General features: G+C 39.0%; 56 protein-coding genes and 3 tRNA genes (1 of these 59 cut by a window edge). 28 read left to right on the top strand and 31 right to left on the bottom strand.

Annotated elements, in window-relative coordinates; translation table 11 throughout:
• On the top strand, positions 1–231 hold the final stretch of the coding sequence (locus tag ACHWSC_RS12925; protein ID WP_394677023.1) for a tetratricopeptide repeat protein. 915 nt of this gene lie to the left of the window's left edge; 231 of the gene's 1146 nt are visible here — the last part of the coding sequence; its start codon lies off the left edge, out of view; it ends in the stop codon at positions 229–231.
• A 56-nt stretch (positions 232–287) separates the two neighbouring features.
• Here ACHWSC_RS12925 and ACHWSC_RS12920 read toward each other — a convergent pair whose 3' ends face one another.
• Together ACHWSC_RS12920 and ACHWSC_RS12915 are read right to left on the bottom strand one after the other, a co-directional pair.
• Positions 288–1127 (bottom strand): prephenate dehydrogenase, encoded by an 840-nt coding sequence (locus tag ACHWSC_RS12920; RefSeq protein ID WP_075993419.1) that lies wholly within the window; start codon positions 1125–1127, stop codon positions 288–290.
• Positions 1128–1258: 131 nt separating this feature from the next.
• Entirely contained in the window at positions 1259–2419 is a 1161-nt protein-coding gene (locus ACHWSC_RS12915) for a pyridoxal phosphate-dependent aminotransferase (RefSeq protein ID WP_120332598.1), read from the bottom strand.
• A 265-nt stretch (positions 2420–2684) separates the two neighbouring features.
• On the opposite strand from ACHWSC_RS12915, the gene ACHWSC_RS12910 reads away from it, so the two are divergent.
• From ACHWSC_RS12910 to ACHWSC_RS12895, 4 genes are all read left to right on the top strand, one after another.
• Entirely contained in the window at positions 2685–4508 is a 1824-nt protein-coding gene (locus ACHWSC_RS12910) for an ABC transporter ATP-binding protein (protein ID WP_394677022.1), read from the top strand.
• Positions 4509–4611: 103 nt separating this feature from the next.
• Positions 4612–5811: an aminofutalosine synthase MqnE gene (gene mqnE, locus ACHWSC_RS12905; RefSeq protein ID WP_394677021.1), complete on the top strand. Its 1200-nt coding sequence runs from the start codon at positions 4612–4614 to the stop codon at positions 5809–5811.
• Between the two features lie 12 nt (positions 5812–5823).
• A complete protein-coding gene (locus ACHWSC_RS12900; protein ID WP_394677020.1) occupies positions 5824–6450 on the top strand; it encodes a histidine phosphatase family protein in 627 nt (208 codons plus the stop codon).
• The gene (locus ACHWSC_RS12895; protein ID WP_394677019.1) at positions 6443–7171 is read left to right on the top strand and encodes a menaquinone biosynthetic enzyme MqnA/MqnD family protein; all 729 of its coding nucleotides are present in this window, start codon (positions 6443–6445) and stop codon (positions 7169–7171) included. The genes ACHWSC_RS12900 and ACHWSC_RS12895 overlap by 8 nt, the downstream gene beginning before the upstream one ends.
• A 502-nt stretch (positions 7172–7673) precedes the next feature.
• On the opposite strand, the gene ACHWSC_RS12890 is transcribed toward ACHWSC_RS12895, so the two are convergent.
• From ACHWSC_RS12890 to ACHWSC_RS12865, 6 genes are all read right to left on the bottom strand, one after another.
• Complete coding sequence (locus ACHWSC_RS12890) at positions 7674–8927, bottom strand: DEAD/DEAH box helicase (protein ID WP_236590099.1); 1254 nt, start codon at positions 8925–8927, stop codon at positions 7674–7676.
• A gap of 237 nt (positions 8928–9164) precedes the next feature.
• Complete coding sequence (gene asnA, locus ACHWSC_RS12885; RefSeq protein WP_232475562.1) at positions 9165–10211, bottom strand: aspartate--ammonia ligase; 1047 nt, start codon at positions 10209–10211, stop codon at positions 9165–9167.
• Between the two features lie 248 nt (positions 10212–10459).
• Positions 10460–10786, bottom strand: coding sequence for an iron-sulfur cluster assembly accessory protein (locus tag ACHWSC_RS12880; protein WP_046675441.1), 327 nt, complete (start codon positions 10784–10786; stop codon positions 10460–10462).
• Between the two features lie 81 nt (positions 10787–10867).
• Entirely contained in the window at positions 10868–12046 is a 1179-nt protein-coding gene (locus tag ACHWSC_RS12875; protein ID WP_394677018.1) for a cysteine desulfurase family protein, read from the bottom strand.
• A 26-nt stretch (positions 12047–12072) separates the two neighbouring features.
• Complete coding sequence (locus tag ACHWSC_RS12870) at positions 12073–12498, bottom strand: DUF983 domain-containing protein (protein WP_046675442.1); 426 nt, start codon at positions 12496–12498, stop codon at positions 12073–12075.
• A gap of 2 nt (positions 12499–12500) precedes the next feature.
• Entirely contained in the window at positions 12501–13367 is an 867-nt protein-coding gene (locus ACHWSC_RS12865) for a helix-turn-helix domain-containing protein (protein WP_394677017.1), read from the bottom strand.
• A 143-nt stretch (positions 13368–13510) separates the two neighbouring features.
• Between ACHWSC_RS12865 and ACHWSC_RS12860 the strand changes: the two genes are divergently transcribed.
• Positions 13511–14368 (top strand): mechanosensitive ion channel family protein, encoded by an 858-nt coding sequence (locus ACHWSC_RS12860; protein WP_394677016.1) that lies wholly within the window; start codon positions 13511–13513, stop codon positions 14366–14368.
• Here the strand turns inward: ACHWSC_RS12860 and ACHWSC_RS12855 are convergent.
• The 6 genes from ACHWSC_RS12855 to ACHWSC_RS12830 all read right to left on the bottom strand — a co-directional run bounded on the left by ACHWSC_RS12855 (position 14365) and on the right by ACHWSC_RS12830 (position 19774).
• A complete protein-coding gene (locus ACHWSC_RS12855) occupies positions 14365–14523 on the bottom strand; it encodes a hypothetical protein (protein WP_167450500.1) in 159 nt (52 codons plus the stop codon). The genes ACHWSC_RS12860 and ACHWSC_RS12855 overlap by 4 nt on opposite strands.
• Positions 14520–15494 carry a 2-hydroxyacid dehydrogenase gene (locus ACHWSC_RS12850; protein ID WP_394677015.1) on the bottom strand — a complete coding sequence of 325 codons (975 nt, stop codon included), beginning with the start codon at positions 15492–15494 and terminating at the stop codon, positions 14520–14522. The genes ACHWSC_RS12855 and ACHWSC_RS12850 overlap by 4 nt, the downstream gene beginning before the upstream one ends.
• A 153-nt stretch (positions 15495–15647) precedes the next feature.
• Positions 15648–17078 (bottom strand): serine hydrolase domain-containing protein, encoded by a 1431-nt coding sequence (locus tag ACHWSC_RS12845; RefSeq protein WP_394677014.1) that lies wholly within the window; start codon positions 17076–17078, stop codon positions 15648–15650.
• Between the two features lie 31 nt (positions 17079–17109).
• On the bottom strand, positions 17110–17850 hold the full coding sequence (locus tag ACHWSC_RS12840; protein WP_115050661.1) for a LytTR family DNA-binding domain-containing protein: 741 nt from the start codon (positions 17848–17850) through the stop codon (positions 17110–17112).
• On the bottom strand, positions 17843–18889 hold the full coding sequence (locus ACHWSC_RS12835) for a sensor histidine kinase (RefSeq protein WP_394677013.1): 1047 nt from the start codon (positions 18887–18889) through the stop codon (positions 17843–17845). Before ACHWSC_RS12835 ends, ACHWSC_RS12840 begins: the two co-directional genes overlap by 8 nt.
• A gap of 3 nt (positions 18890–18892) precedes the next feature.
• Entirely contained in the window at positions 18893–19774 is an 882-nt protein-coding gene (locus ACHWSC_RS12830) for a hypothetical protein (protein ID WP_394677012.1), read from the bottom strand.
• A gap of 266 nt (positions 19775–20040) precedes the next feature.
• Between ACHWSC_RS12830 and ACHWSC_RS12825 the strand changes: the two genes are divergently transcribed.
• A complete protein-coding gene (locus tag ACHWSC_RS12825) occupies positions 20041–20376 on the top strand; it encodes a DUF3276 family protein (RefSeq protein ID WP_075993406.1) in 336 nt (111 codons plus the stop codon).
• A 104-nt stretch (positions 20377–20480) separates the two neighbouring features.
• Here the strand turns inward: ACHWSC_RS12825 and ACHWSC_RS12820 are convergent, their stop codons facing one another.
• Positions 20481–21314: an alpha/beta fold hydrolase gene (locus tag ACHWSC_RS12820; protein ID WP_088163631.1), complete on the bottom strand. Its 834-nt coding sequence runs from the start codon at positions 21312–21314 to the stop codon at positions 20481–20483.
• Between the two features lie 187 nt (positions 21315–21501).
• Between ACHWSC_RS12820 and ACHWSC_RS12815 the strand changes: the two genes are divergently transcribed.
• The 9 genes from ACHWSC_RS12815 (at position 21502) to eno (ending at position 27283) form a co-directional block, all read left to right on the top strand.
• A tRNA-Arg gene (locus ACHWSC_RS12815) sits at positions 21502–21575 on the top strand.
• Positions 21576–21604: 29 nt separating this feature from the next.
• Positions 21605–21678 (top strand) — tRNA-Arg (locus tag ACHWSC_RS12810).
• Positions 21679–21850: 172 nt separating this feature from the next.
• Positions 21851–21924 (top strand) — tRNA-Arg (locus ACHWSC_RS12805).
• Between the two features lie 74 nt (positions 21925–21998).
• Positions 21999–22568: an adenylate kinase gene (locus ACHWSC_RS12800; RefSeq protein ID WP_046675448.1), complete on the top strand. Its 570-nt coding sequence runs from the start codon at positions 21999–22001 to the stop codon at positions 22566–22568.
• Between the two features lie 36 nt (positions 22569–22604).
• Positions 22605–23603, top strand: coding sequence for a GTPase ObgE (gene obgE, locus ACHWSC_RS12795; RefSeq protein WP_046675449.1), 999 nt, complete (start codon positions 22605–22607; stop codon positions 23601–23603).
• 178 nt (positions 23604–23781) lie between these two features.
• The gene (locus ACHWSC_RS12790) at positions 23782–24138 is read left to right on the top strand and encodes an NINE protein (RefSeq protein ID WP_394677011.1); all 357 of its coding nucleotides are present in this window, start codon (positions 23782–23784) and stop codon (positions 24136–24138) included.
• The gene (locus tag ACHWSC_RS12785) at positions 24138–24449 is read left to right on the top strand and encodes a DUF2752 domain-containing protein (protein ID WP_145328656.1); all 312 of its coding nucleotides are present in this window, start codon (positions 24138–24140) and stop codon (positions 24447–24449) included. Before ACHWSC_RS12790 ends, ACHWSC_RS12785 begins: the two co-directional genes overlap by 1 nt.
• A 226-nt stretch (positions 24450–24675) precedes the next feature.
• Positions 24676–25776, top strand: coding sequence for a glutamine-hydrolyzing carbamoyl-phosphate synthase small subunit (gene carA, locus ACHWSC_RS12780; protein WP_075993402.1), 1101 nt, complete (start codon positions 24676–24678; stop codon positions 25774–25776).
• 211 nt (positions 25777–25987) lie between these two features.
• Complete coding sequence (gene eno / locus ACHWSC_RS12775; RefSeq protein ID WP_120332612.1) at positions 25988–27283, top strand: phosphopyruvate hydratase; 1296 nt, start codon at positions 25988–25990, stop codon at positions 27281–27283.
• A 110-nt stretch (positions 27284–27393) separates the two neighbouring features.
• Here eno and ACHWSC_RS12770 read toward each other — a convergent pair whose 3' ends face one another.
• From ACHWSC_RS12770 to ACHWSC_RS12760, 3 genes are read right to left on the bottom strand one after another with little or no spacing between them, the layout of a single operon-like run.
• A complete protein-coding gene (locus ACHWSC_RS12770; RefSeq protein ID WP_394677010.1) occupies positions 27394–28281 on the bottom strand; it encodes a DUF72 domain-containing protein in 888 nt (295 codons plus the stop codon).
• A gap of 1 nt (position 28282) precedes the next feature.
• Positions 28283–29473, bottom strand: a complete 1191-nt coding sequence (locus ACHWSC_RS12765; protein WP_394677009.1) for an MFS transporter — start codon at positions 29471–29473, stop codon at positions 28283–28285.
• A 6-nt stretch (positions 29474–29479) separates the two neighbouring features.
• Entirely contained in the window at positions 29480–30121 is a 642-nt protein-coding gene (locus ACHWSC_RS12760; RefSeq protein ID WP_394677008.1) for a YceH family protein, read from the bottom strand.
• A 159-nt stretch (positions 30122–30280) separates the two neighbouring features.
• Between ACHWSC_RS12760 and ACHWSC_RS12755 the strand changes: the two genes are divergently transcribed.
• The 3 genes from ACHWSC_RS12755 to ACHWSC_RS12745 are packed head-to-tail and all read left to right on the top strand — an operon-like array spanning position 30281 to position 33356.
• On the top strand, positions 30281–31186 hold the full coding sequence (locus tag ACHWSC_RS12755) for a histone deacetylase (protein WP_394677007.1): 906 nt from the start codon (positions 30281–30283) through the stop codon (positions 31184–31186).
• Between the two features lie 10 nt (positions 31187–31196).
• Positions 31197–32255 carry a nucleoid-associated protein gene (locus ACHWSC_RS12750; RefSeq protein WP_075993398.1) on the top strand — a complete coding sequence of 353 codons (1059 nt, stop codon included), beginning with the start codon at positions 31197–31199 and terminating at the stop codon, positions 32253–32255.
• Positions 32256–32276: 21 nt separating this feature from the next.
• Entirely contained in the window at positions 32277–33356 is a 1080-nt protein-coding gene (locus tag ACHWSC_RS12745; protein WP_394677006.1) for a DUF3810 domain-containing protein, read from the top strand.
• A gap of 64 nt (positions 33357–33420) precedes the next feature.
• Here the strand turns inward: ACHWSC_RS12745 and ACHWSC_RS12740 are convergent, their stop codons facing one another.
• Together ACHWSC_RS12740 and lpxB are read right to left on the bottom strand one after the other, a co-directional pair.
• A complete protein-coding gene (locus ACHWSC_RS12740) occupies positions 33421–34056 on the bottom strand; it encodes a hypothetical protein (RefSeq protein ID WP_075993396.1) in 636 nt (211 codons plus the stop codon).
• Positions 34057–34113: 57 nt separating this feature from the next.
• On the bottom strand, positions 34114–35229 hold the full coding sequence (lpxB, locus tag ACHWSC_RS12735; RefSeq protein ID WP_394677005.1) for a lipid-A-disaccharide synthase: 1116 nt from the start codon (positions 35227–35229) through the stop codon (positions 34114–34116).
• A 223-nt stretch (positions 35230–35452) separates the two neighbouring features.
• Here lpxB and ACHWSC_RS12730 point away from each other — a divergent pair, with 223 nt between their 5' ends.
• Positions 35453–35758, top strand: coding sequence for a septum formation initiator family protein (locus ACHWSC_RS12730; protein ID WP_075993394.1), 306 nt, complete (start codon positions 35453–35455; stop codon positions 35756–35758).
• Positions 35759–35844: 86 nt separating this feature from the next.
• On the opposite strand, the gene ACHWSC_RS12725 is transcribed toward ACHWSC_RS12730, so the two are convergent.
• Positions 35845–36555, bottom strand: a complete 711-nt coding sequence (locus ACHWSC_RS12725) for a DUF4397 domain-containing protein (protein ID WP_205400910.1) — start codon at positions 36553–36555, stop codon at positions 35845–35847.
• Positions 36556–36884: 329 nt separating this feature from the next.
• Between ACHWSC_RS12725 and ACHWSC_RS12720 the strand changes: the two genes are divergently transcribed.
• On the top strand, positions 36885–37253 hold the full coding sequence (locus ACHWSC_RS12720) for a YkvA family protein (RefSeq protein ID WP_205400911.1): 369 nt from the start codon (positions 36885–36887) through the stop codon (positions 37251–37253).
• Between the two features lie 54 nt (positions 37254–37307).
• Here ACHWSC_RS12720 and purH read toward each other — a convergent pair whose 3' ends face one another.
• The 6 genes from purH to ACHWSC_RS12690 form a co-directional block, all read right to left on the bottom strand.
• A complete protein-coding gene (gene purH / locus ACHWSC_RS12715; protein ID WP_286736057.1) occupies positions 37308–38834 on the bottom strand; it encodes a bifunctional phosphoribosylaminoimidazolecarboxamide formyltransferase/IMP cyclohydrolase in 1527 nt (508 codons plus the stop codon).
• 122 nt (positions 38835–38956) lie between these two features.
• Positions 38957–39595, bottom strand: a complete 639-nt coding sequence (locus ACHWSC_RS12710) for a uridine kinase (RefSeq protein WP_075993390.1) — start codon at positions 39593–39595, stop codon at positions 38957–38959.
• 32 nt (positions 39596–39627) lie between these two features.
• Positions 39628–40551: a LysM domain-containing protein gene (locus tag ACHWSC_RS12705; protein ID WP_075993389.1), complete on the bottom strand. Its 924-nt coding sequence runs from the start codon at positions 40549–40551 to the stop codon at positions 39628–39630.
• An 11-nt stretch (positions 40552–40562) separates the two neighbouring features.
• Complete coding sequence (locus tag ACHWSC_RS12700) at positions 40563–41318, bottom strand: hypothetical protein (protein ID WP_286736058.1); 756 nt, start codon at positions 41316–41318, stop codon at positions 40563–40565.
• Positions 41319–41477: 159 nt separating this feature from the next.
• Positions 41478–43070 (bottom strand): hypothetical protein, encoded by a 1593-nt coding sequence (locus tag ACHWSC_RS12695; RefSeq protein ID WP_394677004.1) that lies wholly within the window; start codon positions 43068–43070, stop codon positions 41478–41480.
• Between the two features lie 70 nt (positions 43071–43140).
• On the bottom strand, positions 43141–44334 hold the full coding sequence (locus ACHWSC_RS12690; protein ID WP_075993386.1) for a hypothetical protein: 1194 nt from the start codon (positions 44332–44334) through the stop codon (positions 43141–43143).
• A gap of 178 nt (positions 44335–44512) precedes the next feature.
• Here ACHWSC_RS12690 and proS point away from each other — a divergent pair, with 178 nt between their 5' ends.
• The 3 genes from proS (at position 44513) to agaR (ending at position 47777) form a co-directional block, all read left to right on the top strand.
• Positions 44513–45985: a proline--tRNA ligase gene (proS, locus tag ACHWSC_RS12685; protein ID WP_394677003.1), complete on the top strand. Its 1473-nt coding sequence runs from the start codon at positions 44513–44515 to the stop codon at positions 45983–45985.
• Positions 45986–46004: 19 nt separating this feature from the next.
• Entirely contained in the window at positions 46005–46793 is a 789-nt protein-coding gene (locus ACHWSC_RS12680) for a GDP-L-fucose synthase (protein WP_394677002.1), read from the top strand.
• A gap of 222 nt (positions 46794–47015) precedes the next feature.
• Positions 47016–47777 carry a transcriptional repressor AgaR gene (gene agaR, locus ACHWSC_RS12675; RefSeq protein ID WP_075993383.1) on the top strand — a complete coding sequence of 254 codons (762 nt, stop codon included), beginning with the start codon at positions 47016–47018 and terminating at the stop codon, positions 47775–47777.
• Between the two features lie 106 nt (positions 47778–47883).
• Here the strand turns inward: agaR and ACHWSC_RS12670 are convergent, their stop codons facing one another.
• The 3 genes from ACHWSC_RS12670 to rpoN all read right to left on the bottom strand — a co-directional run bounded on the left by ACHWSC_RS12670 (position 47884) and on the right by rpoN (position 51474).
• Entirely contained in the window at positions 47884–48960 is a 1077-nt protein-coding gene (locus ACHWSC_RS12670; RefSeq protein WP_394677001.1) for an agmatine/peptidylarginine deiminase, read from the bottom strand.
• A 90-nt stretch (positions 48961–49050) separates the two neighbouring features.
• On the bottom strand, positions 49051–49926 hold the full coding sequence (locus ACHWSC_RS12665; protein ID WP_075993381.1) for a carbon-nitrogen hydrolase: 876 nt from the start codon (positions 49924–49926) through the stop codon (positions 49051–49053).
• A gap of 81 nt (positions 49927–50007) precedes the next feature.
• Positions 50008–51474 carry an RNA polymerase factor sigma-54 gene (rpoN, locus tag ACHWSC_RS12660; protein ID WP_112376123.1) on the bottom strand — a complete coding sequence of 489 codons (1467 nt, stop codon included), beginning with the start codon at positions 51472–51474 and terminating at the stop codon, positions 50008–50010.
• Positions 51475–51857: 383 nt separating this feature from the next.
• Between rpoN and ACHWSC_RS12655 the strand changes: the two genes are divergently transcribed.
• Positions 51858–54254 carry a penicillin-binding protein 1A gene (locus tag ACHWSC_RS12655; protein WP_394677000.1) on the top strand — a complete coding sequence of 799 codons (2397 nt, stop codon included), beginning with the start codon at positions 51858–51860 and terminating at the stop codon, positions 54252–54254.
• A 72-nt stretch (positions 54255–54326) separates the two neighbouring features.
• On the opposite strand, the gene ACHWSC_RS12650 is transcribed toward ACHWSC_RS12655, so the two are convergent.
• Positions 54327–54650: a hypothetical protein gene (locus ACHWSC_RS12650; protein WP_075993378.1), complete on the bottom strand. Its 324-nt coding sequence runs from the start codon at positions 54648–54650 to the stop codon at positions 54327–54329.
• 102 nt (positions 54651–54752) lie between these two features.
• On the opposite strand from ACHWSC_RS12650, the gene ACHWSC_RS12645 reads away from it, so the two are divergent.
• The 3 genes from ACHWSC_RS12645 (at position 54753) to nusA (ending at position 57478) form a co-directional block, all read left to right on the top strand.
• On the top strand, positions 54753–55529 hold the full coding sequence (locus ACHWSC_RS12645) for a LexA family transcriptional regulator (protein ID WP_075993377.1): 777 nt from the start codon (positions 54753–54755) through the stop codon (positions 55527–55529).
• Positions 55530–55766: 237 nt separating this feature from the next.
• Complete coding sequence (rimP, locus tag ACHWSC_RS12640) at positions 55767–56231, top strand: ribosome assembly cofactor RimP (RefSeq protein ID WP_075993376.1); 465 nt, start codon at positions 55767–55769, stop codon at positions 56229–56231.
• Positions 56232–56236: 5 nt separating this feature from the next.
• A complete protein-coding gene (gene nusA, locus ACHWSC_RS12635) occupies positions 56237–57478 on the top strand; it encodes a transcription termination factor NusA (protein WP_070567754.1) in 1242 nt (413 codons plus the stop codon).
• The last annotated feature ends 57 nt before the right edge of the window (positions 57479–57535 follow it).

Raw genomic sequence — 57535 nt, 5'->3', positions numbered from 1 at the left:
CGCCTTGTTACGCTCAATCCGGAAGATTTTTATGTGTATTCATTACGAGCCGATTTGAATGAAAAGTTGGAGGATTTAGCAGGCGCACTGGCAGATTACTCGAAAGCGATCGATTTGAATCCATATTATTCTGATTTGTATTCATATCGCGCAGCAATTCGTGAAAAATTGGGTGATCCTATCGGGGCAAAAGCCGACCTGGATAAATTCAATGAATTGGAAGATGAATAAAAAAAGTCCACCAAAAGGTGGACTTTTTATACCTACTGCTTTAACTAGAGCACCCTTTATTTAATGATCCTTTTTATCTTATTGGAACGGGTAATAAGTTTGTGCAATTTGTCATAATCCTCCGTGGCAATAGAATCGTGCAGGGATTGAAGCTGCTTGATATGTTCTTCGAGTACTTCGAGTACATTTTCGCGATTTTGCTTGAAAATAGGTGTCCACATATCGGGCGAACTTTTGGCAAGACGTACTGTAGATTCAAATCCCGATCCTGCCAGCTCAAAGATACGTCCCTGAGATTTCTCTTTTTCCAATACCGTTAAGGCGAGGGCGAAAGAGGTCAGGTGGGAGATGTGTGATACATAAGCAGTATGTACATCATGTTCGTCCGCATTCATAAAACAGCTGCGCATCTCCAATTGGTCGGTGATGGCATCGGCGATTTCGAAAGCATCCTCATCAGTTTTAAATGCTTCGACATACACCATCATCTTGCCTTTGAATAAGCCTGGTATTGCAGCCTCAGGCCCCGAATACTCGGTTCCGGCCATGGGATGGGCTGCAACGTAACGCCCCCGGTTAGGGTGATCCTTGATTTTGTTGAGAATATTTGTTTTTGTCGATCCCATGTCAATGACGACCTGATCTGTAACCAAATCCAAGATTTGAGGAACAACATGTAAAATGGCATCGACAGGAATTGTGAGCACCAATACTTTACAGCTCTTAATCGCATCTTCTAAGCTTGCTGTTTCGTCAATGAAGCCGATGTGCATCGCTTTATCTAAGTTCTTTTGACTCTTATCTACACCGATAATTTTGTCGCAGAATTTTGTTTCTTTTAGGCGAATGGCAACTGAGCCGCCGATCAAGCCTACGCCTACAATGGCAATGTTCATATGTAAACAATTATATTAAGCGTATTTTTGTTCAAATGTTATACACCGAACGCTTTATACCCTGGTTGTTTGTCGATCAATTATTCTATCGATAATTTCAAAGCAGTTAAGCTGCCCCGATATCGAATGTCTTAGAAATTATCTTTAATGCGCTGGATTGATTCTTTGAGCACCTCTACTGTGGCACAGAGACTGATGCGTATATATTGATCGCCTTTGTCTCCGAAAATTCCACCCGGTGTAATAAATACCCGTGATTTGTCCAAAACAGCATCGCTTAGCGCATAACCATCCTTGTATTTTTCAGGGATGCGTGCCCATACAAATAGACCTACTTGGTCCTTTTGATAAGAACAGTCCAGCAAATCCATAATTTCATACACCTGTTGACGTCTTTCAGCATAAATTTTGTTTAGATCAGCATACCAGGAGGCATCAAGTTGTAAGGCTTTTGCCGCAGCCAGCTGAACAGGTAAAAACATACCTGAGTCCATGTTGCTTTTGAAACGGAGTACTTGGTTTATACGTTCTTCGGCACCCACGAGCACACCAATTCGCCATCCCGCCATATTGGAAGACTTGCTCAGCGAATTCAACTCAATGGCTACATCTTTCGCGCCAGGGATACTCATAATGCTTCTTGGCGTATCTGTCAAAATAAAGCTATACGGATTATCGTGGCAAATCAGGATATTATACTCTTTAGCAAATTGAATCAGCTCTTGATAAAATGCATCGGGTGCCGAGGCACCTGTTGGCATATGAGGATAGTTTATCCACATCAGTTTAACCTTTGACAAGTCTTGTTTTTTGAGCTCATTTAGATCGATAAGCCAATTTTTCTCTTGTGTAAGATTATAGGTGATCGCTTCAGCACCACTCAATCTCACTGCAGCAGCATAAGCTGGGTAGCCAGGATTGGGTATAAGCGCTTGGTCTCCTTCCTGAAGATAGGTCATACAAATGTGCACAATACCCTCTTTTGACCCTATTAAGGGTAATATTTCTGTATTGGGATTAAAAGTCGCGTTATAATAACGTTGATACCAATCTGCAACGGCTTGTCGTAGGGCGGGGGCGCCTTTATAATTTTGATAGCCATGCACATTTGGAAGTTGGGCATTCGTATTTAATGTCTCGATCACCTCCGGGTGTGGAGGCAAGTCTGGACTTCCAATTCCTAGGTTGATTACACGCGCACCCTGCTTGTTTAACTCATCTATTTCTCTTAATTTTTTGGAGAAATAATATTCTTCAGTATGCTGCAATCTTTTGGCAACGTCTATTTGCATTTTATTTTAATAAATTTGGTATTTGAATAAGGCTAAATTAGGGAATTATCTATTAAAAGGAGATTTTTTTATCGATTTTTCAAGCTGAACAAGCTGAATGCTTTAGTCTTGAGATGCAACAATTTTATAGTCCCTTACCAGGATATGTGCTTTTCTTGATTAATTTGTTATTTTTGTTCAATTTCCTCGTCAAAAATCTGAAAGGTAGAGGAGAGACCGACGAATGACTTTTCGTACAAGGGTAATTTGTCTTAGTTCAAAATAAATGAAAACATATTTTAGGCTCTTATCGTTTGCTAAACCCATTGAGAAATTTGCAATCCCCTATGTAATTTGCACGCTGATCACGGTTATATTTAGCACCTTGAATTTAGCATTGCTTGCTCCATTACTCCATACACTTTTTAACGTCGGTAAAGAGACGGCCGAGGTCGTAAAGCCAGAGGCTTATACAGACATTCTCGCGTGGTTTAATTACTACGCCAGTGTAGCTAATAGTCAGTTTGGAGCCTATGGTGCATTGAAATACGTTTGTATTGTTATTGTGATCTCCGTATTTATCAGTAATCTATTTCGTTATTTCTGTCAGCGTATTATGGAGAATTTTCGCATTCATACCCTGCTTAAATTGCGCCGAGCGGTGTTTGATAATGTGATGGATCTGCATGTTGGCTATTTTACGGGGCAACGAAAAGGAGATATTGTTTCTAAAGTCGCGTCCGATGTACAAGTCGTGCAGTATTCTGTTACGGGGACATTACAGGTGGTTTTTAAGGAGCCTCTGCAACTGATCGCTTATATCGTGATGCTTTTTAATATCTCTGCAAAATTGACTTTTTTCTCCCTTTTGGTTATTCCCGTATCAGCATTTTTTATTGCAAGAATCGTTAAGAATCTCAAAAGTCAAGCGCATGCAGCACAGGAGTCATATGGAAATATGATTTCTTATTTGGACGAAGCATTGTCTGGGATTAAAATTATCAAAGCTTTCAATGCGGTCTCCTTTATTAAGAACAGATTTCATAATGAGAACGAACGTTATGCGAATATCGGCCGTGATATGGCTAAAAGACAACAGTTAAGCTCGCCTGTTTCTGAGCTGCTAGGTGTCATTATGGTCGCAATTATTCTTTTATATGGTGGTCATTTGGTTCTTTCAGGTGACAAGGGGTTAACCGCGCCGGAATTTATCGCCTACATCGCCATTTTTTCACAGGTGATGCGTCCGGCAAAGGCGTTAACAGATTCTTTTAGCGGTATTCATAATGGTCTTGCAGCGGGTGAACGCGTATTGGAACTGATCGATGAAAAGACGGAAGTGAACGATCGCGCCGACGCAAAACTTGTGAAAAGCTTTGAGAAGAATATCGTATTTAACCAGGTCAATTTTTCGTATAGCAAAGATAAAGAGATTCTCCAGAACATCGATTTGACTATAGAAAAAGGGAAGGTCGTTGCATTGGTAGGGCCTTCAGGTGGGGGAAAATCAACTTTGGTTGATTTGATTCCGCGCTTTATGGACGTCACTGGAGGGCAAATTTTGTTTGATGGTACTGATTTACGGGATTTAAACCAGGATTCTTTACGGGACATGATCGGTGTCGTCAATCAGGAGTCTATTTTGTTTAATGATACGATTTTCAATAATATAGCATTTGCTAATCTTTCTGCCAGCCAGGAAGAGGTTGAAGCCGCTGCACGGATTGCCAATGCGCATGAATTTATTTTGAAAACAGAACATGGCTATCAGACCAACATTGGTGATCGGGGCGGTAAATTATCGGGTGGCCAACGCCAGCGGATCTGTATCGCACGGGCTGTCTTAAAAAATCCACCGATCATGCTTCTTGATGAGGCGACTTCTGCGCTAGATACCGAATCTGAAAAATTGGTACAGGACTCCTTATATAAATTAATGGACAATAGAACAACAGTTGTCATTGCCCATCGCTTAAGTACCATTCAGAATGCGGATATAATTGTGGTAATTGAAGCCGGAAAGATTGTAGAAGTAGGTAGCCATAGTGAGCTGATACAACGTGAAGGATTATACCGCAAATTAATCGAGATGCAACAATTTACAGATTAGCTTTCTTTTCTAAGAGGTTTGTCAAATTAGTTGTTATCACGTTTTTTATTATAACTTTTGTTGCCTTTTCGGTACATTTGATTTAAGATAGGAGATACATTTAATGAACGCAATAGATAAATTGAATTTCTTGATTAACGATAAGAATTTAGCTGTCGAGTTGAGAGATATAGCGGAGAAAGTTTTGCGAGAGGAGCGTATCACTTTTGAGGAAGGAGTGGTTTTATATGAAAAAGGTGAGCTAGGCTATCTTGGTGTGCTTGCTAACTATATTCGTGAGAAACGCCATGGAGATCATACATTCTTCAATCGTAATTTTCACATTGAGCCGACTAATGTTTGTGTCTATGACTGTAAGTTCTGTTCGTATTCCCGCTTAATAAAAGAACGGGCAGAAGGTTGGGAGATGGAAGTTGATGGCATGATGGATATTGTCAAAAAATATGACAATGAGGCTGTTACTGAGGTTCATATCACTGGAGGGGTTGTTCCTAAACAAAACCTCGAATTTTATGCCGATTTCTTTCGCAAATGTAAGGCGCATCGCCCCGAATTGCATATTAAAGGACTTACACCTGTAGAGTATTACTATATTTTTAAGAAGGCAAAATTAAGCCATTATGATGGCCTAAAGTATTTGCAGTCTTGCGGCTTGGATTCTATGCCAGGGGGTGGAGCAGAGATTTTTCATCCAGAAATCAGAGAACAGATTGCACATGATAAATGTACCGCCGAACAATGGTTGGATATTCATGAGCAAGCGCATAAGCTGGGAATGCATACCAATGCAACGATGCTGTACGGTCATATTGAGCAGTTTTGGCATCGTGTAGATCACATGGAGCGCTTGAGACAGCTGCAGGATAAGACTGGCGGTTTTCAGACCTTTATTCCTTTAAAATTTAGAAATAAGGAGAACCAAATGTCCCATATTCCCGAGGTATCCGTTATCGAAGACCTAAGGAATTATGCGATCGCTCGAATTTACATGGATAATTTTGATCATATTAAAGCGTATTGGGCAATGATATCGAGAGATACGGCCCAGTTGTCCTTGGCTTTTGGGGTCGATGATATCGATGGAACACTGGATGATACGACAAAAATATACAGCATGGCGGGAGCAGAAGAGCAAAAACCGGGGATGACCACACAAGAGGTTGTCGAGCTGATAAAAAATGTTGGACGCCATCCGATAGAAAGAGATACCCTCTACAATGTGGTGACCGATTATAATGATTTTGTTTTTGATCAAGGTGATCAAAAGAAAAGCTATTATGCATTACCTGTTGTCAATTCATAATCATATCACACGTTGAAAAAGACATTTTATTTTATACGACACGGACAGACTGATCTAAATTTAAAAGGTATTGTGCAGGGACGGGGTGTTAATTCTCCCCTTAACAAGATGGGCATAGCTCAAGCTCAGGCTTTCTTTGATCACTATAAGACAGTGCCTTTTGATAAGATATATACCTCCACTTTATTGCGTACGCATCAAACTGTACAAGGATTTCTTGATTTGGATTTACCTTGGGAACAGCTTGTTGGTTTGGATGAAATAAGCTGGGGAGTTTATGAAGGAAAAGAACAAACACCAGAGTTGCTAACTGGTTTTGAAAAATTGGTCGCAGCATGGCGCAATGGAGAATTGGATGTCAGTATTGAAAACGGAGAGTCTCCTCATGAATTGATGGCTCGTCAACAAGTCGCCTTGGATCATATGCTCGCTCAGACAGATGAAAAAAACATATTAGTCTGTATGCACGGTCGTGCTTTACGGATTATGCTTTGTCTAATGACTGGTGTTGATGCCCGTTATATGGATGATTTCCCGCATACAAATACTGCTTTATATAAATTGCTGTATGATAATGGTCAATTTGAGATTGTGGACCATTACAATACCGCACACTTAGAAGCATTGATAAATGAATAAAATTAGAGTTTCTGCCGTATCGTATACCAATACTTATCCATTTTTGAATGGAATACGTAAATCGAAAGTGATGGAGCAAATCGACTTGAGCGTTGATTATCCAAGTGCCTGTGCACAGAAAGTAATCGATGATCAAGCTGATATCGGTATTATACCGACAGCTGCCTTATTAAGTCTTCCCGAGTATTATATTAATACCGATTTTTGTATCGGCACAGAAGGTGCTGTCGATTCCGTCTTTATTTTTGCCAATAAGCCTATTGAAGAGGTAAAAACTTTACGTTTGGATAAGCAATCGCGCACGTCAAATGGTTTAGCACGTGTATTGATTAAAAATTATTGGAAAAAGGATGTAGAATTGGTCACTGATGAATCTATAGAGCCAGATGCCTATATTTTAATTGGGGATCGTACTTTCGGTAAGAAGAATGCAGTACCCTATGTTTATGATTTGGGGGAAGAGTGGTTTAACTTCACCGGATTACCTTTCGCTTTTGCTTTATGGGTAAGTAACAAAAAACTTCCCGACTCTTTTGTGGAGCAATTTAATGAAGCTTTAGCATATGGCGTTGAACATGCAACCGATGTGATAGCCGGTCTCCCAGAATTTGAGGGCTTTGATTATACCAAATATCTAACACAGCATCTTAATTTCCATTTGACAGATAAGAAACGCGAAGCTGTGCAGTTGTATCTCCGGTATTTAAAAGAACTGGATTAACCTTGGGCGCTTGACCTGAACAGGCCCCACATACCCTAAAAAAATTTGAATCAGAATCGTCAGGTAAGCCTTACACGGTAGTGTGAAGGCTTACCTGGCGATTGATTCCCCAAGTGCACTAACCCCCGATAAATTCCCTTTATTTCTTGCTTTTGTTTATAACGACTTCGGTAAGGCGTATAACTCGATTACACCATGTTTGGAATTAAAAGGGTGACAGTACCCTTTTTACAGGGTATTAACAAGGGGTTAATAGGGGTATACCCCTGTTAACCCCCTGTTATACCCCTGCTAACCCCCTGTAATACCCCTGTTAGCGTCAAACATGATGTTAACCAAAAGTTAATCAGGTTCCTATAAAAAAAACACTCATTGAGTGGTTTTTATATCGACTTATTTTAACGACAATGCAGGTCTCCTTATGTATTGGAATCACAGTTTGATGATGGATCCGACCTGCGCCACCGAAATAGGTGAGGAGGATCTCTTGACGCGCTAATAACTAGGTACGTCCAATTTTTACTTTACGCCCTTTGATTTTTTGCCCACTAGCCTTATTGATAATAACGGAAGCAAGCTTTCTTTTAACGGCAACATAAGCTACCTTATCTTTCACTTCTATTATACCGATGTCGTCTTTTTCAACACCTTCCAAATGCAGGAGAAAACCTACGATGTCAATTTTATTGACTTTATCTTTTCGTCCAGCACTGATATAAAGTGTGGCGAAAGGTGAATTTTCCGGAAGATCATAGTATTCGGGAAATTCCTCTTCAGGTATTTCCTCCGCTATATAGGGATAGGCTTCTTCAGGCTTTAAGATGACATAGACATCACCCTTTGCCTGCATACGCGCAGTGCGTCCATTGCGATGAATAAAGCCATCTTCTTTATGCGGTAGCTGGTAATGTATAATGGCATCAACTTCGGGGATATCCAGCCCTCTTGCAGCCAAATCGGTCGTGATCAAAACATTGTTGGAATGATTACGGAATTTGAGAAGCGCCAGCTCACGATCTTGCTGTTCAAGTCCGCCATGAAAGGTGTCGTGAATAATATTGCGATTGTCCAGTAGTTCGCTGATGTGATCTACTGCATCGCGATGATTACAGAAAATAATCATTTTTTTCGTCCCGATCTTGCAGATGAGTTTTAGCAATGCCTCCAATTTCTTTTGAACAGGGGCAACGACCTTTTTTATTGTAATGCGGGGTATGTTCTGTGAGTTATTCAGAAAATCAACAAGGATAGGCTCCTTTATCTGTGTAAATGGCGGGATTACATCCATCATCGTTGCAGAAGTCAATATACGCGATCTGATGGCCGGTATATGTCGAATAATGAAATCCATTTGATGCTGAAATCCCAGTTCCAACGATTTATCAAATTCGTCTAACACAAGGGTGTGGATACTGGTCGGATCAAAATTTCCTTCTTCGATATGTTGCTTTATACGTCCTGGAGTTCCTATAATAATTGCGGGAGCATCCTTGAATTCATTTTTTTCGATACGGGTACTATGACCGCCATAGGCACAGGTGACTTTGTGACCTGTGGCCACCTTGCGTAGCACTTGCTCTATCTGTAAGGCAAGTTCGCGGGTCGGCACTAAAATCAGTACTTGAACCTCCCGAACGATTTCCTTCAATTGCGCTAAAATGAGCAATGAAAAGGCCAAGGTTTTGCCAGATCCTGTGGGTGAAAGTAAGATGAAATCATGGTCTTTCTGATACGATTCCACTACTTTTTCTTGCATCTCATTTAAGGATGAAATGCCTAATTTATTTAAAATAGCTTCTAGCTGCATTTGACAAAAATACAAAATACCGCTATCTTGAAAGGAACAAACTAGAATGAAAATTTTTTAGGCATTTTATACCTAAAAAAACAAGGTAATCGGTCTATAAAAGATGATTACCTTGCAATGATTTGTATCGATATATTGGAAAACGCGGTATAGTTACCGCGTTATTAATTCTTAATAAGTATTGTTTTATAAGATATCAATACCTTCTTGTCTTAGCGTTTCTTTTTTGTCCTCTTCCCAGATACTGACTTGAACTTCTCCAATATGTTGCTTCTTGAGCATAAACATACAGACACGTGATTGTCCGATCCCACCGCCCATAGATTCCGGTAATTGATCATTAAGAAGCATGCTGTGGAAAGTCAGTTTGGATTTTTCAGTGCAATTTCTGATTTCCATTTGATGTGCCAAGGCTGTTTTGTCGACACGAATTCCCATGGAAGAAAGTTCAAACGCTGAATTTAAGATCGGGTTCCATACGAGAATATCGCCGTTCAATCCTTTGTGGCCAGCCTCATTGGCAGTACTCCAATCGTCGTAGTCCGCTGCGCGTCCATCGTGTGCAACACCATTGCTGAGTGCCCCTCCGATACCGTATAAAAACACAGCACCGTATTCTTTTGTGATTGTATTTTCACGTTCCTTTGCACTTAGATTAGGATATTTTTGCAGTAGTTCTTCAGCCGAAATGAATGTAATGGTTTCCGGAAGAATCGCTTTTACCTGTGGATACTTGCTTTCAACCTGTTGTTCTGTAAATCGTAATGCATCGTAAATTTTTAATACGGTTTCTTTCAGCAAAGCCAAATTACGTTGATCTTTATCGATTACTTTTTCCCAGTCCCATTGGTCTACATAGATCGAATGGATAGGGGTGTAATCTTCATCAGGACGCAGTGCTTTCATGTCTGTCACGATGCCTTCTCCAGGTAACATCTCAAGCTCTTTTAAACGGACTCTTTTCCATTTTGCCAATGAATGTACCACGACAGCTCTTTTTTCATTCAATGATTTAATCGGAAACGATACCGGACGCTCAATTCCATTTAAGTCATCGTTTAATCCTGTGCCGTCTAAAACCACCAATGGTGATGAGATCGGAATTAAATTTAATGCTTTCTTTAGTTGTTGGACAAATGTATCTTTAACGAAGCTGATAGCAACTTCGGTATTTAAAAGTTTTCTTCCCTCCATATGAGTCAAATGAAATACCATGCATGGATTGATACGCATGATTTTATTTTTTATTCAGTTATTTCATACAAAAGTATGAAAATATCACTGGTTAATCTGTTTGGTTGTGATTTTTAATATTTATCCATTAAAAAGTTGAAAAAATAAAAAAATTCTAACAAAATGAAGATAGGTCAATATTTAATTATAAAACTAATAATTTGTTGGTGCAACTAAAAGTGTTTGGTTACTTACCAAAAGAGCCCTGAAATATTTCAGAGCTCTTTTGTTTATGGTGGATCGATTGATTAAACGGAGAAGCTTTCGCCACATGCACAGGTCCGGCTCGCATTCGGGTTGTGGAATTCAAACCCCTTTCCGTTCAAACCATCGGAATAATCCAATTCTGTACCTGCTAGGTATAAAAATGATTTTATATCCAAACAGACTTTCACGCCTTTATCTTCGAAAAATTGATCACCTTTTTTTTCTTCGTTATCGAAGTTCAGCTTATAACTCAAGCCCGAACAACCGCCACTTTCCACAGCAACACGCACAAAGTAATTGCTGTCATATTGCTCATCCTTCATGATTTCCTCGATACGAGTTTTTGCTTTGTCAGTAACTGTAATCATAGTAATATCCTTTGTATGACACAAAGATACATACAATCTTGTTATATTTCGTCTCCTATAAAGTTTTTAGAATGTCATAAATTAATCGATCAGGCCAGCTTTGAAAAGTTGCCAGATGGGGGATTGATCGCGGATTTTGCGAACCGCTGCTGTGATCAATTGGGCACATTGAATAATTTCCTCTTGAGTCGTAAATATGCTTAAGCTAAAGCGAATGGCCGATAATGCATCTTCTTTGGAGATACCCATAGCCATTAAAACATGGGAAGGTTCCCTGGATCCGGTCACACAGGCCGAGCCCGAGGAAAGGGCCAATGTCGGACAGGTAGTCATTATTTCGCTGGCCAGGATATGTTTAAAACTAATGTAACTGGTGTTTGGTAGGCGGAGTGCATTTTTTCCATGAATGATGATTTCAGGAATCTCACTTAAAATTTCTTCCAATAGATTGCGGTTTCGTTCGACCGTATTATAAACTGCTGGTTTAATCAGAGACATGGCTTTTCCAAAGCCGACGATAGCTGGCACGTTGTATGTTCCGCCTCTAAATCCGCTTTCCTGACCCCCCCCCACAATTAATGGGCTAATCTGAATCGGCTTTGATTTTCGACGAATGTATAATGCGCCGATTCCCTTTGGGCCATGAAGTTTATGCGCACTCAGACATAAAATGTCGATAGGGATTTTTTGTAGATCAATGTTGATTTTTCCAACAGCCTGGGTTGCATCACAGAAGAACAAGATATCTTTCTCTGTACAAATCGTAGCAATCTGTGCTAGCGACGTACATACCCCTGTCTCGTTATTTGCGGCCATGATGCAAACAAGTATGGTCTGGGCGCTCATCGCATTTTTCAAATCGTCTATATTGATCATTCCTTGTGCATCGACAGGGAGATAGGTGATCTGAGCTCCTTTTTTCGTCAATTGTTCACAGCAGCTTAGGACGGCCTTGTGTTCTGTTGAAACGGTGATAATATGATTCCCCTTGGATTGATATTTGTCAAATATGCCACAGATTACGGTATTAATACTTTCTGTTGCACCTGAATTGAAAAATAGTTCTTTCGGTGAGCAATTCAGCACTTCAGCTATTTGTCCTCTAGCAAGTTGGATGGCAGCATTGGCTTCGCGTCCCATTTGGTGATAGACACTCGAGGCGTTCGCATAGTTTTGGATGAAATAGGGAGTCATGGTATTCCATACTTCATCCAAAATTCGAGTTGTTGCGTTGTTGTCCAAATAAATGATATCCTTCATCAGGATAAAGATAAGGATAATGAAGGTTATGCTGAAGCCTTCACATCAACTTCCTTTTTTTTGACATTCGGATCATATCGTAAGCCTGGCGTTAACCAATACATCAGTATGATACGGGAATAGCGGTAGTTGAATGGCGACATTAAAACAACGCTCATGATCGCAACTGTTGCATAGAGTATAAAAGAAGAATCATTGCCTGTCAGGATATAGGTTGCCATACAGGCAGTAACCATTTCGGCGATGGAGAACGCATAGGTAACATACATGGCACCATAAAAATAACCTGGCTCACGTTCGTAACGAAGTCCACAGTATTCGCAATGGCTATTCATTTTTTGTACTTTCAGACCGTATGCAGGCCCTTGGTATACATGGCCGATTCTGCATCTTGGACATTTTGCTTGCCATGCGGCTTTAAATTCAGATAATTCGTATTTAACCTCTTCCATAGTTATAGTTGTTTTCTGAACTCTTCTGGTGTGAGCCCAGCGGATTTTTTGAAAAATTTAGTAAAGTATGAGTTGTCATTGAATTGCAGCTCATCTGCAATCTCATTGATATTTAAGTTTCGATTGACCAATAGTCGCTTCGCTTCGAGTACAATCCGGTTTCGTATAATTTCACCTGCTGATTGTCCGATGTAGGATTTGCAGATTGCATTCAGATGATTGGGTGTAATAAATAATTGATCTGCGTACACACTGGGCAATTTGGTAGACTTGAATTGCTGTTCAACCAATTGCTGAAAACTATTGAATATTTTGTGATTATATGGCGTACTGTGCTCTTGATGATCCTTTTCTGTAGAAATTGAGATAAACAATATAAATTGGAGCACAAGTGTACGGATATAGTCTTCCGGCTGCCCTGCCGCTTTTGCGGTAGAAATTTGTTCAAGAATGTGAATAGACTGCTTGCGAAATTGTTCAGCAATAACAAAAATCAACTGCTCAATTTTACCCTGTAAGAAGCTGAAGCGTTCCAGGTAATCGGTTCGTAAGAGAAAAGACTGAAAGTAATCAATGGAAAAATTGACAACATAGCCCTCTTCATCACCCGTAAAATTCCAGGTATGAACTTGACCCGGTACCATAAAATAGATTTGATAAGGTTCAATGTTGTAATGATTGAAATCGATAATGTGTTCTCCTGATCCCTTAGTGAATAGTACAAAATGAAAAAAATTATGTTTGTGAGGAAACACCATATCCTGATGCTTGATGATATATTCTTTTAGATCATCAATATGAATCGTTGTTTTGTTATTGAGATCAATGCTACAACTATCAATAATAGGAATGGTGTTTTTTCTATTCATATAGCAAAATTACGCCAAATATTCTTTTAATAGTGGTGTTTATTTGGTCTTTTGTGGTGTTTTTCAATGATTTTTACATTTTGATGCTGTAGCTGATATGTTGGAACAATCCTTGTGTCTAAAATTTTAAAATATATTAATAAATGGAAAGTAATTTGAATAGCCTAGAAACGAGATTTGGGCGTTTGACAGACATTGTCATTGAGTCTATTCCGGGGATTATTGGGGGGATTATCCTATTGATTCTTGGGAAATATGTGATCAATTTTGTAGATCGCTTATTACATAAACGTTTCGAAAAGAAGAATGTAGATCCTTCCATTCGGGCTTTTATCTCTAGCATCGTCAAGATTGTCATGTGGGTGATGCTGCTTCTTACAGTCGCCAGCCAGATTGGGATACAGACAACTTCTTTTATCGCAGCATTGTCTGCTTTTGGATTGGCTGTTGGTATGGCGCTGCAGGGAAGTTTGAGCAATTTTGCTGGCGGAGTGCTGATTTTGATGTTTAGACCATTTGAAGTAGGGGATTCCATATCGAGTGCAAATGGTACTGCAGGTACTGTAGAAAGGATTGATATCTTGTATTCCACTTTAATAGGTGATGACGGTGTACGCATTTTTAGCCCGAATGGTCCTTTGGCCAATTCGGTTATCAAAAATTATACGAAAATTGTGCAACGGATGTTTGAATATACCATCAGCATCTCTTATGATAAAAATGTGAAAGAAGCGAAAGATATCATATTAAGGGTTCTCCGTTCGAATGAGAATGTGTTGACAAGTCCGGAGCCAACTGTTTTCATCAAAGAATTGGGGGACAGTGCCATGGTTTTGACCGTTCGTGCCTGGACGAAAAGAGAGTACTATGTCGCTGCTCGAAACTCGATGCAGGAAAAGATTATGTTGGAGCTGGAAAGAAACGATATTAGTTTATCTTCCAATCCGACGCAGATTAGCATTGTTTCAAATTCAAGTGATCAAGGAACTGCAAAAACTTAGTCCTGGTCCGTTTCCAATGCATGTATAAGGACAAAGTACCTGTAGGCAATGATAGCCTGCTGGTACTTTTTTAATTTTAACGGATCCATCTTACCATATTTTGGTAAGATGGCTTTATTTAAGCTATTTAAAAGCTGAAAAAATCTTCGTTTCATTGATATACTTCTTTATTGATAATTTGTGGCATTTTTTCGCCTTTGATTGCTGCCAGTAAGTTGCTGGCGGCCATAAGTGCCATATTATCCCTTGTTTCTACGGTGGCAGAGCCGATGTGTGGCAGGATACAAACATTTTCCATCGTTAAAAGTGGGTTTTTTGGATCCATCGGCTCCGGGTCTGTTACATCAAGCCCGGCGCCCCATAATTGGCCAGTCTGCAGGGCTTCTATTAGATCCAATTCATTGACCAATCCGCCCCTAGCAGTATTAACCAATATAGCGGAGTTTTTCATGCGCGTAAATGTATTTTTGTCAAACCTGTTTTTAGTCTCCGCAGTCAAAGCTGCATGGATTGAAAGTACATCGCTCCGCGTGAGCAGATCGTCGAAATTAACATATCGTGCACCAAGAATTTGTTCGGCTTCCTCATTACGGCTACGATTGTAATAAATAATCTCCATGTTATACGCTGCTTTGGCTTTTCTGGCGAATTCAAAACCAATTCGTCCCAGTCCATAGATGCCCAGTGTTTTGTTGTTGAGCTCGATGCCTAGGTTTGCCGTGGGATCAAAACCTTTCCATTCGCCCTGCAAAATTCTTTTGTGGTTGAAAAATGCTTTCCGCGATACCGATAGCATCAAGAGGAAAGCAACGTCTGCTGTTGCTCCCGAAAGGATGCCCGGTGTATTGCTTACGGGTATTCCATGCTGTGTAGCGGCTGAGATATCCACATTGTCATAGCCGACGCTCATGAGAGATAGGGCTTTTAGGTTGGGGCAGTTTTGGAAAAAATTAGCATCAAACTGTTGCATCCCACCGTTAAGGACGTAATCGGCCTGTTGGCTGGCTTTGATAAGCTCTAGTTCGGATAGGGGGGTACTTGAATCGTGTATAGAAATGTCGTGTCCAGCAGATTTTAATAGATCTATGCCTTTTTGTGGAATTTTTTTAGTGATAAATATCTTCATGTAAATAGATGCTGTTTAGCTTGTTGTTGGTTGATTCCTCCGAATCCATTTGTTTTATCCTATCTTCAAAATTAATGATCACTCATCGCTATTACAACAAAAAAAGCCATATTGTTGTTTCAATATGGCTCATTATTTCTGATATTTTGAACTTTACTTTTTACGGAGTAAATAATCCAAGATAGCTTTACCCTTGTCATCGGCAGAGATGGCTGAATTGGACAAGATGATCACACCACTTTTTTTGTCGGGCGACAAGGCTAGATAGGAGCTGCTTCCTGCAGTTCCGCCATTGTGCCAATAAACCGTTAGGTCGTCAATCAAATTCATATGCCATGCGAGTCCAAGATCTGTGTCTGGGGGGAGAAAAAATGTAAATAACCGGGTATTTGCCATCGCATTTTCCAAGGGAGTCTGCGGCATTTTGAATTGCGCATTCGCAAATTTAAGCAGATCCTCGAGTGTCGATTTTAATCCGCCAGCTGGACCGAAAGCGTCAAATGACCAAGGAATCACTTCCTGGCCTTCTTTATTATATACTTTAAAAGTATCTTTTCTCTTAGGGTCTAATACTTGAAAGGTATTACTCATTTCAAGTGGTTTACAGATGATGTCTTTTACAAGCTGATCATAACTTTTTTTATAGATACTGCATATAATGTCTCCTAATACAGCGTAACCAAGGTTGCTGTACTCGTATTCTTCACCTGGATTTTTTTTGTTTTTAAAGCTTGCGAGGTAATTATAAAGTGCTTTTTTGTCGTATGTTTTGTAGGGGTCGTTTTCGTTAAATCCTTTTACTTTGTCAAGATTGTCAGGAAGTCTAGGTAAGCCAGAAGTATGATTGGCCAGCATTTGAAACGTTATTTTTGAAAGTTCTCCATTTTTCTTGAGTGTATCAGGGAGAAATAGCGCGATAGGCTGATCTAACGTTATCGTTCCTTCTTCGACAAGATTTGACAAAAGTATAGCGGTAAAAACTTTGCTCAGTGAACCGATCTCATAAACAGACGTTTTTGTAGGCGGAGTTTGGTTGCCTTTGGCCGTCTCACCATAGAAATAGGTTTTGGTTTGTCCATTTTTTAGAATGCCAATCGCAAGTGATTGCGTATTTTGTTGTTTCAAATAAGCATTTGCAACCGAATCGACAAAAAGGTCGTCGTTATCGACTGATTTCTGTGTGGCAGGTACCACAATAGTTTTTTCCACTTGAGGCTTTATTGCCAAAGGAGTGAACTTTAATGTGTTGAATTTTAAGCTTGTGTCCGTCGCAAAAAGAACCTCATACGATCTGCTGTCGAAGTCCATCTGATAAGTTGCAAGCCCTTTTTCAAATTCTTTTATCGTTGAGCTTTTTACTCTTCCTAAGGGATAGAGCTCCTGCAGTACTTGGGTGAATTTGGCTAGGCTAATTTGCTGTTTGAAAGAATCACTGGCCAAATTATAGGCGGAGTCTGTCATCTGGGAATTGATAAAAAATTCCAGCCTATTGTAAACTCCTCTGTTGATCTGTTCCTCAGGATTCGTTTGGGCAAAGGAGTAAGATGTGATGCCCAGCAATACTATTGTAATAAAATGTTTCATAACTATTGATGGGCACAAATCTACGGAATGTTTAAATTCCAATCAATTGTTTTAATCGTGCATAGCCTGATTTACTGATATTGAGCTTTTCTCCCGATGTCAGTGCAGCAATATAAGAATCCTTTTCATAAGGTTCCAATTTGGCCAACTGATCTACCTTAATGATAAAAGACCGGTGTATGCGGACAAATTGATTCGGATCCAAAGACTTTTCAAAAAATGCCATTGTTTTATTTTTTAGGTACATGCCATCTTTGGTATGAATTTTAACATAGTCATCGTAAGACTCCAGATATTTGACGGTATCAATCGGAATAATCTTAATCTGCGTACCTGTTTTTACAACGATACGGTCGATTTTTGTTTCGTCTTGTGCTGTTAGTACTTCGTAGTTGGGTTGGACTTTTTTCTCCGGTGCGGAGTAGCTTGCCCTGAATTTTTCCAAAGCTTTTTTGAAACGTGTTGGTGATACTGGTTTTAATAGGTAATCCAGGGCGTTCTTTTCGAAAGCTTTCAAGGCGTATTCGTCAAAAGCGGTTGTAAAGATGACTGCAGGAGGATCGTCAACGAGTTCAAGCATTTCAAATCCGGTCAATTTGGGCATTTGTACGTCTAGAAAAATTAAATCCGGCTCGTGCGCATGGATAGCCTTAACAGCTTCAAAGCCATCACCGCATTCTGCCATGATGGATATATCGGCTTCATTTTTTAGGTAACCCGCAATAATGGAGCGTGCAAGGGGTTCATCATCGATAATAACGACTTTAATCATATTGAGGTATTTTTAGGGTGCTGATAAATATGTTGTCCTGAATTTGAGTTTCCAGTAGATCATTTCTTCCATACAGGAGATATAATCGGCGTTGAATGCTCGATAGTCCAAATCCAGTTCCTTTTTTCGGTTTTGACTTTTCTTCGGTGTCGAAGGGGTTGGTAATCTGAATCAGCAGCTGACCATCATTGGAATGGCATTTTATTTTAATTTCTACTTGATCCGTTACATTATATAAGCCGTGTTTAATTGCATTTTCTACCAGTGGCTGAATAATCATGGCTGGTAATCTATTGTTGAAAATTTCTTCTGAGGAAGAGATGGATGTATTTAGTCGATGACCGAAACGAACTTTTTCAATATCGAGATAAAGTTGAAGGTGATCGAGCTCTTCTTCAAGTGTGATAATTTGATTGTTTTCTTTTCTTAATGTTCCTCTTAAAAAGTCCGATAACTGAAATGTCATGTTTCGGGCTTCATCCGGATTGGCACCAATAAGTGCTATAATGGAGTTGAGGCTATTGAATAGGAAATGCGGCTGTAACTGTTGTCTTAGATTATACAGTTCGGCCTCCCGAAGTAAATTTTCCGATTCCTGTTTCCGTTTGATATTGTTGATGTTGTCTTCCTGAATATTCCAGACGATATTGATAATGGCAACAGAAGTCAAAATGAGGAAGTTAACGATGCCCCGATAGGGTAATGTTAAATCCAGCAAAGGGGTAAAGGTCGATTGGATAAAGTAACTCATCAAGAACCGGCTTAATGCGATGCTTATTGCGCCCATGATTAAACCGATGATGAGTACCTTCCAAATCTCCCGGGGTTGTGGGGTATAGAAATTAAGCGCTGATGACATGCCATAACAGCAAAACATCATCACAATACTGTTTATAAATGAATCTTTGAATGCGAGTTGTTGGTCAAAACCAGAACGAAGCATCAATAGGTATTGTAATGCAAGATATCCGATAAATACGGATATACAGATAATGCCAATTAATCGACTTTTAACACTGAGGAACAGCTTACTTTTCATCTATTAAGCATTTTTTATGGTTAAATTACCTAAAATACAGGTGCCTGTTATATAGATTTTTTTATCTGTATCGGGGTTATAAATCGTTTGGAACCGGCGGTCATCGACAGAGCCCAAGATTGAGGCGACGTTGCTAAATACCGTCCAATGCGGAGGTATAATAATACGTGCGCTGCCGAACAATTGGAATGTATCGATCACAATAGGCTGCTGAATATCAGCTTTTGTTAGATCCAGCTCTACACTTCCAAATACATTGGTCATATTGCCCCCTCTAAAATGTTTGGAATAGATTACTTTCTTTTGGCCTGCAAAGATGGTATTCAGATTGAGGTTGTCCTCAAATGACTGGTGAAAGGAATCTTTATCTTTGTCGCCAAAAGCCTGCTGATTAGGCGAGGCTTGTTGGCTTGAACCGTATTGTTCGTTAAATGGTCTGGATTCCTGGTCAGTAACACCGCTGTCAGTAACGCCTTCCGTAGGTACGTTGACTCGCTTATCCCAGTCGTAAGAGCCTTGCGGCGGATTAGGGTAAGTTGGGGGAACCATCGGAGGTTTCCTTTTGCTCATGATAAAGTAAATCCCGAGAGAAATGATGATGATCGGGACGGTTACGGAACCAAAGTCTGTGCGCATCATTCTTGAAATAAGGCTTGCTCCGCCTATGATCAATAGGATAATGGCCGATTTTTTCTGAAATTGGGAATTTATACCAATGACCAATCCAATGATGATTAATATCGTTTGCCAGCCAAATAACCAATCCGGAAACCAGCTTCCTAAATTTAGGTTATTCAATAATAAGAATATACCTACGATGATCACAATCGCTCCTACAATATTGCGGCTATTATTGCTGTTTGGTATGATGGGTTCTTTTTCCATAATGTTTTTACTATTTATGACTCAAAGATAGAGGCACAAATATATTCTACATATTTGCTTTAGGTAATACAACTTATATTTTCGGTAAATGTAATGATTTCGTCGGTAAAAAATCTTGTTGTTTATTTTTTATCTCGGCTATAAATAGAAGTGAACTACCATTTTTACGCGTAATTGTCTTTTTTTTTAATATTATTTGGTGTATTAAAATGAATTATTATATATTTATCAAAGATTAAGATTACTTTAAACTTAAATAACAACCAATGGGAGATTTTGAAAACAAAGAACGTGAAGAAGTTTTTTCAAAAAAGGTGAGAGCAGGTAAGCGTACTTATTTTTTTGATGTAAAAGCAACTCGATCGAACGATTACTACATTACTATCACAGAAAGCAAGAAGCGCTTTGAGGATGGCCAGTTTATTAAGCATAAGATTTTCTTATATAAAGAAGATTTTGAGAAATTCGCTGATGGTTTGACTGATGTGGTTAATTACATCAAGTCTAATCAGGAAGTAATCGAGAAACGTTATGAGCCTAACTTTGACGATGCATACGCTGAGGAAGCGGATGTTCGATCAAAAGATGATTTTTCGTTCTAGTATCCGTGGAACGAGATCTTAATGAAAAAAAGAAATAAAAGCCACTGATGTGGCTTTTTTTATTGTTTTATATCCGATGCTGCACTTGACGACCAAGGCGATTGCTATAACGGTATATTTCGCAGGAAATCATTGAGCACGGCATTGAATTTTTCGGGTTCCTCGAGATTCGGCAGGTGCCCGGATTCTTCAAACTCCATATAGCGGACGTCGGGTATATTTTCGATCAGGATATTTGTTTGCTCTTCGCTCATCAACTTGTCGTGTTTACCTTTTATGATCAGTGTCGGAATAATAATTGTCTTCAACGAATGGGTTGTATCTGTTCGCGAAGCAAGAGCGAGTTGTGTCGCGCAAATGCTGGCGACTTCATTTCTGCGAATACAGCTTTTGATGAGTTCAACAGCTTCGGGGTTTTCACGGATTGTTTTATCGTGAAACACATTTGCGATAAAGCCAATGGCAAATGGTCTTCTGCCATATTTTAATAAAGCCTGAATGGAATCAAAACGCTTTTGTTTGCCTTTGTTGTCGTCGGAAAGGGAATTCGTGTCGCAGAGGATAAGTCCTTTGAGCTGCTGTCCGATCAATTCATAGGTCCTGAGGGCGATGTAGCCACCCATAGAGATTCCACAAAGGATGACATGATTGAGGTCGAGTTTACGAATAAACTCCACAAGATCTTTGGCAAAAACATCGACGGAGAAAAAACCATGTCCATTGGTACTTAGGCCATGTCCTCGAACATCAATGGCGATGCCTGTATAATCTTCGTCGAGTTGCAGGAGTTGTTGTTTCCAGGTGTTTTTGTTGAAGGGAAAACCATGGATGAAAATGACTGTTTTCGGAGAGGGGTATAATTTGCTTGGGCGAATATAGTAGGAGATGCTGATATCTCCGATGCGAATTTTACTGAGTTTTAATTCTCTTTTGCTCATGAATGCTAACATTTGTCCGTGTCTGAAAAAAAAAGTTGATATTTTAAATATAATATTATCAACGAGATAAAAGAAATGTTGTTGTATAAAGTTTAAAAAAGAGAAAAAATGTTTGTTAAATCGATAAATATAACGATATTTGCATCACCAAAACGGAAAAGGATAACGGATTTGTTTTGGTTGCCTAGCGCTCCTAGCTCAATTGGATAGAGCATCTGACTACGAATCAGAAGGTTAGGGGTTCGACTCCCTTGGTGCGCACAAATACAGTTTTTGTATTGTTAAAAGAGGCATTCCTAGCTCAATTGGATAGAGCGTCTGACTACGGATCAGAAGGTTAGGGGTTCGACTCCCTTGGAGTGCACAGATAAAAGCCAGTCAATTTGATTGGCTTTTTGTTTTTAGAAGAATTATTGCAAGGTAGTCGATGGAAGGAGGGAACTTCTTTTTGAAAAAAAATTTGTAAAAAAACGAATTCTGACTATATTTGCGTCACCAAAACACATGGGACAGAGTTCTAAACGTAATGGTTTATTGCGCTCCTAGCTCAATTGGATAGAGCATCTGACTACGGATCAGAAGGTTAGGGGTTCGACTCCCTTGGAGCGCACAACTGAAAAGCCTAGTCATCATCTGTGATTAGGCTTTTATTTTTTAACTCGTTTTAATTTCTTAAATAAAACTATGCTAAACCTTGTAATATTTGGCCCTCCGGGTGCAGGTAAGGGAACCCAATCTGCAAAGCTTATTGAAAAATATCAATTGGTTCATGTTTCAACTGGTGATATTTTTAGAGCACATATTAAAGGTCAAACGCCACTTGGTCAACAAGTGAGCCAGATTATTGCTGAGGGAAATTTAGTGCCAGATTCGATTACGATAGCAATGCTGGAAGAGGAAGTAAAGAAAAATCCGGATGCAAAAGGATTTATTTTTGATGGATTTCCTCGTACTGTTGCGCAAGCTGAGGCGTTGGATGCTTTTTTAGAAGGTATCAATACGTCAATCTCAGTAGTAATCGCACTGGATGTGAATGAGGATGAATTGAAAGCACGCATCGCTAAACGTAAGGAAATTTCTGGTCGTGCGGATGATGATGCTGATAAATTGGTGAAGCGTATTGATGAATATTTCACAAAGACGATTCATGTGTTGCCGTATTATGAGGCACAAGGTAAACTTTCTAAAGTGAATGGTATCGGTGATATTGATTCTATCTTTAAAAGTTTAACAGATATCATCGATAATTATTAATTAAGATAAGTACTTTTTAGACTGTAATAAATTGTAATGGCGCAAGGTTCGAATTTTGTTGATTATGTGAAAGTGTGTTGTCGTTCTGGACATGGTGGGGCAGGTTCGGCTCATTTGCACCGTGACAAGCACACAGCTACCGGTGGACCCGATGGTGGTGACGGCGGTCGTGGAGGGCATATTATACTGAAAGGAACGACTAATCTCTGGACGTTACTCCATTTAAAATATCGTAAGCATATTATTGCGTCAAACGGTGAGTCTGGCGGCAGTTCTTTGCGTACTGGGGCAACTGGACGTGATGAGATCTTGGAAGTGCCATTGGGTACGATTGCGAAGGATGCAGAGACGGGAGAGGTGTTGTTCGATATCACAGAAGACGGTGAAACCAGGATATTGGTTCCGGGAGGAAAAGGCGGGCTGGGTAATTGGCATTTTAAGTCGCCAACGCAGCAGACACCGCGGTTTTCGCAACCTGGTCTTCCAGGTAAAGAGCAGTGGATGATTCTCGAATTGAAGGTTCTTGCTGATGTTGGACTGGTTGGATTCCCGAATGCTGGTAAATCAACGTTGTTGTCAGTGGTCTCTGCTGCGAAACCAGAAATCGCAAATTACCCCTTTACAACACTGGTACCTAATTTGGGTATGGTGAGCTACCGGGATAACCGTTCCTTTGTTATGGCCGATATTCCGGGTATTATCGAAGGCGCTTCAGAAGGAAAGGGATTAGGGTATCGTTTCTTGCGGCATATTGAACGAAATTCAGTTTTGCTGTTTATGGTGCCTGCCGATACCGATCGGACGATCCGTGAGGAGTACGCGATTCTATTGAATGAACTGACAGCGTATAATCCAGAATTGGCAGATAAACCCAAATTGCTTGCTATTACCAAGTCTGATATGCTCGATGAGGAGCTGGAGAAGGAAATGGAGCAGGAGCTACCGGAAGATGTACCCTATATTTTCATTTCTTCGGTGACAGGTAAAAATATATTGCCATTGAAAGATATGATCTGGAAAGCAATCAACTCTTAAAAGTTGAATACATAAACAGAAAAGGCGCTTCATCGGTATGGAGCGCCTTTTCTGTTTCTATTAAATGCTTTATGTTGCTAAAAAAAGAACATTTTATAAGTTTTTTTGTTAATTTCATGCTATTATTTTATTCCTGATGGAAGGCTGGTTTTTAGCCCCATTACCAAATTAAATCTAAATGAAAACAGCAGACGAAAAGTATTGCGTAGAATGTGGCAAGTTGATCAATATCAAGGCCGAGGTTTGTCCCTATTGTGGCGTAAGACAGCCTATATTTTATGCCAACCAACCCTTTCAGCAACAAAATAACACGTTTCAGGATGACAGATGGTTGCCGGCATTGTTATTTTGCTTTTTTCTAGGCCCTTTTGGAGCACATCGGTTCTATTTGGGGCAAATTGGTACCGCTGTTATTCAGCTGCTTACCTTGGGCGGTTGTGGTATCTGGTATCTGATCGATTTGATAATGATTCTTGTCGGAAAATATAAGGATGCAGATGGCAATTACATTAAGAGTCCTATAAACAATAGTTAATGATTTATATCCTGCTGAAATACCTTAAATATCATTGGATCTATTCGTTGGTATTGGGGTATTTCGGGATTGCTATAGGCTTATATCTTTTCACGGATATCCATATTCTTGTTCCTTGCCTTTGGAAGGCTGCAAGTGGCTATGATTGCCCGGGATGTGGTCTTACTACCGCTTTGATTGCTTTGTTGCGCTTGGAGTTTCGAGAAGCCTGGCTAGAGAATCCATTGATTTATATGCTTGTCCCGTTATTGACAGGTCTGATTTTGAGAGACTTTGCAACGTTTTGGAAGAAAGAATTAGTTGAAGAATAAAAAAATAAAAAATGTTTTCACTTTTAAGTGATATGTCGTAACTTTGTCTCCCGTGAAAATTAAAGTAGAGTCTTTATTGGTAGGTGCCTTAGGAAACGGTTTGTCAATCGTGATGATGCATTGTTAATTGATATTTAGCCCATTTGAGGGCTTTTTTTATATCCAATCAAGAACGCTTTAAAATTCATAAAAGTAAGGATACACATTTTATAATATTACATCGATAATGACCAACTACAGCAAATTGCCTGCAATTTTAGTTTTAGAAGATGGTACAGTTTATCACGGTAAAGCCGCTGGTAAAATTGGTACGACTACTGGGGAAATCTGTTTCAATACAGGAACAACTGGTTATCAAGAGATTTTCACAGATCCATCTTATTTTGGACAAATCATGGTAACCACCAATGCTCATATTGGTAACTATGGTATTGATGAGGATGATACCGAATCAAATCAAATTCAGATTGCGGGACTAGTTTGTAAGAACTACAACATCAACTATAGCCGTAAAATGGCTGATGAATCTATCCAAAGCTACTTTGAAGAGGGTAATTTAGTTGGTATTTCTGATGTGGATACCCGTTCATTGGTGCGACATATCCGTGATAAAGGTGCGATGAATGCGATTATTTCTTCAGAAACATTGGATGTTGAGGAATTAAAGCGTCAATTGGCTGAAGTTCCTTCAATGGATGGACTTGAGCTGTCTTCAAAAGTAACAACAGCTGAGCCTTATTTCTTCGGTAATGAAAATGCTTCGTTACGTGTAGCGGTTTTGGACTTGGGCATCAAGAAAAATATCTTGCGCAATTTTGAGGCTCGTGATGTATATACAAAGGTTTTTCCTGCGAAAACAACATTTGAGGAAATGGAGAAATGGAATCCGGATGGTTATTTCATTTCCAATGGTCCTGGCGATCCAGCACCGATGGATTATGCAATCGATACGGTAAAAGCTATTTTGAATGCAAATAAACCGATGTTTGGTATTTGTTTAGGTCACCAGATCTTAGCATTGGCAAATGGTATCCGCACAAGCAAATTGCATAACGGACACCGTGGTATCAATCACCCGGTGAAGAATATTATCGCCAACCGTTGTGAAATCACTTCGCAGAACCACGGTTTTGGGGTTGTGGCTGAAGATATCCAAAATTCTGAAAACGTCGAAATTACACACGTTAATTTGAACGATCAGTCTATTGAAGGTATCCGTATCAAAGGACAGAAGGCATTTTCGGTGCAATATCACCCAGAATCATCACCGGGTCCACATGACTCACGCTATTTGTTTGATGATTTTGTAGCGATGATCAAAAACTAAATTGTACAATATTATATAAAAAACCCTTCAGATCTTGAAGGGTTTTTTATTGTATTTATTTGAACAGTTATGCCGATGGGGCATATTTAATTCATAATAAATAGGGGAATAAATACATTTTTTATTATATTTGATTGTGAAAAATGTCTGTAGACAAGAGTGTGTCTTATCTACACTAAGTAATGAAAATAAATTATAGTCTAATAAAGAGATGAGTTTAATTATCGATGTTCATGCGCGTCAAATTTTGGATTCGCGCGGTAACCCTACAATTGAGGTAGATGTTACTACACAAAATGGTTTTGTTGGTCGTGCAGCTGTTCCTTCAGGTGCTTCAACTGGTATTCACGAAGCAGTAGAATTGCGTGATGGTGACAAATCAAAATATCTAGGAAAAGGTGTTTTGAAAGCGGTTGAGAATGTAAACACTACAATTGCAAAAGCACTAGAAGGTGTAGATGTTTTCGAGCAAAATGCCATCGATAAAATCATGATTGATTTAGACGGTAGCGAAAATAAAGGAAACCTGGGTGCAAATGCTATTTTAGGAGTTTCTTTAGCTGTAGCGAAAGCTGCTGCTCAGGAGTCACGTCAACCATTATACCGTTATATCGGTGGTGTAAATGCGAACACGTTGCCTATCCCTATGATGAATATCATCAATGGTGGTTCACACTCTGATGCACCTATCGCATTTCAGGAATTTATGATCATGCCTGTGGGTGCGCCTTCATTTTCTGAGGCTTTGCGTTGGGGTACTGAGGTTTTCCATACCTTGAAAAAAATCTTACATGACAGAGGTCTTTCAACTGCAGTAGGTGATGAAGGTGGTTTTGCGCCAACTTTTGAAGGTACTGAGGATGCTATCGAAACAGTTTTGAAAGCGATTGAAATCGCTGGTTACAAACCAGGTCAAGATGTTTGTTTAGCGTTGGATTGTGCTTCTTCTGAGTTCTACAAAGACGGTAAATACGATTATACGAAGTTTGAAGGTGATAAAGGTGCTGTACGTTCTAGTGAAGAACAAGCAAGCTATTTGGCTGAATTAACAGCTAAATACCCTATTATTTCTATCGAAGATGGTATGGCTGAAGATGATTGGGCTGGATGGAAAACATTGACTGATAAAATCGGTGACCATGTTCAATTAGTAGGTGATGATCTTTTTGTTACAAATACAAAACGTCTTCAACAAGGAATTGATACCCATACAGCAAATTCAATTTTAGTAAAAGTAAATCAAATTGGTTCATTGACTGAAACGATCAATGCGGTTACTTTAGCTCAAAATTCTGGCTATACTTCTGTGATGTCACACCGTTCGGGCGAAACTGAAGATGCGACTATCGCTGACTTAGCTGTAGCATTGAACTGTGGACAGATCAAAACTGGTTCTGCTTCACGTTCTGACCGTATGGCTAAATACAATCAATTGTTGCGTATCGAAGAAGAATTGGGTGGTAATGCCCGTTTCATCGGTAAAAACTTTAAATACGCTAAAAAATAAGTTAAAGTTTGATTTTTAATAAAAAAAGCCGAAGTATCTTCTACTTCGGCTTTTTTTGTGGGCAATTTTTTTTCTATTGGTGCATCGGGGACCGGATCTGATAACCTGTCTTAGAATAAGGTATTTCCTGTGTTTTTGTTGGGATAGGTTAGATCCAAGTCGAATGTTGTATTCAGTTTTTTGATAAAATGTGTCGCCAGTAACGGTGATTCCACCTCAATATTCTGGTGGATAAAGAAATACAATTTTTGCAACCCGTTTTCCCGCCATAGTTTCAGAACATCAATCCATTGATCCAGTCGATCATAGTCTGATGCATGATTTGCACCTACATACCGTACGAAAGCAGTCGGCGTGGTCAAGCGCATATGGAGCATATCTCTCCGACCTGCAGTATCGACCAGTACATTGGTCACATTGGTTTCCTCCAACAGTGCATAGAGTTCTTTTGTTACTTCGGGTTTGGAAAACCAATCTTTATTTCGGACTTCCAACGCTAGCGGGACTTCTTTTGGCCAGTCATGAAGAAATAGTTTTAAACGGGCCATGTCCTTTGGATTATAATTGTCGTGCATCTGAAGAAAAGCCATTCCCAGTTTTTCATCGAAATGAACAATGGAGTCCGTAAATAATTTTACTTTATCACCCGTATTCAGTAGTCTGCTGAAATGGCTGATGGATTGTGGTATTTTTGGGAAGAACTTGAAGTTAGCAGGTGTTTTCTTTTTCCAGGTCTCTACCTGGTCTATGCCAGGTGAATTGTAGAATGTAGCATTGAGTTCAATGCTGTTAAACTGTGTGGAGTAATAAGCAAGTTCGTCTTTTGTCCCTCTGGGATAAAAGCCTTTTAAATCTTGTTTATTCCATTTTGCACAGCCTACATATACCTCAAAAGGCTTGTCTATTTTGAAGTGCTGTAATAAGGTTAAGGTTTCTGGTGTAGTAGGAGGAAGGGTAAAATCGATTTCCTCGGGATGTTCTACTTGGCCGAATTTCATATCAGTTTTTTCTTAATTTATAATCAAATAATAGATGAGCCAACAACGCCAACAGCGTATAACATGTGCCTACGAAAATAACACCGGGCCATTGGAAGTGTTGCCATGTTTGTGCAGCAAAAAAAGTGCCTGTTGATCCACCAATAAAATAGCTGACCATATATACGGTATTTAGTCGGTTGTTGGCACCGAGGTTTAGCGCATAGAAATCGCTTTGATTCAGGATATGCATCGACTGTAGGCCAAGATCGATGAGAATAACACCAAGGATCAGGCCCCAATAGTAATTGCCGAAGAGGGCGAATAATAACCAGCTGATTAACATCAATAGGATCGCGTACAAGATGATTTTTGCTTTGCCTATATAAATGGTTAGTTTATTGACGAAAGCAGCGGCAAGCGCCCCACAGGCACCGACGAGGCCAAAGGCTCCAGCAGTTGCCGGGCCATCAAAGAAAGGTGGGGCTTCAAGATGGAAAACAAGCGTTGTAAAAAATGCAGAAAAAGCCCCAAATCCCATGGCTCCACGAAATGCAGCCAACTGTAATACAGGTTGTTTCCTGGCAAAGTTCCAGACTGATCGCATCAATTCCTGATAAGAACCTTTAAAATTAGGCAGTACCTCTGGTAGCTTGAATGCGATGGTGATGGCTGTTATGACCATAATTGCTGACGCTATCCAATACATTTCGCGCCAGCCAAAGTAGGAGCCGACAAACCCGCTTACAACCCTAGAGAGTAATATACCGATCAGCAGACCCGACATAACCATACCTATCGCTGAAGCCTGCTTTTCTTTGCTCGCAAGTTCGGCTGCCATGGGCACAAAAACCTGTGGAATAACAGACGTGAAACCTATCAGAAAGCTGAATAGCAAGATAGATAGGATAGAAGTGGACATGGCCATGCCTACCAAAGAAAAAATAATGAAAAAGAAATCGATCAAGATCATTTTCTTTCTTTTAAACATATCCCCTAAAGGAACGATCAGTAACAGGCCAAAGGCATATCCGATCTGCGTTAACATGGCCGAATTACTGACCATAGCCTCGTCAATATGTAGGTCTTTGGCAATCAAGCCCAATAGTGGTTGATTGTAATAATTATTGGCGACAACTAAGCCTGTGGCGATGGTCATCAGCCACAAGGTTGCTTTGGATATTTCGTTTTTTGAATCTATTGTTTGCGACATGAGCAATTAATGTAATTCATCCCAGAGATCCTGAAATTGCTGTTTCAATGTTGCAACTTCCTGTTCCAATTGTCCAATTCGATCGAGTAAGATCTGGTCGTTCGAGGAACTGCTCACCGGACCATTATTTTCATAGGTCTCCAGATTGATTTCTCCTAATAAATGGATGTAGCGGACTTCTTTATGTCCCATTTGTTTAGGTAAGGACTTAAGATAGCCTTCTTGTGCCAATTTTTCCAATTGTTCATTGATTTCGCCCAACGATTCAAATTCATAAAGTCTTCCGGAGTTTGAATTAATTTCGCCGGCGGTCAGCGGTCCTCTGAGTAGCAATAAACAGACAATGGTTAATTCAGAGGGAACCAGTGGAAATTGTATGGCAAAATTGTGTTTGTACTTTGTTACGCGAGATCCACCGCCAACAACTGTCGAGATTAAGCCCTTTTTCTTTAATATATCCAATGTCGCAATAATATCTTCTTCCGTATATTGTACAACCGGTTTGCGGGAAGTCTTTTGGTTGCAAGCAGCTTGTAAGCTGTTGATTGTCATTGGATAATATTCTGGAGTTACTTTTGATTTTTCGATTAGTGAGCCTAGTACACGTTGTTCCATGGCAGACAATTGGGGCAAATTAGTTGTTTCCATTTATTTTGAAGAATATAAATTTATGATTGAATGCAAGTATGCTGTTATGGCAACATAACATTGGCTTGCTGTTTTGTTTCTTCTCAAAGATGCCCTTTTTCTCATATAACTCCAAAAGATCTTTTTCTTATCTTCGCATGAGTAATAGAAGATTTTAAGGTGCTTAAGATAGCTTTTCGTCAAGAATTTGTCCACCCCGTCAAAGAGGGGCATCGATTTCCGATGCTGAAATACGAGTTGATTCCTTTACAGTTAAAACATGAGGGTCTGGCAGATGAGTCAAGTTTTTTCAGTCCTGAGCTCGCGAGCTTTGAGACATGCTGTTTGGTCCATGATCCAGTGTATGTAAAGCAGTTGTTTGAGCTTACTTTGGATTCCAGGATGGTCCGTAGAATAGGTTTTCCATTAAGTCAAAGCCTTGTTGATCGGGAGCGATATATCCTAGATGGGACGATCCGTAGTGCTAAATATGCACGTGAGTATGGTGTTGCTTTTACCATTGCAGGGGGGACACATCATGCCGGTTATGATTTTGGTGAAGGCTTCTGTCTGATGAATGATCAAGCGACTGCCGCCGGCTACTTATTGAAGTATAAATATGCTAGCCGTATTCTCATCATTGACCTGGATGTGCACCAAGGAAATGGTACCGCCCATATTTTTGAAGGGCATAACCAGGTGTTTACCTTTTCAATGCATGGTGAGAAAAACTATCCCTTTGTCAAACAGCGTTCCCATTTGGATATTGGCTTAGCAGATCATATTACGGATATGGAATATCTCACTTTATTGGAAGAAAGTTTGGCTGATGTATTTCGGGAATTTGAGCCTGATTTCGTTTTCTACCAGGCTGGGGTCGATATTTTGGAAACAGATAAGCTGGGTAAATTGAACTTAAGCAGCAGTACCTGTCATCGAAGAGATGAATTGGTCTTTCAAATGTGCCATAAACAAAATATCCCTGTTCAAGTAAGTATGGGCGGAGGTTATTCTCCTGAAATTAAAGATATTGTCAATGCACATTGTCAGACTTTTAGAATAGCAATAGATATATATAATTTATAAGATAAGAAATATGTTTTTTCACCAAGATGCAACTTTTGAAGCGTTATCTATTCATCGTGTAGGCAATAAAGCGCAAGATGAATTTTATATTTTGTCGGATGCCCCGGTATCTCTTGAAGGAGATGACGTGTTACCTGGACTCCTGATGCAGTATTTTATGAGCCCTTTTGCAAAGGTGAATGAAGTATATCGTTTATATCATCCCAATGGAGAGTTGGAGCTGAATGAGATTTTCTATTTTGCAAGACAGTATTTTAAGGAGCAGCTTCCATTTCATGATTTTTCCCAACAAATTTCAAAACACCTTTATGAGGTATCCAATCATCCTAAAATTAAAGCTGGAGAGGTGTATGTAGTTGCCTTAAAAAATGTGCAGATCGAAGGGGAAGAACATGATGCGATTGGTATATTCAAATCTGAGAATAAAGAGACTTATCTGAAAGTATATCCGGAGCAAGGTGCTTTTATGTTGGAATATGAGCAGGAGGCGATCAATATCAATAAACTGGACAAGGGCTGTATTATTGTCAATGTGGAAGAAGAAGAGGGGTATAAGGTGCTGGTTCTCGATCAGACAAACCGTCAACAGGAGGCTGTATATTGGAAAGATGAGTTTCTGCAGCTTCGCGTGCGTAACGATAATTTCAATCAAACGGGGAATTACCTGAAAGTGTATAAGAACTTTGTTCAGGAAAAATTAGACGAAACGTTTGAATTGGAGAAAGCGGACAAGATTGATCTGATGAACAAATCCATGAATTACTTTAAGGAAAAGGAAACTTTTGTCCAGGAAGAGTTTGAGGAGGAAGTCTTGGGCAACCCGCAGGCGATTGCTTTATTTCAGGACTTTAAAGCTGGTTTTGAAGATGAATTTGACTCTCCATTTCAGGCAAGTTTTGAAATAGCAGATAAAGCGGTAAAAAAAATGGAATCTTCTTACAAGTCTGTTTTAAAGCTGGATAAGAATTTTCATATCTATGTTCATGGTAAACGTGAATATCTTGAGAAGGGTTATGATGAGGATAAAGGCATGAATTATTACAAGGTCTATTTTGAGAACGAAAGCTAATCGTTTTATATCATTATTTGAATGGAAAAGCGCAATAAAATAGCTGTTTTCACACTGCTGTTACTGCTGATTGGAATTTTTATTTTCTCCCTGATTGAGAAACATAGCCAATGGATTGAGGTGTTTTATGCGCGCGGCTTTTACCGTTTCTATAGCCATGTGCCAAGATTTATTTTTGGTTATGTTCCTTTTAGTTTAGGTGATCTATTTTATGCTATAGTAGTTGGGTTGCTACTTTATTCAATTGCTAAATTGATCGGAAATTTATGGAAAGGAAGATGGAAGAATTCCTTTCGTCCGGTTCTACTTATCATAAATTTGTTATTGGGTCTCTATTTTTTCTTTTACCTATCTTGGGGCCTGAACTATTATCGTGAACCAATCAGTACCAATGCCAATTTGCAAGTTGATAGCTTAAAGTTAGCCGATTATCTCGTGGTTTTGAATGCGTTTCTGGATAGTACAAATAACTTGCGGGAGCATGTAGATCCATCCCAATGGGAAGAGCATAAAGAAACTATTCAAACGGATTTGAGTACATGGGTACAACAGGATACGGCTTTTGCTGATTTCTTGTCAAGGGGTCAAATTAGGGCAAAATCACCAATAAATAGCAGGATAGTCTCTTTTTTTGGTGTCTCGGGCTATTTTAATCCATTTACTCATGAAGCACAGGTTAATAAAGCAATGCCAGTAACCTTTTTACCTTTTACTACAGTGCATGAACTTGCGCATCAACAGGGAATTGGTTTTGAAGACGAGGCGAATTTTATAGCTTTTGTTCGCTTACAGCAACATCCGCAGTCCTTCTACCGATACTCGGCTTATCTACAGACCACGCTTTATATGTTACGTGAACTGCAGGGTATGTATCCTGATTTAGGAAAGGATTACAAGGGAAGATTAAGCGCGAAAGTATTGAAAGACGTGGAAAAAGAAAGGTATTTTTGGAGTCAATACACGGGTTGGGTCGACGATGTGATGGGATTGTTTTATAATCAATACCTGAAACATAACAATCAACAGGAAGGAATAGCACGGTACGATCGGATGACGCGGTTGGTATTGGCCTATGAGCTTAAAAGAAGAGGATGTAGATAATAATGAACCCATAAAAAAGGCGTATTATTTTCTAATACGCCTTTTTTATGGGTTAAGGATTTCGTTATTGTGTTGAAATTAGTTCAAATGTACCCTCAGTTCCGGCACTGCCAGAATAAATCTGTCCTTGAGGTAACCCTCTCAATCCGGTGGGAGCAGTTTTAATCCGATCATAGATGTTTCTCAAGTCTGTGTTTGCATTGACAGCGCGGCCACCTGCAGCTACGTCTCCATAGATATAGTTCGCCGCTTTTTTGTTTGTTGTTTGCGGTTTGAGACTGCCATCTGTTAAAGTGACTTTAATTTTTCCTCCGTTCCCATTGGGAAAAGTTTTGGTACCATTAAAAGCGTCATCTCCTTTTGCAATGATATAAAGGGAACCTAATTTTTGAAAATTAGCATTGATGTCAAAGTTTGCACCGTTATTCTTTCCATCGGTTCCATAGATGGTTGCCTTATTTCCAATTTCAGCGTAACCAATCGTTAGCTTGACATTTTTCTTGCCATAGAACGAAAGGGTCGCATTGTCTTTCATGATTAAAGTATCGATGTGCATGACGACAGTTGAGTCTCTATTATCGATATTTTTTTTTGCCTTTTTGCCAATTTCCAGTTTAGAAATATGTTGTGTTTCTTGTGCTTTCCCAGTGAAGGTCATTGCAAAGCAAAGAAAAAAGCCTAGAATAAATTTAAATTTCATAAAACTTTTAATTAATTGTAACTAACTAGTAGTTTGACAAATAAAAGGTAAAAGAGTTTAAATTTTAGCGAGATATTTTACAATTAATTTGGCAGTTTTCTCTGATGCGCCAGGAGAACCTAATTTCTCGGCCAAAATATCGTAGTTTTCCATCACACTTGCGCGATGAGCTTTATTATTGATAAGTTCACCTACTTCATATGAAATATCGTATGCCGTGCAGTCGTCTTGAATCAATTCCCTCACTGATAAGAAATTATTAATTAGATTCACTAGAGAGATAAATTTAACCTTGATGACTAATTTGGCTATCCATACAGATATTTGGTTAGCCTTATAAACGACAACCTGAGGTACCTTCAGAATACCTGTTTCAAGAGTAGCCGTTCCACTTGTAACGACTGCGGCTTCTGCGTTATTGAGAATATCGTAGGTTTGATCGAAGATCACGGGAATATCAATACCTTTAAAAAACTGCTTGTAGTAGGCTTCATCAAAATTAGGAGCACCGGCGATGACAAATTGATGAACAGGAAAGAAAAACGGAAGTTCGGCCATGATAGGGAGAAGCTTGGAAATTTCCATTTCCCGGCTTCCCGGTAAAAGGGCGATCAGTGGTTTTTCTGAAAGTCCATTTTGTGCTCTAAATTGGGGATTGAAATTATAGGTTGAAATCGCATCCAAAAGCGGGTTTCCAACGTAATCAACGGGCATGCGCCACTTTTTATAAAAATCTACCTCAAAAGGCAAAATACAAAACATATGGTCGACAATCCGTTTGATTTTCTTTACGCGACCTTGATTCCAGGCCCACACTTTTGGGGAAATATAGTAGCATGTTTTGATTCCATGTTTTTTTGCAAAATCAGCAATTTTCAAATTGAAGCCCGGGAAATCTATTAGAATGACGGTGTCTGGTTTTTCTTTTAAGAGATCATTTTTAACAAGTTTGAGATTCCTAGATATCTTTGGCAGATTTTTTAAAACTTCTATAAAGCCCATAAAAGCCATTTCTGAAGTATGTATCAATGCTTTTTTTTCGGCCTCTGCTTGCATTAGATTTCCCCCGACTATTTGGAAAGTCGCATTGGGGTCTTCAATTTTTAATGCTTTAATAAGATTGGCACCATGTAAGTCCCCTGAAGTTTCACCTGCAATAAGATAGTATTTCATATGTCAACGATTTATTCTTTAATGATCATTTGGAATATCTTTTTATCGTTAAAACTGCGTTTCGTCTTAACGATGAGTATTTCATTGAAATGATCGTTTTTGAACTGTTAAAGATAAGATTATTCTAGGTATATGATGACTTTGAACATATTATTCCATATCTTTAATTAAAGATGTTCAACTTTTGAAGAAAAGTATAAAAGCTAAATAGTATTTTTGTCTTATGCAACGATTGTGGTCTTTAATAAGAAATAAGTATTTGTTAGCCGCTTTGGCTTTTCTCGTGTGGATGTTATTTTTTGATCGAAATGACTTTGCCACGCAGTATAGTTATCAAAAGCAGAAAGCAAATTTGGAAAGTGAACGCTCCTTCTATCTGAAGGAGAATGCCGCCATCATTAAGACAATTAACGATATTCGATCAAATCCGCAAGAAGTGCAACGTATTGCTCGTGAGAAGTATAAGATGAAAAAAGATAATGAGGATATTTATGTGATTACTAAAGTAGCAGCTAAAGAGAATCATTAAGATCTACAGTATCGTATAAAATGAAAAACAACGGCCATCATGTTTACATGACGGCCGTCGTTATAAAGTATATAGATATGGGTATTTTAATTTGCGGCTTGCGCTACTAAACCAATGTATAATGGTTTCTTTTCATCATTAGCTTTGCCTATGAGTATCAATGAATAATAATAGCCTTGAACCAACTTAATGTCGCTGCGTGTTGCGATTGTTTTCCCCGCTTTATCACGAGCTGTTACAGTGAATGTGCCACTTTTTTGAGCGATAAAGCCCTGATGGGCACTTGCCGAATTCTGTGTTTCTTGTGCTCTATTTGTCCATTCTGATGGGGAAGTCTGATCGCCTATTTTAAGGCTAACTAAATCCGTACCTTCAGCAAGATTAAAGAAGCGTAAACCAGACTCTGTATTTTTGATGTCTTTATTGATTCGATCTGTAGTGATCACCTGTACGGGTTTGGATTTCGTTCCAAATAAAAAGGATGTATATATGGTGCTGTCTTTGATTGTTACAGTTGTATCCGTTAATTTAGTGTTATATTCAGCGGAAACTGTAATTTTACGTGCTCCTGTAAATAAGCCAATTTGAGCATAACTCTTGAATCCCAGTGGATAATTGGGGTTTTGAAGCGAACCTCCGTCTGCGAAATATATAACTGCATTCGCATCAGTGTATCCATTGACCATGGTAAGCAATGCAGCAGGAATTGGCTGGTCATCGTTATCTTTTAGACAGCTTGTTAGAAAGAAGGCCGCTAAAGCAATAGCAATAAAATTAAATAATCTATAGTTTTTCATAACCGTGTAATATTAAAATCTGTTTTTGTGACTCACATTGCGCTTGTGTTGTCTATTATACGGAGATGACTGACACTTTGCTACAGCGATTTGTAAAAATAATAAAAATCTATAATCAGATCTCGTTTTTTATTCCAATAGCCTTTGCAAGCCAGTTTTTAAAGATGGTGGTTAATCGGATCGGCGGCAGATGAATATGGTTCCTATGCAAAATTTAATCAGTTTGAGGGAAAGGATTTGCTTATGATTGATAAGCAATCCGATTTTGACGTGAGTTTCGTTGAGCACGAGGATTTGGATTGTTAAATTAGTAATCCTAATTTTGAAGTATGAACAATAGAATCAAAAGAATTGCGAAGGGAATGTTTGAGCAGTTTAGGCATCGTAAAATTACGGAATCTGAATTTGTACAGGCGGAGGCAAAAGCGAGGAATCTAGGGGGCTATATGGACGACTTCAACGTATTAATTGCAATGTGTAAGGACACAATTACGGGGAAGTATAAAATGGATAAATGGAATTTATCGATTATTATTGGAACGATACTTTATGTGGTTTCGCCGATTGATGCGATTCCTGATTTTATTCTTGTGGGCGGGTGGATAGATGATGTGGCCATTGTTGGTTATGCGATTCGCAAACTTAGCGCTGAGATGGAACAGTATAAGCGTTCAAAGTTTCCTGTAGAAGCGAGATAAATAAAAAAAGCTACTTTAGAAAAGTAGCTTTTTTTATTTATTATTGAAGTTCAACTAGTGCTTAAAGTGTCTAACACCTGTTGTTACCATGGAGATTCCTTTCTCATTGGCCATATCAATCGACAATTGATCTTTGATTGAACCACCAGGTTGCAATACCGCCGCGATACCGGCTTCTGAAGCAATTTCCACACAATCAGGGAAAGGGAAGAAGGCATCCGATGCCATTGCACAGCCTTTAAGGTCAAAACCGAAAGAAATGGCCTTCTCAATAGCTTGTTTCAATGCATCTACACGTGAAGTTTGCCCTACACCTGAAGCTAACAAAGTGCCATTTTTAGCAAATACAATTGTATTTGACTTGGTGTGTTTTACAATTTTGTTCGCAAAATAAAGATCCTCCAGTTGTTCTGCAGTTGGCTGTACTTGTGTTACTGTAACCATTTGTTCAGGTCCTTCAATCGTATTGTCTTTATCTTGAAGAATGACGCCGTTCAATAAAGTTTTGAACTGTTGTTCTGGCAATGTAACCTCTTTACGAACCAAAATAATTCTGTTTTTCTTTGCGGTAAGTATAGCGATCGCTTCTTCAGAATAAGAAGGTGCAATCAACACCTCGAAGAATAATTTATTGATCTCTTCAGCTGTTGCAGCATCAACTTGACCATTCGTTATTAAGACTCCACCGAAAGCTGAAACAGGATCACATGCTAAAGCATCTAACCAAGCTTGTTTGATTGTTGAACGGGAGGCAACTCCACAAGCATTGGTGTGTTTTAAGATCGCGAATGTAGGTTCTGTGAACTCATCAATCAAAGCAACGGCAGCATCAACGTCAACCAGATTGTTGTAAGATAGCTCTTTACCGTTTAATTTATCAAACATCTTATCTAAATCGCCGAAGAAAACGCCCTTTTGGTGTGGGTTTTCACCATAGCGCAACACCTGCGCTTTTTGCTCAGATTGTTTAAAAACCTGAAGTGGATTTTCTTGATTGAAATAGTTGAAGATTGCTGTATCGTAATGAGAGGATGTATTGAATGCACGTTTAGCAAATTCTTTACGTTGTTCCAATGACGTATTACCTTCTTGGTTTGCTAGTATTTCTTCCAATTCTTTGTAATCATTTTTGGAAGAGATAATAACGACATCGTTAAAGTTTTTAGCGGCAGCCCGGATCAGTGAAATTCCACCGATATCTATTTTCTCGATAATATCTTGTTCCGATGCACCGGAAGCAACAGTTTCTTCAAAAGGGTACAAATCCACAATAACCAAATCGATCTCAGGTATTTCATACTGAGCAAGCTGTTGTTGATCCGACTCAAGCGGGCGGCGTGCCAAAATACCGCCAAATACTTTTGGATGCAATGTTTTTACACGGCCTCCTAAAATAGAAGGGTAGCTGGTGAGGTCTTCAACTGGAACAACATCTATACCTAAATCTTTGATAAATGTTTCTGTTCCACCAGTGGAATAGAAGGTAACACCGTATTTGTTTAATAATTCAACTAAAGGAGCAAGGCCGTCTTTATAATAGACTGAAACCAATGCATTTTTAATCTTTACAGGATGGTTCATTATGATGGATTTGTTTCGTGGCGCAAAGATAGGTATTTAAAATCTTGATATCAATAAATCAAGTACTTTAAATAGAAAGGAGAATCTGTTTACGAGATTCTCCTTTCTACATTGTTTTAATTTTATACCAAATTGAGCTTTAATTTTAGCTCTTCAGAAATTTGGTTGGTGATATCCCAGATTGGTTCTGGTTCATCGGTATTGTTAAATATCACCTGATCGCACGTATCCTGATAGGGAAGTAGGTACTCGTTGTAGGATGGTAGTACATGGTTTATCCATTTGTACATGACATCATCTTCAAAGTAGCCCCGTTCAACTAGATCGCGGTGTAGACGTCTTCTTAATGCGATATCCTGATCAGCGCTTAAAAATATCTTATGATTGATTAAATTATTAATTTCCGTATAATAGAAAATGAATAGGCCCTCAATAATTAAAATGGGTGCCGGTTTAATCTCTAGTATTTTGGGTGTTAATGAAGGGTTGTTAAATGTATACTCTTCTTTATATATTGTCTCACCGTTAAAGAGTGCCTTGATATCTTTATAAAAAGCATCTCTGTCGATTGATGTCGGAATATCGAAGTTATAGAGCCTATTTTCCTCCTGGGTTTTAGTATTGGCAGGGATGTAATAATCATCTTGGGAAATTAAGGTTACCTCATTAGGCTTAAAATGTTTTAAAAAACTATTTAAAAAAAAAGTCTTTCCAGAGCCACTACTTCCGGCAATTCCTATGACATACGGTTTGTTATTCATTCTTACTATGCTATAAAAGCTATTTTATTCTGTTAATTTTCTAGAGGTAATCCATACGCAATTTCGACCTGGAAGCGTTTGTCAAGTGCGCCTATGCTTGCGGCGGCAGACTTTGACAACACGACAATTGCATTTTGGTTTTCGGCATTATCATTAAATTTACCGACCACTTTAGCGTAAGTAACACTTTTGGTCATTGGGTTGGTAATTTTTAGAATAGTACCTACTGGAGCGCTCTTATGAAGAGCAAGGTTGCTTGTACCCTGGGATGAAAGTCCATCAATCCACACACCGATACCACGTTCGGACTTTTCACGAATTCCGTAGCGGTTTGTTGAAATTTGATTTTCTTCTTTATCGTCATTGTCTGTAGAATCAGGTGTTACAATTTCGATTCCTTTAGGTTCAACTAATTTTGGCCGTTCAGGAGGTAGGGGCTGGTTGGGGATCATAAGCTTCATTCCACCGCCAATAACGTTATTTTTTAAATTGTTCGCTTTTTTGATATCTTCAACAGAAATACTGAATCTTTTAGATATGGCATAAAGTGTCTCTTTCTCTCCAACGATATATTCCGTAAAACCTTCTTGCTGTTGCGGATTACGCGGGTTTTGCACTGCCGTATTTCCACGGTCGTTGCTTACTGTTGATTTCGCTTTTCGACCTGTTGGAATCTTAACAATTTGCCCCAGGCTTAATGTTCCATTACCATTTATTTGGGTCAATTGGCCCACCGTTGTTTTATACTTTTTACTTAACTGGTAATAATTGTCTCCTTTTTCAATTTTGAACAACACATATTCTTCCCCATTGATTGCTTCAGTTCCTACTGAATCAGGGATAAAATCAGTACGTAAAGAAGTTGAATTCTTTGCTTCAACTTGTTGAATAGCTAATATCGCGATGGATAGAATAGCTATCTTTTTATATGTTTTTAATTCGAATAAAACTTTCATATATTTTGCAATTATACTAAATACGAAACAAACTCCCGTTTATTATCTGTCAAAAGGAATATTTGTTCGTGAATAAGAAAATAAATGTTGAAGAGCTTTAGTTCCAGCTCGGAAACTGCAATAATAGACTCTGTCAATTTTTCTCTTGTGGATTGCACTAGCCTGATTTGATAACGATTGTTTCTGTCTTTTTCATAGAAAGCCCAAATAAAGTAGTCATTCACCGTATTTATCCAGATTTCACCATCAATTGGGAAGTCCTTCAAAAAAAGGGGAATTTCACCATTGTAGATAATAGGATAGACGAGCTCGCTGGCATAAGGTTTAAAGGGAATTTCATTTTTGCTTTCAATCGACATCGATTGGAGGTTCAAAAATAATTGGAAGCCTTCTGCTATTACTTTTGGTCTAATAAGTACACCTTGATCAACCATACCGATGAATATGTAGTTGAACCAGGTTTCTTGTAGCTGTGGGTTGTAGCAATCGATTACCTGTATGCCTGCGTCGATAGGTGAATTATTGGCAATCTTCTTAAGTATTAATTTTTTGCATTGAATTCCAGCTAGGACCCACTCTTTGGCTATTGCCTTGAAGTCTTGTAATACGTAAGTTCCTTCAAAAGTGACTACATTAAAATAGGGTAGGGTATCGTCTGGGTTTCTGGTCTCCACAGCGATCAATTTATTCTCCGCATCGATTTCTATCCGCCAAATGGGGTATGTAAAAATGAAATTGAATGCTTTTGAAATTGTGTGATTAGCCATGTAATTTTCAATCCAAGGGGACAAACTTAGATAAAGTTACCTTTATATACAAGTATAATCACGCATAAACTAATTTTATCGTGTTTTATGTTTGTTTTCTGCTATTTTTTCTCAAAAAAAAGTCCAGACATCGCTGGACTTTTTTGAGAAAAATATAGTTTAAAATTTTGAACCAATTGTTAGTACAACATTAGTCCGTTGATTTTTTATGTCTGCTACTGGACTAGCATTATTCCAGTAGTTCTCATTAATCAAATATGGGCTTTCTTTGTAGTTGACTGCATTATACGCACCAGTCAGATCAACATACATGCCACGGCCAAGTTTAGCACCAATACCTAAAGATGCTGTATAATTCGTATAGTCTGCATTTTTATAGGGATTACCACTGTAGTTGAAACCAGCTCTTCCGCTGAATACATTGTCAAACATTACTTCACCACCAATTCGGGCATTAAATGCACCTTGGTAAGTATCTTTGATGTTTTGGTTCATGTTCTTTTCTAACGTTTTACTGTAGTTTCCTACATCTTTAAAACGCATAGCTGCATAATCTACCCATTCGACATCAGCGGTTATTAGTCCTCTTGAAAATAATTGGCTCGCCCCAAGAGACAATTTATAGGGGGTATTCATATTATATTCCAAGTAACTGTGTCCTGCGTCATCACTGGTTCTATACTCTTTAAATGATTTGTCTTCATTTGGTCTGAAGTAACGGAACTCAGAATTACTATATGATTCATCCCGGATGCTCATAAATGTAGGTGACTTAGCGGTGAATCCCATGCTAAACGTTGGCGTAAATTTATAGATTACCCCAAGTTTAAAGTCGACACCGGTACCATCAGTGGCTTGCGCATAATCATCATATAATTCATAATCTTTATCCAACATGGCATACTTTTGGGCATTGGTTGGTTTTAAAAATTCTGAATCTTTGTTGATGGCTTTTAATTGGTCGACCGTCATTGTTTGACCATATTCTGTAAACCAGCTGGAATTGTCGTAGCTAAATGCGGTGAAACCTAAAGAGGCTCCTAAATACAATTTGTTACTATAATTGGCTCCAAATGACAATACAGATTCGGATTTACTACCTTTTTCTAGGATGGAATTTACTTGATTAAAGCCATTTTTTCCATCAAAAGTTCCGCCGACAGTAATCGGGATATAGGCGCCTGCATTTTTGGGGTCTACGTCGAATAATAAAGAGTTGTTATAGACTTCCTGGCCCCAACCTTGTGTTCCTCCGACGTCCGAAAGACGGTCTGAATAAGCATCTGATATCGAACTTGTATTATTTACTCCTCGATACTCTAGCAGGTTGTTATAGACATAATTGCGGTTGTAAGCAATACCAACATTAAAATTCAACCAGCCCCTATCCAGGTTACCTCCATTGCGGTAAGTTGGGAGGTGAAAAACGATTCCAGCATTATCTAAGTTGAAATTATTCTTGCTGCTGTTTGAGTTTTGACCAAAATAGTCGGTTTTGTTTTTATTGTTAAGGTACCTACCAGTTACTGATACATCAGACTGATTGAAGTAACCCAAACCTGCAGGGTTACTCGTAATTGAACTTATATCTCCACCTAAGGCAGTTGAAGCATTTCCCATGGCTTTAAAACGAGCTGTTCCGCCATTGTCCCCTTGGGAGAATAAAAGTACATCTTTCGTATATTGCGCTTGAGTAGTCCCTGCTGCACCTAAAACGAATGCAGTTCCAAAAAGTAATTTTTTGATTGTCATATGCTAAAATATCGTCAATAATAATCAGTAGCACACAAGATGCTGTATGCTACTGTTTAAATGCTTTTAACTATCGAGTACGTCCTCCACTTGATCTTGAGCTACCGCCTCCGGAGAAGCCTCCTCCCGAAGATCTAGAACTACCACCTCCAGAAAAACCACCACTAGAGCGTGATGATGAACCACTATCATAGCTTCTTGTTGGCGGAGTATACGAAGGTCTTGACGTTGAGCTTGGGTTGCTGGAACGTGTTTCCATCGAACGGCTCATTGGACGAGATACCTCACCTGAACTGTTTCGTGACCTGGAATCATTATTATAATATCCGCTAGAGGTGCTCCGTGTGTTGTTTGGATAGGAACCATTGACTCTATCTGACGTTCTTGAACGCATACCGTCTGAGTAAGCTCTATTCGACACACCGTCCGAAGTTCTTGTTCTTCCTCCAGTTCTATCGTATGAAGAGCTCCGTGACGATACTGTGCCATCAGAATTTCTTGATCTGCTAGCAACGGATGTAATCCTTCCTCTAGAATCACGTGCTACGCCGGTACGGTCATATCCTCCAGAATTTCGAGCAACGCTGTTGCGGTCATATCCACCTGAAGTTCGGGTTCTTGAGGATGAACTGCGCGTGTTATAGTTGTCTCTGTATACAGATCTACTTGATGCATACCGTGGTCTTGAGTTACCCCAGGAACCACCGCCCCAGTAACCGTTTCCGTACCAACCAGATCCCCAGTAGCCGCCGCCATACCAGCCACCCCAAGGTCTGTAACCGCCATACCAAGGAGATCCCCAGCCCCAGCTAGATCCCCAACCCCATCCGAGGCCGATAGACCAAGATGAACCCCATCCAGAGTTCCATCCCCATCCCATTCCGAACGATGGGCCGTATCCGTACCAACCGCCGAAACCATAACCATACCATGGATCAAAAAATGGGTCGAAATACGTCATGCCCGGACTAGCGTAATAGAAACGGTTGATACGATTGGCATATTCAAGATCTTCATAGGAATCATTGTTGTAATCCTGATCAGAATATTCGTCATCATAGTAACCGCCTTGCGCTTGCCCGTTTGGTTGGGCCTGATCTGCATCTGTGTAATAGTAATCTGGGCTTTGATAAACCTTTTGTCTAGCTTGCCCATTATTGCCATAGACATCGTCGCCATAGATTTGCCTACTTGTACCGCAGGAACCAAGCATGAACGCTCCTGTTATGGCAAGTGCTCCGATAAATAATCTATTTTTTTTCATAATATCCTAAATCCTTATTTTCGATTATACAGCCTTATTTACTATCTTAGACGCAAATTTCTCAAGGGGGTTTAATCGAAGTAATCAAAAATACAAATATTTTTTATTGAACGCTTTTCGTATTAGAATTACAGACGAGATTTAACGTAATAATGTTACAATAATTTATCAATTTCATATGAGTAAAGGAATAAGAAGTCGTGCTGAAGATTATTCACAATGGTATAACGAGCTTGTGATTAAAGCTGATCTAGCTGAAAATTCAGCTGTACGAGGCTGTATGGTGATTAAACCCTACGGATACGCTATCTGGGAAAGGATGCAAGCGATCTTAGATAAAAGATTTAAAGAAACAGGTCATAGCAACGCTTATTTCCCTTTATTCATTCCCAAATCGTTTTTTTCTAAAGAGGCGGCGCATGTGGAAGGCTTTGCTACCGAATGTGCTGTAGTAACTCATTATCGATTAAAAAACGATGGTACAGGTAAGATCGTCGTGGATGAAGACGCGAAATTGGAGGAAGAGTTGATCGTGCGTCCGACTTCCGAAACGATTATTTGGAACACTTATCGTGGATGGATTGAATCTTATCGTGATCTTCCAATTTTGGTCAATCAATGGGCGAACGTTGTACGATGGGAAATGCGTACACGTCTTTTCTTGCGTACTGCCGAGTTTTTATGGCAGGAGGGCCATACAGCCCATGCAACAAGAGAAGAGGCTATTGAAGAAACAGAACGTATGCTTGATGTGTATGCTGAATTTGCTGAAAAGATACTGGCTGTGCCTGTTGTACGTGGTAGAAAAACAGAAAACGAGCGTTTTGCGGGTGCCTTGGATACGTATTGTATTGAAGCATTGATGCAGGATGGAAAGGCATTACAAGCAGGAACTTCTCATTTTCTTGGCCAAAACTTTGCAAAGGCGTTTGACGTGAAATTTACTTCTAAAGAAGGTAAATTGGAACATGTTTGGGCTACTTCCTGGGGTGTTTCTACACGTCTGATGGGCGCATTGATTATGGCTCACTCAGATGATCAAGGATTGGTATTGCCGCCAAAATTAGCACCAATTCAAGTTGTCATCGTTCCGATTTTTAAGACTGAAGAAGAAAAAGCTCAAATCGATGCATTTGTGAATCAGTTGACCAATGAATTGCGTGTGAACGATATATCGGTAAAATACGACGATCGGGATACACAACGTCCAGGTTTTAAATTTGCAGAATGGGAGTTAAAGGGTGTTCCTGTACGTGTAGCTGTTGGAGCGAGAGATATGCAAAATGGTACGGTAGAATTGGCGCGTCGTGATACTCAAACGAAAGAAACGGTTGCTCAGGAAGGCTTGGCTGGTACCATTGTACAATTGCTGGATACAATACAAGAAAATATATATCAAAAAGCGTTAAATTTCAGGACATCTCATTTTACTGAAGTGAATTCTTATGATGAGTTTAAAGAAGTACTGGAAGGTAAGGGTGGTTTTATCTCTTGTCATTGGGATGGAACAACAGAAACGGAAAAACGTGTAAAAGAAGAAACTAAGGCAACAATTCGTTGTATTCCTTTGGATGCGAAGGAAGAGGAAGGTATCTGTATCTTTACAGGGAAACCTTCAAGTCGACGTGTACTGTTTGCAAAAGCTTATTAATAAATAGTGTTGTCATAATATGAGGATACTCATTTTGGGATGCGGTTGGCTCGCAGAATCTTTTGCGATACATATGAAGCATCAAGGCCATGAGGTTTGGGCTAGTACAACAACATCTGAAAAATACCATCGGCTTAAAGCCGATGGTATTTTTTCGTTTATTTTAGACTTTGATTATGAAAATTTTCCAGCACAGGTAGATTTACCTGCTCAATTTGACTTCGTATTAAACAGTATACCGGCAAGTCAGAAAAATAGTGTAGCGATCCTTGAAAACAGATTTACGAATATCAAATCATTTTATGCGCATACGACATGGAGGAAACAAGTCTTCCTGAGCTCTATTGGAATTTATCCGGACAAAGATGGCGTATTTGATGAATCCTATGCAGATACAACCAAACTTTCATCAAAACTCTTGCTTGCTGAAGCAAGTATGTTGGAATTGGCTGATACTATAATTTATCGATTAGGAGGTTTGTTTGGTAAAAATCGTGTTTTTGCCAAATATTTTTCCGAACGTATTTGTACGACGGGCGAACAACCCGCTAATTTTGTTCATATCGATGATGTGATCAGACTGTTAGAGGCAGCATCTTGCAATGCGCTTAAGCATACTGTATACAATGTTGTTGCTCCCTTACATCCTAAGAAAAAGGATGTTATTCTAGCTTCGGCAAAAAAACATGGTTATGCTTTGCCGCTTGCGTTCGAAGCCGGGGATGTGACGCAAAAAATAGTTAGCGGAAGATTACTTCTAGAGGAACTGGATTATCAATTTGTCCTGCCTGATCCTTTGCAATTTTAATTCATTTTTCTTTTTAAAATAAAAATGAATTTATGATTGTCAGCGTGAAAAAATTAAATAATTTCATTATTTTAACATCAATTCTACTGAGGGAAATTTAAGTAGAAAGTCATATTTGTTGAAATTTATTGATATCGATGGATTTTTTCAAGATATCGACATATTCCTTTAAACAAACCGATAATAGATTTAGTATTTTAACAGCTTATTATAAATAGAGCCATGACAAATGTAGAAAGACATCAATATATCTTAAAACAATTAAAGGAGGTCGGCGTAGTTCAGGTAATTGATCTATGTGAGGAATTGGGCGTTTCCTCTGTAACCATTCGGAAAGATTTGACCTTGTTGGAAGATAGTGGATTGTTGTTTAGAACGCATGGCGGGGCAACACAATATAATCCTTATACGACTGACCGTACAGTATTTGAAAAAGAGAAGCTTCGTTCGGACGATAAAAGCCGGATCGGAAAAAAAGCGGCTGAAATGATTGAGGAAAATGATTCAATCATTATCGCTTCAGGAACGACCATGCAGTCGCTGGCAAAGCAGATCATTCCTAAAGGAAATATCACTGTAGTAACTTCGGCATTGAATGTTGCGATGGAATTGATCAAATATCCTTCGGTTGAAATCATGCAGATGGGCGGAACGCTTCGCAAGACTTCAACATCCGTAACTGGAAAGTATGCAGAGAATTTATTGCAGGATTTTTACTGCAGTAAATTATTTTTGGGTGTGGACGGTATTGACCTAGAATATGGTGTATCAACCTCAAGTGCGCAGGAGGCACAATTAAATCGCATTATGATCGATACGGCTCAAAAGGTTGTTGTACTAGCAGATTCGTCTAAATTCGGACGGCGAAGCTTCGGGCGGATTTGTGGTTTTGATAAAATTGATATATTAATTACCGATGATAAAGTAAATACAAGCTTTGTGGAATCGTTAGAAAAAGCGGGGGTAAATGTTATTGTTGTTTAACACGGCTTAACTAAAAATCAAAGCGTAGCTGCTTATTTTTATCATAAAAAATGTCCCCAAAAGAGTGTTTAACTATTTGGGGACATTTTCTTTATGGATAGTTTTTTTAGCTCAACGCCGGCTCTTGCTGGCTTAAACAGTGGAAACTTCCCAGCCCCCAAATAATGTCGACGGAATTTATTCCTATGACTTTACGTGTAGGGAAACAGCCTTGGATGATATCCAGTGCTCTTTGGTCATTTTTATCGTTGAAGATCGGTACTACAACAACATCGTTTGCAATGTAGAAATTAGCATAAGAAGCAGGTAATCTTGTTTCGTCATAGATGACCGGTGCTGGCATTGGGAGCTCAATGATATGCAGAGGCTCTCCATTTAAGAGTCTAAATGAGCGAAGTGTTGCTAGATTTTCTTGAAGTATCTCATAGTTCTCGTCTGTTGGATCTTCCTCTACAACCGTTAAAACGGTGTTTTCGTTGATGAAACGTGTGATATCATCAATGTGTCCATCTGTATCGTCTCCAACGATACCGTCTCCAAGCCATAAAACCTGTTCCTGACCGTAAAATTCTTTCAAATAGGTTTCTATTTGTTCTTTTGTCAGGTGTGGATTTCGGTTTTTATTCAATAGACAAGCGGTTGTTGTCATGATTGTTCCTGCGCCATTAAACTCAACTGAACCGCCCTCCATGACGATGTCAGGGGTAAATAAAGGAAGGTTAAATTCTTTGGCAATACGCGTCGGAACGACGTCATCCAGGTCGAAAGGAGGGTATTTTCCACCCCAGGCATTATAGCCCCAGTCGACAACTGCTTTTTGATTTGTAGCCTGGTTAATAATAAAAGCGGGACCGTGGTCTCTACACCAAGCATCGTTAGTCGGATTAAAATAGAATTCGATATTGCTAAAATCTGTTGTTACTTCTTTAAGCGCGGTAATAGCAAAATTTTGCATTTCCTCGTTAGCGACGTTAATCCTTACTTTTTGCCCTGCTGCTACGACTTTAATAAATTCGCAATAGGGTTTGTATATTGTTTCGATCTTCCCGGGCCAGGATTCCTCTTTATGTGGCCAGCTCAACCATAAGGCTTCTTGTTTTGCCCATTCTGCGGGAAATGAGAAGCCCTGTTGTTTTGGGGAATTGTCAAAATAGTCCGGTGTGAATGTATTTTTTTGTTCCATACTTATTTTAATGGGATTAAAAAAAGCCATTTCAGTTCGTTTCAGCACAGTTGTGTGCGTTCGAAACTGAAATGGCTAGAATATCCAATATTAGTCTTCGTCAATAAAACGTTTGGTGATCGGTGCGTATGTTTCGATTCTTCGGTCTCTCAAAAATGGCCAATGTTTTCTGAAATAGTCCGATTCATTTAAGTCCAATTCGACGACTTCAATTTCTTCTTTGTCATGTGAGGCAAGGTAAAGTAATTTGCCCTGTCCGTTCGTAACGAAGCTTCCACCCCAGAATTTCATCGCACCATTTTGTTCAAATCCTACACGGTTAACGGATACAACAGGGACACCATTTGCAACGGCATGGGAGCGTTGTATTGTTTGCCACGCATTGTATTGATCTTTGTTGGTTTCTTCATCTTGATCTGTTGCCCATCCAATAGCTGTAGGGTAGAATAAGATTTCGGCACCCATCAATGCGGTAATTCGAGATGCTTCAGGGTACCATTGATCCCAGCAAATTAAAATGCCTATTCTTCCAAATTTTGTTTTGAATACCTTGTAGCCTAAATCTCCTGGGGTAAAATAGAATTTTTCATAAAATGCAGGGTCATCTGGAATGTGCATTTTGCGATATTTTCCTAAATAGGAACCATCTGCATCTAATACAGCGGTTGTATTATGATACAGTCCTTCTGCTCTTTTTTCAAATAATGAAGCGATAATTACGACGCCTGCTTCTTTAGCAACAGCCGATAGGGCGTCCGTCGATGGGCCGGGAATGGATTCAGCCAGTGCGAAATTGTCGTAATCTTCCACATCGCAGAAATATAAAGAGGTAAATAGTTCTTGCAGACACACAATTTGCGCACCTTTTGCAGCGGCTTCTTTTACTTTAGCGATAGCTTTTTCGAGATTCTCTTGTTTGCTTGCGGTACAGCTCATCTGTACAACTCCAACTTTTACTTTGCTCATTCTTTAATGCTTATTTTAATACAGCACAAAGATACTATTCTTAATTTGGATTTGGTTCTGTGGGAAAAACAAAAAGAGCTCTTAGAGCTCTTTTCGTAATCTTGCTACAGGAATATTCAATGCTTCCCGATATTTTGCCACCGTTCGCCGCGCAATATTGTAGCCTTTTTCTTTTAGGATCTCAGTTAGTTTCTCGTCAGCCAAGGGTTTCCGTTTATTTTCTTTTGCGATGCACTCCTCCAATATTTTCTTAACCTCTTTATTGGATACTTCTTCACCGGAATCCGTCTGGATAGCTTCAGAGAAAAATGATTTTAAGAGAAATGTTCCGAATTCTGTCTGTACGTATTTTGAATTTGCTACCCGCGACACAGTTGATATATCCATATCGATTTTGTCGGCGATGTCTTTCAATATCATGGGTTTTAACTTACGATCATCACCCGTGAGGAAATAATCATATTGGTATTCCATGATTGCATTCATTGTTTTTAGTAAGGTTTGTTGACGCTGTTTTATTGCATCAATAAACCATTTGGCTGAGTCAAGTTTTTGTTTGACGAATTGCACAGCCTCTTTCATTTTTTTATCCTTTTGATCTGATTTCTCGTAATGTTCAAACATGTGTTGGTAATCACGACTTATGCGGAGCTCAGGCGCATTTCGGCCATTTAAAGTCAAATGCAGTGTTCCATCATTATTGCTGATATGGAAATCCGGGATAATATGAAGCTGTTTGCCCGCGACTGCACCAGAATCTCCTGGTTTAGGATTAAGTTTTAGGATCTCATTGACGACGTTTTTTAAATCCTCTGATGAAACACCTAAAGATTTTTCTAATTTATCATAATGCTTTTTGGTGAATTCTTCCAGGTAATTCGCTACGACTTTAATCGCGAGTTTGATTGTGGGATTTTGTGTGTCTTTTTTTTGTAATTGGATCAATAGGCACTCTTGTAGGTCTCGTGCTCCAATTCCTGCAGGCTCAAAATCTTGAATTACCTTTAGCATATCAAGTACTTCCTGTTCATCGGTCATTACATTTTGGCCAAAAGCGAGATCGTCGACAAGATTGATGATGGGCCGGCGTAAATAGCCGTCATCATCCAGACTGCCAATAATTTGTTGGCCAATTAAAAAGTGCTTGTCATCTAAAGCTAAAAGGTCTAATTGTTGTTGTAACTGCTCATAAAAGGAGTGCTGAATAGCAACGGGCATTTCTTTCCGGTCGTCATCATCGTCTCCATAGTCATAGCCGTTGCCGTAATCTTTGAAATCATCTTCCTGGATGTAATCTTCTAAACTAAAGTCTTCTGAGTCAAATCCATCTTCATTGTCAAAATTATCGTCTGGATCTTTATCGGGATACTCTTCTATAGGATCGGTCATATTAGTCAAGCTACCATCTTCTAACGCAGGGTTTTCTTCTAATTCTTCCTTGATTCTCGCATCTAATGAAACAGTCGGAACCTGCAACAATTTTATAAATTGTATTTGTTGCGGGGACAATTTCTGTAATAGCTTTTGTTGTAATGTTTGTTTTAACATGCTAATAGTTGACTTTTTTACATCTAAATTTAAACAAATATCATTATTATTTTAAAATAAAATCGATAATAAATAAAAAATGGGTATAATATTTGTGGAACGCGGGAGAATTTATAAACAAATTTGAGACTGGGCTTGTTTTCTCCATACCGCGCTGTTCTTATTTAGTCGTCGTTGTAATTTCCAAAATCCATCCTTTCGAATTATGTTGTATTTTACGGTTGTTTGGCGGGTGTTTTTTATTGTTAAAAAATGTAAATAGTTGATTACAGCGATTTATTTAGTTGTATATTTAGCCCCTGAAAATAGATAAAAAGGCATATTGGACGGGCGTAAAACCTTTTGCTGGTCGGATGTGTTGAATATAAGATAAATTTCCATTTATGTTTAAACGTATTAAGAATAGGATTCTTCGTTATCTCCTTATAGCAATATATTTTATCATTATATTGGTGTGTGCTATACAATTGAATTTTTTGTGGCTCTTTGGTTATTCTCCGACAAAAAAGGATATCGTTATGCCCAGTGTGAATATCTCTACCGAATTATACACGGCAGATAGTGTTTTAATTGGGCGTTATTTCGACGAGGACAGAAATCCAATTCCATTTGATAGCATTCCGAAGTCTGTTACTAATGCGTTGATAGCAACTGAGGATGTGCGTTTTTATAGTCATAATGGTGTTGATTTTTTTGGTCTAGGGTCAGGTATTATCTCTACATTAAAAGGGGATAAGCGGGGTGCAAGTACAATTACGCAACAGTTAGCTAAAAATCTTTATCGTACACGTTATAATAAGGCCGGTGGATTGTTGACGCGTCTTCCCGTCGCGGGCTTGGTGGTCACGAAGTTTAAGGAGTGGATGACGGCTTATAAATTGGAGCAACGTTATTCCAAAAATCAGATATTGGAGATGTATTTAAATACGGTATCCTTCAGTAATAATGCCTATGGGATTGAAACTGCTGCAAAGCGCTATTTTTCAAAAGGAGCCAACCAATTGAATCAGACCGAAGCTGCTGTTTTGATTGGGATGTTAAAAGGTACGACTTTATATAATCCTATTCGTAATCCCGAAAATGCTTTTGTGCGAAAAAACACCGTTTTAAGTCAAATGTATAAAGGTGGTTTTTTGAAAAAAGAGGAGTATGATAGTCTGGTTAAGGAGAAGATTGTTTTGAATACAAATAGTCAAGATCTTAATGCGGGTGGCGATTCTTACTTACGTGCTGCTGTAGCTAAATGGTTGGAAAAATGGTCTGAGGATAACAATTATGATATCTATACAGATGGTTTGAAAATTTACACGACGATAAATTCTAAACTTCAAAAGCATGCTGAAGAGGCTGTGGCGAAACAAATGGTTGAATTACAGCAACGTCTAAATAACACCTGGGAGGGGCAGGAGCCTTGGCGTGATTTATCAGGAAAGGTTATTCCCAACTTCTTGGATAATTTGGCCAAGAAAACTCCTTATTATGCTTTTTTGAGTAAGAAATATGCAAATACCCCTGATAGCATCAATTACTTCCTGAATAAAAAGAAGAAGATCGAAGTCTATAACTGGAAGGATGGCAGTAAGATCGAAAAGGATATGTCTACAATGGATTCTTTGAAATATTATGCCATGATGTTAAATGCAGGTATGATGTCTATGGATCCGTATTCGGGTGAAATTAAAGCTTGGGTGGGTGGAATAAACCATCAATATTTTAAGTATGATCACGTGATGCAGGCGAAGCGACAGGCAGGATCCACATTTAAGCCTTTTGTATACTTGGCTGCCTTGGAGTCAGGGATGTCTCCATGTGATAAGATTACCGACAAGCCTGTTACGATCAAGATTGATAAAGGGGATTCCGTGGAGATATGGGAACCTAAAAATGCAGACTGGAATTTTTCCTATCGTGAAATGTCGTTGCGTCATGCAATGGCACGTTCCATCAATTCGGTTACGGTTCAGTTAACTGATATGGTTACGCCTGCGAAAGTTGTTGATGCGGCACATCGTTGTGGTATCACAAGTAAATTAAATCCGGTTGCCTCTGTAGGGTTAGGACCTAATGATGTTTCTGTTTTTGAAATGGTGAATGGGTACTCAACGATGATGAATCACGGTGAGCGTGTCACTCCTTTATTAGTGTCTAAGATCGAAGATCATGATGGTAATGTGATTGCTACTTTTCAGGCGGAGCGTAAACAAGTGGTGGATAAGCAAGATGCCTGGTTGATGACGTATATGTTGCGTGGTGGTATGGAAGAACCTGGAGGTACATCCCAGGGATTATGGGAATGGGATTTATTTGATAAGGAAAATGAAATCGGCGGAAAGACAGGTACGTCTTCCGAATATGTAGATGGTTGGTATATGGGGGTAACGAAAGATTTGGTTACAGGTGTTTGGGTTGGCTGTGACGAACGGAGTATTCACTTTAAAAATTCTCATTCGGGAGAAGGTTCTCGTACAGCATTACCAATATTTGGGGTGTATATGGAATCGGTTTATAAAGATAAGCAGTTGGGGTATACCCAAGGTAAGTTTCCTAGTCCTACTGTTGAGATTACCAAATCTTACAAATGCGAAACTCCGCGTTATAGTGATCCAGAGCCAGATCAGAGTGATTCTACACAGGTAGAAGAGCCTGCTGATGAGGGATTTATCGGACCTGAGGAAGAGGGAGCGGAGCATCCTGTTGAGCGTAATCATACTGAAGGTGCTGATCGTGGAACGAGTAGCGAAGGGTCATCCTCGTTGGAGGAGGTTGGTAGTCAAAACTGATACTACTTAAAGAGGATTCTATCTGAAAAATAAAGATGGCCGCCTAGTTTAACTAAGGTGGCTTTTTTTATGCTAGGCTGCGTGGTTGGAATCTCTCTTGGCGAACGCTTGGTGTTGCTGTGGAAAAAGATTATTCCAGTTAGGGTTGTATTTACGAATGAGCCGTTCGACTTGCATGGTTGTAAAATGTTGCAGTTCGCTTATTCTCTTATTGGCGGTCTCTGAATTCGTGAAAGATTCTGTGTAGATTATTCGATTTAAACTGGGGCCTTGGTTGAAAATAAAACTATTGGATTGCTGTAATTCCATTACTGTACTAAAGATGTTGGAACTGAGGCCGATTTTGAAGTGTTTACGATTGTTGTCAGTTGATATATATACAATAAAATTGTTCATAATGCTAAATTATTTGGACGTTTAAAATATATTTACTAATTTTATTGGCACAATATTACTAATAAAATTAGTTTTTGCAAAATATTTTTTTGAAAAAATAATATGTCAAATATTTCGTCCAATCTGAAGTTCCTTCGAAAAGGGAAAAAAATCACACAGCAACAATTTGCTGATCTTATGGAAATTAAGCGTGCGTCTGTGGGCGCGTACGAGGAAGATCGAGCAGAGCCCAAATATGAGTTATTAAAGAAGATTGCCGAATTCTATGGTTTGACTATGGATGAATTGGCAAACGATGTTATTGATGATAAATGGAAGCCGGTTCCCAAAAGCAATGCCTCAAATTTAAGGGTGCTTAGTGTGACTGTAGATGCGGATGATCGTGAAAATATCGAACTTGTTCCGGTTAAGGCTAGTGCCGGGTATTTAAATGGGTATGGTGATCCGGAATATGTTGCTGAGTTGCCTAAGTTTTCGCTGCCTATGTTTGGTCAAGGGACATTTCGTGCTTTTGAAATAAAGGGAGACTCGATGTTACCTTTGCCATCGGGGTCCATTATTGTAGCGGAGTATGTGGAGAACTGGCATGATATCAAGCCGGGGAGTACCTATGTTATATTGTCTAAGGAAGATGGCGTGGTTTATAAGCGTATCGCTTTTAAATTTAAAGAAGATAAGGGTTTGAAGCTCGTTTCAGACAATAAAACATATGAACCTTATTGGGTGGAGACTGCGGACATTCTTGAAGTATGGAAAGCGAAGGCTTTTATCAGTACACAATTGCCTGAGCCTACGCCAGAGCCAACAATGGAAACGCTGACGAGTATGATGGCGCAAATGCAGAAAACAATTAATGCGGTGGTAGATGGTTCAAAATAGTAGAGAATTGTCTGCGTTTTTTTACGATATAGTTGCACTGTGAAGATAATTTCTATGACCGAGGAGCGATCGATAGCTTGTTTTTATAGGGAATGTAGGGGTGTCGAATATAAAAACAATCTATCTAATTTTGTTTTTTATTTTATAAAATGCTATATTTGCATATCTGAAAGGAAGGGGGCTCGTATTGCCCCCTTTTTTTAATTCAATTAATTTAGCATTTCTAGAAACAGAACAATGCAGCATATAGAAAAGAGAGTTATTGAACTCATCGCGGAAAAAATTGCAGATCGCGAGGATTTGTTTATCGTCAGCGTGAAGATGCGCCCAAATAAAATTCTTGAGATTCTTTTGGACGGAGATAATGGTGTGAATATTGATGATTGCGCACAGGTGAGCCGTCATGTTGGTTTCCACTTGGAGGAGGAAAATGTAATTGATGACGCTTACCGTTTAGAGGTTTCATCTCCAGGTATTGATGCTAATTTTGTTAATATCCGACAGTACCAAAAGAATATTGGTCGTACAGTTCAGGTAAAGTTGAACGATAATACAAAAGTTGAAGGTACATTATTGACCGTAGACGAGATGAAGATCAATGTTCTTCAGAAGATAAAAGAAAAAGGTAAAAAAGCACAAGAGGTAGAAAAAGAACTTCCTTTTGATCAAATAAAAGCAACAAAAGTGGTAATTTCATTTTAATAATAATGAGTAACAGCAACATCAATCTGATAGACTCTTTTCAAGAGTTTAAGGAGTTTAAGAATATCGATAGACCTACTGTTATTACAGTATTGGAAGAGGTTTTTCGTAGTATGATCCGTCGTCGTTTTGGTACGGATGAAAATGTGGATGTTATCGTGAATCCAGATAACGGAGATTTGGAGATTTGGAGGACGCGTGTCGTTGTTGAAGATGAGTTTTCAGAGGATGATGATCTTGAAATCGAATTGGCGGAAGCTAGAAAGCATGATGAAGATTTGGAAGTAGGCGATGATTTTATTGAACAGATCACATTGGAAAGCTTTGGCCGTCGTGCAATTTTAGCTGCACGTCAGACGCTTGTATCTAAGGTTTTGGAATTGGAAAAAGACGAAGTCTTTAAGAAATATAAAGATAGAGAAGGAGAGTTGGTCATTGGTGAGGTTTATCAGATTTGGAAAAAAGAAATCTTGGTATTGGATGAGGACGGTAATGAATTAATTCTTCCTAAATCAGAACAAATTCCAGCTGACTATTTCAAAAAGGGAGATGGCATTCGCGCAGTTGTGCATAAAGTGGATATGATGAATAATAATCCAAAGATTATCATTTCACGTACCGCACCTGCGTTCTTACAACGTTTATTTGAACTTGAGGTTCCTGAAATTTTTGATGGTTTGATTACGATTAAGAAAATCGTTCGTGAACCAGGAGAAAGAGCGAAGGTTGCCGTTGAGTCTTATGATGATCGTATTGATCCTGTAGGAGCTTGTGTTGGTATGAAGGGATCCCGTATTCATGGTATCGTTCGTGAATTGCGTAACGAGAATATTGACGTGATTAATTTTACAACAAATCATTCATTGTATATCGCTCGCGCTTTGAGTCCAGCAAGGATTAGCTCAATCAAAATCGATGAAGAAAATAAGACTGCGGCTGTATATTTAAAATCGGATCAGGTTTCTTTAGCAATTGGTCGTGGAGGACACAATATCAAGTTGGCTGGTAAATTGACTGGTTATGAAATTGATGTTTATCGCGAAAATGACGAGTTTGATGAAGATGTTGATATCGAAGAATTCAGCGATGAGATTGAAAGCTGGGTTATTGATGAATTGAAACGTGTTGGTTTGGATTCTGCAAAATCGGTGTTGTCTCTTAGCGAGGAAGAGCTGGTTAGACGTACCGATTTGGAAGAAGATACTGTTCGTGAGATTGTACGTATTTTACAAGCTGAATTTGAATAAAATTCAGCTCATTAATTTTTTTCTATCTAACATTCGGAATAAATTGTTTATGGATGG

It is taken from the genome of uncultured Sphingobacterium sp. (genome assembly GCF_964277905.1).
Taxonomy (GTDB): Bacteria; Bacteroidota; Bacteroidia; order Sphingobacteriales; family Sphingobacteriaceae; genus Sphingobacterium; species Sphingobacterium siyangense.
Note: the sequence above shows the minus strand (reverse complement) of the source record. Positions and strands in the feature narration are given on the sequence as shown.

What these genes read in the sequence shown, in the direction of transcription:
- ACHWSC_RS12920 (WP_075993419.1), bottom strand. Translation starts at nt 1,127, where the DNA reads ATGAACATTGCCATTGTAGGCGTAGGCTTGATCGGCGGCTCAGTTGCC.
- ACHWSC_RS12915 (WP_120332598.1), bottom strand. Translation starts at nt 2,419, where the DNA reads ATGCAAATAGACGTTGCCAAAAGATTGCAGCATACTGAAGAATATTAT.
- ACHWSC_RS12910 (WP_394677022.1), top strand. Translation starts at nt 2,685, where the DNA reads ATGAAAACATATTTTAGGCTCTTATCGTTTGCTAAACCCATTGAGAAA.
- mqnE (WP_394677021.1), top strand. Translation starts at nt 4,612, where the DNA reads ATGAACGCAATAGATAAATTGAATTTCTTGATTAACGATAAGAATTTA.
- ACHWSC_RS12895 (WP_394677019.1), top strand. Translation starts at nt 6,443, where the DNA reads ATGAATAAAATTAGAGTTTCTGCCGTATCGTATACCAATACTTATCCA.
- ACHWSC_RS12890 (WP_236590099.1), bottom strand. Translation starts at nt 8,927, where the DNA reads ATGCAAGAAAAAGTAGTGGAATCGTATCAGAAAGACCATGATTTCATC.
- asnA (WP_232475562.1), bottom strand. Translation starts at nt 10,211, where the DNA reads ATGCGTATCAATCCATGCATGGTATTTCATTTGACTCATATGGAGGGA.
- ACHWSC_RS12880 (WP_046675441.1), bottom strand. Translation starts at nt 10,786, where the DNA reads ATGATTACAGTTACTGACAAAGCAAAAACTCGTATCGAGGAAATCATG.
- ACHWSC_RS12875 (WP_394677018.1), bottom strand. Translation starts at nt 12,046, where the DNA reads ATGAAGGATATCATTTATTTGGACAACAACGCAACAACTCGAATTTTG.
- ACHWSC_RS12870 (WP_046675442.1), bottom strand. Translation starts at nt 12,498, where the DNA reads ATGGAAGAGGTTAAATACGAATTATCTGAATTTAAAGCCGCATGGCAA.
- ACHWSC_RS12865 (WP_394677017.1), bottom strand. Translation starts at nt 13,367, where the DNA reads ATGAATAGAAAAAACACCATTCCTATTATTGATAGTTGTAGCATTGAT.
- ACHWSC_RS12860 (WP_394677016.1), top strand. Translation starts at nt 13,511, where the DNA reads ATGGAAAGTAATTTGAATAGCCTAGAAACGAGATTTGGGCGTTTGACA.
- ACHWSC_RS12855 (WP_167450500.1), bottom strand. Translation starts at nt 14,523, where the DNA reads ATGAAACGAAGATTTTTTCAGCTTTTAAATAGCTTAAATAAAGCCATC.
- ACHWSC_RS12850 (WP_394677015.1), bottom strand. Translation starts at nt 15,494, where the DNA reads ATGAAGATATTTATCACTAAAAAAATTCCACAAAAAGGCATAGATCTA.
- ACHWSC_RS12845 (WP_394677014.1), bottom strand. Translation starts at nt 17,078, where the DNA reads ATGAAACATTTTATTACAATAGTATTGCTGGGCATCACATCTTACTCC.
- ACHWSC_RS12840 (WP_115050661.1), bottom strand. Translation starts at nt 17,850, where the DNA reads ATGATTAAAGTCGTTATTATCGATGATGAACCCCTTGCACGCTCCATT.
- ACHWSC_RS12835 (WP_394677013.1), bottom strand. Translation starts at nt 18,889, where the DNA reads ATGAAAAGTAAGCTGTTCCTCAGTGTTAAAAGTCGATTAATTGGCATT.
- ACHWSC_RS12830 (WP_394677012.1), bottom strand. Translation starts at nt 19,774, where the DNA reads ATGGAAAAAGAACCCATCATACCAAACAGCAATAATAGCCGCAATATT.
- ACHWSC_RS12825 (WP_075993406.1), top strand. Translation starts at nt 20,041, where the DNA reads ATGGGAGATTTTGAAAACAAAGAACGTGAAGAAGTTTTTTCAAAAAAG.
- ACHWSC_RS12820 (WP_088163631.1), bottom strand. Translation starts at nt 21,314, where the DNA reads ATGAGCAAAAGAGAATTAAAACTCAGTAAAATTCGCATCGGAGATATC.
- ACHWSC_RS12800 (WP_046675448.1), top strand. Translation starts at nt 21,999, where the DNA reads ATGCTAAACCTTGTAATATTTGGCCCTCCGGGTGCAGGTAAGGGAACC.
- obgE (WP_046675449.1), top strand. Translation starts at nt 22,605, where the DNA reads ATGGCGCAAGGTTCGAATTTTGTTGATTATGTGAAAGTGTGTTGTCGT.
- ACHWSC_RS12790 (WP_394677011.1), top strand. Translation starts at nt 23,782, where the DNA reads ATGAAAACAGCAGACGAAAAGTATTGCGTAGAATGTGGCAAGTTGATC.
- ACHWSC_RS12785 (WP_145328656.1), top strand. Translation starts at nt 24,138, where the DNA reads ATGATTTATATCCTGCTGAAATACCTTAAATATCATTGGATCTATTCG.
- carA (WP_075993402.1), top strand. Translation starts at nt 24,676, where the DNA reads ATGACCAACTACAGCAAATTGCCTGCAATTTTAGTTTTAGAAGATGGT.
- eno (WP_120332612.1), top strand. Translation starts at nt 25,988, where the DNA reads ATGAGTTTAATTATCGATGTTCATGCGCGTCAAATTTTGGATTCGCGC.
- ACHWSC_RS12770 (WP_394677010.1), bottom strand. Translation starts at nt 28,281, where the DNA reads ATGAAATTCGGCCAAGTAGAACATCCCGAGGAAATCGATTTTACCCTT.
- ACHWSC_RS12765 (WP_394677009.1), bottom strand. Translation starts at nt 29,473, where the DNA reads ATGTCGCAAACAATAGATTCAAAAAACGAAATATCCAAAGCAACCTTG.
- ACHWSC_RS12760 (WP_394677008.1), bottom strand. Translation starts at nt 30,121, where the DNA reads ATGGAAACAACTAATTTGCCCCAATTGTCTGCCATGGAACAACGTGTA.
- ACHWSC_RS12750 (WP_075993398.1), top strand. Translation starts at nt 31,197, where the DNA reads ATGTTTTTTCACCAAGATGCAACTTTTGAAGCGTTATCTATTCATCGT.
- ACHWSC_RS12745 (WP_394677006.1), top strand. Translation starts at nt 32,277, where the DNA reads ATGGAAAAGCGCAATAAAATAGCTGTTTTCACACTGCTGTTACTGCTG.
- ACHWSC_RS12740 (WP_075993396.1), bottom strand. Translation starts at nt 34,056, where the DNA reads ATGAAATTTAAATTTATTCTAGGCTTTTTTCTTTGCTTTGCAATGACC.
- lpxB (WP_394677005.1), bottom strand. Translation starts at nt 35,229, where the DNA reads ATGAAATACTATCTTATTGCAGGTGAAACTTCAGGGGACTTACATGGT.
- ACHWSC_RS12730 (WP_075993394.1), top strand. Translation starts at nt 35,453, where the DNA reads ATGCAACGATTGTGGTCTTTAATAAGAAATAAGTATTTGTTAGCCGCT.
- ACHWSC_RS12725 (WP_205400910.1), bottom strand. Translation starts at nt 36,555, where the DNA reads ATGAAAAACTATAGATTATTTAATTTTATTGCTATTGCTTTAGCGGCC.
- ACHWSC_RS12720 (WP_205400911.1), top strand. Translation starts at nt 36,885, where the DNA reads ATGAACAATAGAATCAAAAGAATTGCGAAGGGAATGTTTGAGCAGTTT.
- purH (WP_286736057.1), bottom strand. Translation starts at nt 38,834, where the DNA reads ATGAACCATCCTGTAAAGATTAAAAATGCATTGGTTTCAGTCTATTAT.
- ACHWSC_RS12710 (WP_075993390.1), bottom strand. Translation starts at nt 39,595, where the DNA reads ATGAATAACAAACCGTATGTCATAGGAATTGCCGGAAGTAGTGGCTCT.
- ACHWSC_RS12705 (WP_075993389.1), bottom strand. Translation starts at nt 40,551, where the DNA reads ATGAAAGTTTTATTCGAATTAAAAACATATAAAAAGATAGCTATTCTA.
- ACHWSC_RS12700 (WP_286736058.1), bottom strand. Translation starts at nt 41,318, where the DNA reads ATGGCTAATCACACAATTTCAAAAGCATTCAATTTCATTTTTACATAC.
- ACHWSC_RS12695 (WP_394677004.1), bottom strand. Translation starts at nt 43,070, where the DNA reads ATGACAATCAAAAAATTACTTTTTGGAACTGCATTCGTTTTAGGTGCA.
- ACHWSC_RS12690 (WP_075993386.1), bottom strand. Translation starts at nt 44,334, where the DNA reads ATGAAAAAAAATAGATTATTTATCGGAGCACTTGCCATAACAGGAGCG.
- proS (WP_394677003.1), top strand. Translation starts at nt 44,513, where the DNA reads ATGAGTAAAGGAATAAGAAGTCGTGCTGAAGATTATTCACAATGGTAT.
- ACHWSC_RS12680 (WP_394677002.1), top strand. Translation starts at nt 46,005, where the DNA reads ATGAGGATACTCATTTTGGGATGCGGTTGGCTCGCAGAATCTTTTGCG.
- agaR (WP_075993383.1), top strand. Translation starts at nt 47,016, where the DNA reads ATGACAAATGTAGAAAGACATCAATATATCTTAAAACAATTAAAGGAG.
- ACHWSC_RS12670 (WP_394677001.1), bottom strand. Translation starts at nt 48,960, where the DNA reads ATGGAACAAAAAAATACATTCACACCGGACTATTTTGACAATTCCCCA.
- ACHWSC_RS12665 (WP_075993381.1), bottom strand. Translation starts at nt 49,926, where the DNA reads ATGAGCAAAGTAAAAGTTGGAGTTGTACAGATGAGCTGTACCGCAAGC.
- rpoN (WP_112376123.1), bottom strand. Translation starts at nt 51,474, where the DNA reads ATGTTAAAACAAACATTACAACAAAAGCTATTACAGAAATTGTCCCCG.
- ACHWSC_RS12655 (WP_394677000.1), top strand. Translation starts at nt 51,858, where the DNA reads ATGTTTAAACGTATTAAGAATAGGATTCTTCGTTATCTCCTTATAGCA.
- ACHWSC_RS12650 (WP_075993378.1), bottom strand. Translation starts at nt 54,650, where the DNA reads ATGAACAATTTTATTGTATATATATCAACTGACAACAATCGTAAACAC.
- ACHWSC_RS12645 (WP_075993377.1), top strand. Translation starts at nt 54,753, where the DNA reads ATGTCAAATATTTCGTCCAATCTGAAGTTCCTTCGAAAAGGGAAAAAA.
- rimP (WP_075993376.1), top strand. Translation starts at nt 55,767, where the DNA reads ATGCAGCATATAGAAAAGAGAGTTATTGAACTCATCGCGGAAAAAATT.
- nusA (WP_070567754.1), top strand. Translation starts at nt 56,237, where the DNA reads ATGAGTAACAGCAACATCAATCTGATAGACTCTTTTCAAGAGTTTAAG.